The organism is Microbacterium wangchenii (assembly GCF_004564355.1).
In the GTDB taxonomy this organism is placed as follows: Bacteria; Actinomycetota; Actinomycetes; order Actinomycetales; family Microbacteriaceae; genus Microbacterium; species Microbacterium wangchenii.
In genome coordinates this window covers 505972-563642 of the sequence record NZ_CP038266.1, presented here as the reverse complement: position 1 = coordinate 563642, position 57671 = coordinate 505972, and the positions used below count along the sequence as shown (strand labels likewise).

At 71.8% G+C, this 57671-nt stretch carries 46 protein-coding genes (2 of these 46 only partly in view); 12 read left to right on the top strand and 34 right to left on the bottom strand.

Annotation, left to right across the window (positions count from 1 at the left end):
• From E4K62_RS02675 to pxpA, 22 genes are all read right to left on the bottom strand, one after another.
• On the bottom strand, nt 1–470 hold the beginning of the coding sequence (locus E4K62_RS02675; RefSeq protein WP_135063317.1) for a prealbumin-like fold domain-containing protein. 6973 nt of this gene lie to the left of the window's left edge; 470 of the gene's 7443 nt are visible here — the first part of the coding sequence; its start codon is at nt 468–470; the stop codon falls past the left edge of the window.
• Nucleotides 471–766: 296 nt separating this feature from the next.
• Nucleotides 767–1048, bottom strand: a complete 282-nt coding sequence (locus E4K62_RS02670) for a hypothetical protein (protein WP_135063315.1) — start codon at nt 1046–1048, stop codon at nt 767–769.
• Nucleotides 1049–1157: 109 nt separating this feature from the next.
• Nucleotides 1158–1703, bottom strand: coding sequence for a hypothetical protein (locus E4K62_RS02665; protein ID WP_135063313.1), 546 nt, complete (start codon nt 1701–1703; stop codon nt 1158–1160).
• A 245-nt stretch (nt 1704–1948) separates the two neighbouring features.
• Nucleotides 1949–3142, bottom strand: coding sequence for an elongation factor Tu (gene tuf, locus E4K62_RS02660; protein ID WP_135063311.1), 1194 nt, complete (start codon nt 3140–3142; stop codon nt 1949–1951).
• Between the two features lie 155 nt (nt 3143–3297).
• Nucleotides 3298–5412: an elongation factor G gene (gene fusA / locus E4K62_RS02655; protein WP_135063309.1), complete on the bottom strand. Its 2115-nt coding sequence runs from the start codon at nt 5410–5412 to the stop codon at nt 3298–3300.
• Between the two features lie 73 nt (nt 5413–5485).
• Nucleotides 5486–5956, bottom strand: coding sequence for a 30S ribosomal protein S7 (gene rpsG, locus E4K62_RS02650; protein WP_135063307.1), 471 nt, complete (start codon nt 5954–5956; stop codon nt 5486–5488).
• A gap of 5 nt (nt 5957–5961) precedes the next feature.
• Nucleotides 5962–6330 (bottom strand): 30S ribosomal protein S12, encoded by a 369-nt coding sequence (rpsL, locus tag E4K62_RS02645; RefSeq protein WP_135063305.1) that lies wholly within the window; start codon nt 6328–6330, stop codon nt 5962–5964.
• Nucleotides 6331–6572: 242 nt separating this feature from the next.
• Nucleotides 6573–7112, bottom strand: a complete 540-nt coding sequence (locus E4K62_RS02640) for a hypothetical protein (protein ID WP_135063303.1) — start codon at nt 7110–7112, stop codon at nt 6573–6575.
• An 11-nt stretch (nt 7113–7123) separates the two neighbouring features.
• Nucleotides 7124–8524: a DUF5684 domain-containing protein gene (locus tag E4K62_RS02635; RefSeq protein ID WP_167747710.1), complete on the bottom strand. Its 1401-nt coding sequence runs from the start codon at nt 8522–8524 to the stop codon at nt 7124–7126.
• Between the two features lie 2 nt (nt 8525–8526).
• Nucleotides 8527–10998, bottom strand: coding sequence for a transglutaminase TgpA family protein (locus E4K62_RS02630; RefSeq protein ID WP_240742793.1), 2472 nt, complete (start codon nt 10996–10998; stop codon nt 8527–8529).
• Nucleotides 10995–12365, bottom strand: a complete 1371-nt coding sequence (locus tag E4K62_RS02625; protein WP_135063299.1) for a DUF58 domain-containing protein — start codon at nt 12363–12365, stop codon at nt 10995–10997. Before E4K62_RS02625 ends, E4K62_RS02630 begins: the two co-directional genes overlap by 4 nt.
• Nucleotides 12362–13327, bottom strand: coding sequence for an AAA family ATPase (locus E4K62_RS02620; protein WP_135063297.1), 966 nt, complete (start codon nt 13325–13327; stop codon nt 12362–12364). Before E4K62_RS02620 ends, E4K62_RS02625 begins: the two co-directional genes overlap by 4 nt.
• Before the next feature lie 37 nt (nt 13328–13364).
• Complete coding sequence (locus E4K62_RS02615) at nt 13365–19340, bottom strand: Ig-like domain-containing protein (RefSeq protein ID WP_135063295.1); 5976 nt, start codon at nt 19338–19340, stop codon at nt 13365–13367.
• On the bottom strand, nt 19340–20473 hold the full coding sequence (locus tag E4K62_RS02610) for a serine/threonine-protein kinase (protein ID WP_135063293.1): 1134 nt from the start codon (nt 20471–20473) through the stop codon (nt 19340–19342). Before E4K62_RS02610 ends, E4K62_RS02615 begins: the two co-directional genes overlap by 1 nt.
• 123 nt (nt 20474–20596) lie before the next feature.
• Nucleotides 20597–21259, bottom strand: a complete 663-nt coding sequence (locus E4K62_RS02605; RefSeq protein WP_135063291.1) for a spermidine/putrescine ABC transporter substrate-binding protein — start codon at nt 21257–21259, stop codon at nt 20597–20599.
• Between the two features lie 37 nt (nt 21260–21296).
• The gene (locus E4K62_RS02600) at nt 21297–21743 is read right to left on the bottom strand and encodes a hypothetical protein (protein WP_135063289.1); all 447 of its coding nucleotides are present in this window, start codon (nt 21741–21743) and stop codon (nt 21297–21299) included.
• 35 nt (nt 21744–21778) lie between these two features.
• Entirely contained in the window at nt 21779–22768 is a 990-nt protein-coding gene (locus E4K62_RS02595; protein WP_135063287.1) for an ABC transporter, read from the bottom strand.
• A 123-nt stretch (nt 22769–22891) separates the two neighbouring features.
• On the bottom strand, nt 22892–23515 hold the full coding sequence (locus E4K62_RS02590; RefSeq protein WP_135063285.1) for a hypothetical protein: 624 nt from the start codon (nt 23513–23515) through the stop codon (nt 22892–22894).
• A gap of 118 nt (nt 23516–23633) precedes the next feature.
• A complete protein-coding gene (gene rpoC, locus E4K62_RS02585) occupies nt 23634–27509 on the bottom strand; it encodes a DNA-directed RNA polymerase subunit beta' (RefSeq protein ID WP_135063283.1) in 3876 nt (1291 codons plus the stop codon).
• A gap of 41 nt (nt 27510–27550) precedes the next feature.
• Nucleotides 27551–31048, bottom strand: coding sequence for a DNA-directed RNA polymerase subunit beta (rpoB, locus tag E4K62_RS02580; RefSeq protein WP_135063281.1), 3498 nt, complete (start codon nt 31046–31048; stop codon nt 27551–27553).
• Between the two features lie 276 nt (nt 31049–31324).
• A complete protein-coding gene (locus E4K62_RS02575; protein ID WP_135063279.1) occupies nt 31325–32902 on the bottom strand; it encodes a 5-oxoprolinase subunit B/C family protein in 1578 nt (525 codons plus the stop codon).
• A 21-nt stretch (nt 32903–32923) separates the two neighbouring features.
• Complete coding sequence (pxpA, locus tag E4K62_RS02570; RefSeq protein WP_135063277.1) at nt 32924–33679, bottom strand: 5-oxoprolinase subunit PxpA; 756 nt, start codon at nt 33677–33679, stop codon at nt 32924–32926.
• Between the two features lie 103 nt (nt 33680–33782).
• Between pxpA and E4K62_RS02565 the strand changes: the two genes are divergently transcribed.
• Nucleotides 33783–35435, top strand: a complete 1653-nt coding sequence (locus E4K62_RS02565; protein WP_135063275.1) for an ABC transporter ATP-binding protein — start codon at nt 33783–33785, stop codon at nt 35433–35435.
• Between the two features lie 164 nt (nt 35436–35599).
• Here the strand turns inward: E4K62_RS02565 and E4K62_RS02560 are convergent, their stop codons facing one another.
• From E4K62_RS02560 to E4K62_RS02550, 3 genes are all read right to left on the bottom strand, one after another.
• The gene (locus E4K62_RS02560) at nt 35600–36559 is read right to left on the bottom strand and encodes an ABC transporter permease (protein ID WP_135063273.1); all 960 of its coding nucleotides are present in this window, start codon (nt 36557–36559) and stop codon (nt 35600–35602) included.
• On the bottom strand, nt 36556–37560 hold the full coding sequence (locus E4K62_RS02555; protein WP_135063271.1) for an ABC transporter permease: 1005 nt from the start codon (nt 37558–37560) through the stop codon (nt 36556–36558). Before E4K62_RS02555 ends, E4K62_RS02560 begins: the two co-directional genes overlap by 4 nt.
• 79 nt (nt 37561–37639) lie before the next feature.
• Nucleotides 37640–39310 (bottom strand): ABC transporter substrate-binding protein, encoded by a 1671-nt coding sequence (locus E4K62_RS02550; RefSeq protein ID WP_135063269.1) that lies wholly within the window; start codon nt 39308–39310, stop codon nt 37640–37642.
• 184 nt (nt 39311–39494) lie between these two features.
• Between E4K62_RS02550 and E4K62_RS02545 the strand changes: the two genes are divergently transcribed.
• The 5 genes from E4K62_RS02545 to E4K62_RS02525 all read left to right on the top strand — a co-directional run bounded on the left by E4K62_RS02545 (nt 39495) and on the right by E4K62_RS02525 (nt 42592).
• Entirely contained in the window at nt 39495–40361 is an 867-nt protein-coding gene (locus E4K62_RS02545; protein ID WP_135063267.1) for a spermidine synthase, read from the top strand.
• A gap of 97 nt (nt 40362–40458) precedes the next feature.
• On the top strand, nt 40459–40986 hold the full coding sequence (locus tag E4K62_RS02540; RefSeq protein WP_135063265.1) for a tetratricopeptide repeat protein: 528 nt from the start codon (nt 40459–40461) through the stop codon (nt 40984–40986).
• A gap of 31 nt (nt 40987–41017) precedes the next feature.
• Nucleotides 41018–41506: a SprT-like domain-containing protein gene (locus E4K62_RS02535; protein ID WP_135063263.1), complete on the top strand. Its 489-nt coding sequence runs from the start codon at nt 41018–41020 to the stop codon at nt 41504–41506.
• Nucleotides 41507–41570: 64 nt separating this feature from the next.
• A complete protein-coding gene (locus E4K62_RS02530) occupies nt 41571–42089 on the top strand; it encodes a hypothetical protein (RefSeq protein ID WP_135063261.1) in 519 nt (172 codons plus the stop codon).
• Nucleotides 42086–42592: a GNAT family N-acetyltransferase gene (locus tag E4K62_RS02525; RefSeq protein ID WP_135063259.1), complete on the top strand. Its 507-nt coding sequence runs from the start codon at nt 42086–42088 to the stop codon at nt 42590–42592. The genes E4K62_RS02530 and E4K62_RS02525 overlap by 4 nt, the downstream gene beginning before the upstream one ends.
• Nucleotides 42593–42599: 7 nt before the next feature.
• On the opposite strand, the gene E4K62_RS02520 is transcribed toward E4K62_RS02525, so the two are convergent.
• From E4K62_RS02520 to E4K62_RS02500, 5 genes are all read right to left on the bottom strand, one after another.
• Nucleotides 42600–44054, bottom strand: coding sequence for an ABC transporter permease (locus E4K62_RS02520; RefSeq protein ID WP_240742792.1), 1455 nt, complete (start codon nt 44052–44054; stop codon nt 42600–42602).
• Entirely contained in the window at nt 44051–44818 is a 768-nt protein-coding gene (locus E4K62_RS02515; protein WP_135063257.1) for an ABC transporter ATP-binding protein, read from the bottom strand. Before E4K62_RS02515 ends, E4K62_RS02520 begins: the two co-directional genes overlap by 4 nt.
• A gap of 81 nt (nt 44819–44899) precedes the next feature.
• The gene (locus E4K62_RS02510; RefSeq protein WP_135063255.1) at nt 44900–45544 is read right to left on the bottom strand and encodes a response regulator; all 645 of its coding nucleotides are present in this window, start codon (nt 45542–45544) and stop codon (nt 44900–44902) included.
• Entirely contained in the window at nt 45541–46695 is a 1155-nt protein-coding gene (locus E4K62_RS02505; protein WP_135063253.1) for a sensor histidine kinase, read from the bottom strand. Before E4K62_RS02505 ends, E4K62_RS02510 begins: the two co-directional genes overlap by 4 nt.
• 114 nt (nt 46696–46809) lie before the next feature.
• Complete coding sequence (locus tag E4K62_RS02500) at nt 46810–47694, bottom strand: hypothetical protein (protein ID WP_135063251.1); 885 nt, start codon at nt 47692–47694, stop codon at nt 46810–46812.
• Nucleotides 47695–47803: 109 nt separating this feature from the next.
• On the opposite strand from E4K62_RS02500, the gene E4K62_RS02495 reads away from it, so the two are divergent.
• Together E4K62_RS02495 and E4K62_RS02490 are read left to right on the top strand one after the other, a co-directional pair.
• Nucleotides 47804–48961, top strand: coding sequence for a sensor histidine kinase (locus E4K62_RS02495; protein WP_135063249.1), 1158 nt, complete (start codon nt 47804–47806; stop codon nt 48959–48961).
• Nucleotides 48958–49563, top strand: a complete 606-nt coding sequence (locus E4K62_RS02490) for a response regulator transcription factor (protein WP_135063247.1) — start codon at nt 48958–48960, stop codon at nt 49561–49563. The genes E4K62_RS02495 and E4K62_RS02490 overlap by 4 nt, the downstream gene beginning before the upstream one ends.
• Nucleotides 49564–49570: 7 nt before the next feature.
• On the opposite strand, the gene E4K62_RS02485 is transcribed toward E4K62_RS02490, so the two are convergent.
• Entirely contained in the window at nt 49571–50521 is a 951-nt protein-coding gene (locus E4K62_RS02485; protein WP_135063245.1) for a diacylglycerol/lipid kinase family protein, read from the bottom strand.
• A gap of 122 nt (nt 50522–50643) precedes the next feature.
• Here E4K62_RS02485 and E4K62_RS02480 point away from each other — a divergent pair, with 122 nt between their 5' ends.
• On the top strand, nt 50644–52074 hold the full coding sequence (locus tag E4K62_RS02480; protein ID WP_135063243.1) for a DUF6421 family protein: 1431 nt from the start codon (nt 50644–50646) through the stop codon (nt 52072–52074).
• Here the strand turns inward: E4K62_RS02480 and coaBC are convergent, their stop codons facing one another.
• Entirely contained in the window at nt 52075–53295 is a 1221-nt protein-coding gene (gene coaBC / locus E4K62_RS02475) for a bifunctional phosphopantothenoylcysteine decarboxylase/phosphopantothenate--cysteine ligase CoaBC (protein ID WP_135063241.1), read from the bottom strand. It lies immediately after the preceding gene.
• A 45-nt stretch (nt 53296–53340) separates the two neighbouring features.
• Between coaBC and E4K62_RS02470 the strand changes: the two genes are divergently transcribed.
• From E4K62_RS02470 to E4K62_RS02460, 3 genes are read left to right on the top strand one after another with little or no spacing between them, the layout of a single operon-like run.
• Nucleotides 53341–54057: an NRDE family protein gene (locus E4K62_RS02470; RefSeq protein ID WP_135063239.1), complete on the top strand. Its 717-nt coding sequence runs from the start codon at nt 53341–53343 to the stop codon at nt 54055–54057.
• A 41-nt stretch (nt 54058–54098) separates the two neighbouring features.
• A complete protein-coding gene (locus E4K62_RS02465; RefSeq protein ID WP_240742791.1) occupies nt 54099–54791 on the top strand; it encodes an SDR family NAD(P)-dependent oxidoreductase in 693 nt (230 codons plus the stop codon).
• Between the two features lie 42 nt (nt 54792–54833).
• Nucleotides 54834–55901: a threonine aldolase family protein gene (locus tag E4K62_RS02460; RefSeq protein ID WP_135063237.1), complete on the top strand. Its 1068-nt coding sequence runs from the start codon at nt 54834–54836 to the stop codon at nt 55899–55901.
• A gap of 6 nt (nt 55902–55907) precedes the next feature.
• Here E4K62_RS02460 and E4K62_RS02455 read toward each other — a convergent pair whose 3' ends face one another.
• Together E4K62_RS02455 and E4K62_RS02450 are read right to left on the bottom strand one after the other, a co-directional pair.
• Nucleotides 55908–57284: an MFS transporter gene (locus tag E4K62_RS02455; RefSeq protein WP_240742790.1), complete on the bottom strand. Its 1377-nt coding sequence runs from the start codon at nt 57282–57284 to the stop codon at nt 55908–55910.
• 240 nt (nt 57285–57524) lie between these two features.
• Nucleotides 57525–57671 carry the 3' end of an SDR family NAD(P)-dependent oxidoreductase gene (locus E4K62_RS02450; RefSeq protein ID WP_135063235.1) on the bottom strand. Its footprint extends 624 nt past the window's final position, so the window shows 147 of its 771 coding nt (coding positions 625–771); the start codon falls outside the window, past its right edge; it ends in the stop codon at nt 57525–57527.

Sequence of the window (57671 nt, the reverse complement as noted above, 5' to 3'; positions counted from 1 at the left end):
ACTCCGGTGACGCCGACGCGATCGGAGCCGACCTTCACGGTGATGACGGCTGTCGTGGCGCCGGGTTGGGGCACGGCGAGGACGCCGACATCCGCGGGCTCTTCGGTGGGCTCAGGGGCGGCGGGGGTCGGCGCGGTGGTGGGTTCGGTGCTCGGGTCGTCCGTCGGCGGAGCCGGCTCGCTGGTCGGGGCGGCAGGTACCTCGGCGGGCGGGGCGACCGGCGTCTCGGGGGCGGGGGGCGCCGGGGGCTGCGTGGGCTCGGCCGGCTCCTGCTGCGGCGGGTCCTGTGCCGGCGGCGCCGGGTCCTGCTCCGGCGGGACGGATGCGGCGGACTCCGACGGCGCGGAGGGCTCCGCGACGGCGGCGAGGGCGGGCGAGCCCGCACCCGTGAACACCAGCACCCCGGTGAGGAGGGCGGCCACTGCGCCGCCGTACCACCGGTGCCGCAGGGCGAGTCTTCTTCTGCTCATGACCACCTCGTGAACGCATCGCAACGGCTGACCGGCACCCGCTGGTGAGCCCGAACGTAGACCCGGCGCTCTCCGGGCGGGAAGGGACCTACGTCCCGCCGCCCGGCAGGCCGCAGCGGTCCGGGCCCTAAGCCCCGCCCGCCGAAAGTGCATCATCCCGGCGAAAGGGGCCCGAATTGGGTGCACTCTGGCGCGCTCGCTCCCCCACCGCACGGGCGTCCAGCCCGTCGCCGCGCACAACTCGCTCTCCCGGGTGCGCTGGGCGCGCAGGACTTCGCGGACGGAGAGTCCACGGGTCATCGTCGGGTCGAGGTACTTGCCCTCGCCGTCGAACTCGCCGAAGCGACGGAGCACAGGCCACGCGACACGCTCTCCCCCGGCAGCTGCGCCCGCCCGTCCGCGAAGTCGGTGACGAATCGAGCCTGCCGGATGCCGCGGGCCCCCGGCATGGCATCCAGACGCGCATGGATGCCGGCGCGGAAGGCTTCGGCGGCGGTGAGATCGTACTGCCCGTGTCGGTGCCAGGCGACGGTGCGCAGCGTCGCGTCGAAGTATGCGACGGCGGCCTCGACCGACACGACCCGGATGACGTCGACGATCGTGCGGGGGAGGAGAGGCCGAACCCGCGGTGGGGAAACGACGAAGGCCCCCGTCCGTGGACGGGGGCCTTCGTGGAAAGGTGAAGCGTTACGCCTGCTCGGCCTGGCGACGACGGATCATCGCGACGCTCGTGACGGCGATACCGGCGGCCAGCAGCGCGCCGCCACCGATCCACACACCGGTCATCGACGCGGCGTCGAAACCGGTGGGGGGAAGGGCCGACCCATCACCCTCACCGGCGACCGTGATGGTGATGGTCTGCTGCGCAGTCGAAGCGCTGTCCGAGGTGAGCGAGTAGCTGCCCGTGGCGTTGGCCGGCAGCGTGACAGTGGCGGTGGCCGCGCCGGCGGCCGTGGCCGTCTTCTGCACCGAGGTGGAGGTGGGGGCGGCCTTGACCAGAGCGAGGTTGCCGGCGCCGATTCCCTCACCCGTCAGGGTGAAGGTGACGGTCTCCGACGGCGCGAATCCGGTGAAGGTGACCGGAGCGGGCTCGCCGGGCGTAACCGCGACGACCTCTGCCGGCGGGACGGCCGGGCTGTAGTCGTTGGTCGCTGCGGATGCGGCGACGGGCATGGCGACGAGGGCGGCGGCCGCGATAACGACGGCTGCGAACTTGGCGCGAACGTTCTTCATTCGTGTTCTCCGATGGTGGGGTCGGGGGGACGAGGACAGGGGGCATCGACCTGGGGATCGAGCAGCGGGGGAAACTGGCACCTTCTCCCGCGATGTCTCGCCAGGCTATCGGCATTCAAAGGAAATACACAACTGAAGTCGTCCTCCCTCGGCGAAGTCTTCATCCGCCCGTAACACACGAGTCCGGAAAACGACGAAGGGGCCGGGCCCGAAGGCCCGACCCCTGAGTCGGAAAGTCCGAGGACTTACTTGAGGATCTTCGTCACCGTGCCGGCGCCGACGGTGCGGCCACCCTCACGGATCGCGAAGCCGAGGCCCTCTTCCATGGCGATCGGCTGGATGAGCTCGACCGACATTTCGGTGGTGTCACCGGGCATGACCATCTCGGTGCCCTCAGGCAGCGTGATGACGCCGGTCACGTCCGTGGTACGGAAGTAGAACTGCGGGCGGTAGTTCGTGAAGAACGGGTTGTGACGCCCACCCTCGTCCTTGGACAGGATGTACGCGGTGCCCTCGAAGTTCGTGTGAGGGGTGACCGAGCCGGGCTTGACGACGACCTGGCCGCGCTCGACGTCGTCACGCTTGGTGCCGCGAAGGAGCAGACCGCAGTTCTCGCCGGCCCACGCCTCGTCGAGCTGCTTGTGGAACATCTCGATACCGGTGACCGTGGTCTTCTGCGTCGGGCGGATGCCGACGATCTCGACCTCGGAGTTGATCGCGAGCGTGCCGCGCTCGGCGCGACCGGTGACGACCGTGCCACGGCCGGTGATGGTGAAGACGTCCTCGATGGGCATGAGGAACGGCTTGTCCTTGTCACGCACCGGGTCGGGGATGGACTCGTCGACGGCCTCCATGAGCTCGACGATCGAGTTGACCCACTTCTCGTCGCCCTCGAGAGCCTTCAGGCCCGAGACGCGCACGACGGGAGCGTTGTCGCCGTCGAAGTCCTGGCTGGAGAGCAGCTCGCGGACCTCGAGCTCGACGAGCTCCAGGATCTCCTCGTCGTCGACCATGTCGGCCTTGTTCAGGGCGACCAGCAGGTACGGCACGCCGACCTGCTTGGCGAGCAGGACGTGCTCACGGGTCTGGGCCATCGGGCCGTCGGTCGCCGCGACCACGAGGATCGCGCCGTCCATCTGAGCGGCACCGGTGATCATGTTCTTGATGTAGTCAGCGTGGCCCGGGGCGTCGACGTGGGCGTAGTGACGCTTGGGGGTCTCGTACTCGACGTGCGAGATGTTGATGGTGATACCGCGCTGGCGCTCTTCCGGCGCCGAGTCGATCGACGCGAAGTCGCGCTGGACGTTGGTGGCCGACGGGTACTTGTCGGCGAGCACCTTGGAGATCGCGGCGGTGAGCGTGGTCTTGCCGTGGTCGACGTGACCGATCGTTCCGATGTTCACGTGCGGCTTGGTGCGCTCGAACTTGGCCTTAGCCACTGGGTCCTCCTCAGGACGTTCGTGTAGAGGTTCCGGGCACTGGGTTGCGACCGGTCAGCTACGGGGTTGGTTCTCAGATTACTAGAGAGTCGGTATTGAGTTTGCTGGATGCGGGGACCCCCGCGGGGCGGTGGGCCCCCGCATCCGGGGCGGTGTTACTCGCCCTTGGTCTTCTGGACGATCTCGTCGGCCACGGCGCGAGGAACCTCGGCGTAGCTGTCGAACTCCATCGAGTACACGGCGCGGCCCGAGGTCTTCGAGCGCAGGTCGCCGATGTAGCCGAACATCTCCGACAGCGGCACGTTGGCCCGGACGACCTTGACGCCGGCGGCGTCCTCCATCGACTGGATCTGGCCACGACGGGAGTTCAGGTCGCCGATGACGTCGCCCATGTACTCCTCGGGAGTACGCACCTCGACGGCCATGATCGGCTCGAGGATGACGGGGTTCGCCTTGCGGACGGCCTCCTTGAAGCCCATCGAACCGGCGATCTTGAACGCCATCTCCGAGGAGTCGACGTCGTGCGACGCACCGTCGGTGAGGATCGCCTTCACGCCCACCATGGGGTAGCCGGCGAGCACGCCGACGTTCATGGCGTCCTGGAAGCCCTGGTCGACCGGCGCGATGTACTCGCGCGGGATGCGGCCACCGGTGACCTTGTTCTCGAACTCGTAGGTCTTGTCGGCCGTGACCTCGAGGGGCTCGAGCGCGAACTGGATCTTCGCGAACTGACCCGATCCACCGGTCTGCTTCTTGTGCGTGTAGTCGTGACGCTCGACGGTCTTGCGGATCGTCTCGCGGTACGCCACCTGGGGCTTTCCGACGTTGGCCTCGACCTTGAACTCGCGCTTCATGCGGTCCACGAGGATGTCCAGGTGCAGCTCGCCCATGCCCTTGATGACGGTCTGACCGGTCTCGGAGTTCTGCTCGACGCGGAACGTCGGGTCCTCCTCCGCGAGCTTCTGGATCGCCAGACCCAGCTTCTCCTGGTCGGCCTTGGTCTTGGGCTCGATCGCGACCTCGATGACCGGCTCGGGGAAGGTCATCGACTCGAGGACGACCTGGTTCGCGCTGTCGGACAGCGTGTCACCGGTGGTGGTGTCCTTGAGGCCGATGACGGCGTAGATGTGACCGGCCGTGACCGAGTCGATCGGCATCTCCTTGTTGGCGTGCATCTGGAAGATCTTCCCGATGCGCTCCTTCTTGCCCTTGGTCGCGTTGACGACCTGGGCGCCGGAGTCCAGGTGACCGGAGTACACGCGGATGTAGGTGAGGCGACCGAAGAAGGGGTGCGTCACGATCTTGAACGCGAGGGCCGCGAACGGCTCGTCCCGGTCGGCGTGACGCTCGATGATCGTCTCTTCGTTCTTCGGGTCGCGCGCCTCGATGGCGGGGACGTCGAGCGGCGACGGGAGGTAGTCCACGACCGCGTCGAGCATCGGCTGCACACCGCGGTTCTTGAACGCCGAGCCGCACAGCACGGGGTACAGCTCGGAGTTGATCGTCATCTTGCGGATGGCGCCCTTGATCTCGGCGACCGTGAGCTCCTCACCACCGAAGTACTTCTCCAGCAGGGCCTCGTCGGACTCCGCGACGGTCTCCATGAGCTTCTCGCGGTACTCGGCGGCCTTGTCGGCGAGGTCGGCGGGGATCTCCTGGATCTCGTACTTGGCGCCCATGGTGACGTCACCCTTGGAGTCACCGGGCCACACCAGCGCGCGCATCTCGACCAGGTCGACGACGCCGACGAAGTCGTTCTCGGCGCCGATCGGCAGCTGCAGCACGAGGGGCTTGGCCTTCAGGCGGTTCACGATCGTGTCGACGGTGAAGTAGAAGTCGGCGCCGAGCTTGTCCATCTTGTTGACGAAGCAGATGCGCGGGACGTCGTACTTGTCGGCCTGACGCCACACGGTCTCGGACTGGGGCTCCACGCCCTCCTTGCCGTCGAACACCGCGACGGCGCCGTCGAGGACGCGCAGCGAGCGCTCCACCTCGACGGTGAAGTCGACGTGACCGGGGGTGTCGATGATGTTGATCTGGTTCTTGTCCCAGAAGCACGTCACGGCGGCGGAGGTGATCGTGATGCCACGCTCCTGCTCCTGCTCCATCCAGTCGGTGGTGGCAGCGCCGTCGTGCGTTTCGCCGATCTTGTGGTTGACGCCCGTGTAGAAGAGGATGCGCTCGGTCGTCGTCGTCTTGCCGGCATCGATGTGGGCCATGATGCCGATGTTGCGGACCTTCGTGAGGTCGGTGAGCACTTCTTGTGCCACGGGGTTTTCCTTTACGTCTTGTGTGGTGCGTCCGGCCGGGGGTTCTGCCCCCGGCCGAACGCAGAAAAGCTGATTACCAGCGGTAGTGCGCGAAGGCGCGGTTCGACTCGGCCATCTTGTGGGTGTCTTCACGGCGCTTGACCGCCGCACCCAGGCCGTTCGAGGCATCCAGGATCTCGTTCTGGAGGCGCTCGGTCATGGTCTTCTCACGACGACCCTTGGCGTAGCTGACGAGCCAGCGCAGGGCGAGCGTGTTGGCGCGGTGGGGCTTGACCTCCACCGGCACCTGGTAGGTCGAACCGCCGACGCGGCGCGACTTGACCTCGAGCGTGGGCCGGACGTTGTCCAGCGCCTTCTTGAGGGTGGCGACGGCGTCCTGACCGTTCTTCGACTCGACGCCGCGGAGGGCGTCGTAGACGATCGACTCGGCGAGGGACTTCTTGCCGTCGACGAGGATCTTGTTGACGAGCTGGGTGACGACGGGGGCGCCGTACACCGGGTCGTTGACGACGGGACGCTTGGGGGCGGGACCCTTACGAGGCATCTACCTCAACCCTTCTTCGCGCCGTAGCGGCTGCGGGCCTGCTTACGGTTCTTCACGGCCTGGGTGTCCAGGGCGCCACGGACGATCTTGTAACGCACGCCGGGGAGGTCCTTCACACGACCGCCGCGGACGAGCACGAGCGAGTGCTCCTGCAGGTTGTGACCCTCGCCGGGGATGTACGCGGTGACCTCGGTGCCGTTGCGGAGCTTGACACGGGCGACCTTGCGCATCGCCGAGTTCGGCTTCTTCGGCGTGGTCGTGTACACGCGGGTGCACACGCCCGCCTGCTGCGGGTTCGACTTCAGTGCGGGAGCCTTGGTCTTCGAGACCTTCGGCGCACGCCCCTTGCGAACCAACTGCTGAATGGTTGGCACGTTCTCTCCTTGATAGTGCTGCACGGTGACAGCCATGTGGTTTCACCACAGACCCGCCGGCGCGACAGGAGGACTGACGCGTACTGGTGGTGGGTATGCCGTGGGGGTGACCTGTTCGCAGGCCGTTCCCTGAGATGCGGGCGACTCGCTGCCCTCGCCGCACCGAGGCGCGACGCAGGGCGCGCGTGTGCGCACACCCGATCCATGATACGCCCGCGGGAGAGAGGTGGCAAACGCGCGGTTCAGCCCAGAGCGAGCACGAGGGCGACCGCGGCTGCCGCGAGCACCACGAGGCCCGCCCCGCCCGCGGCCCATCCCGCCCAGCGCCACCGCCGGCGGCGCTCACGCGCGACCGCGGCGCCCTCGGCGACGGGATGCTGCGGCGCACGGGGTGCGGGAGCCCGACGTTCCACGATCTCGGGCGCGGCGGCGCGGGGACGGTAGATCTCGCGCTCCTGCCCGTCCGGGACGCGCGCGACCCGCCGTCCGTCCGGCGGCGACGGTTGGTGCGGGGTGACGGGGTCGCGACGCGGGCGCAGGGCCGTGGCGTCCTCGGGCGGCCGCGTCGCCCGGCGGCGCGTCTCGCGACGGGCCACGACGGTGGATCCGGCCTCGGGCTCCTCCGGCGCAGGGTTCTCGGTGCGCCGCCGCGGCCCTCTCCCGGCCAGCGCGGTGGCGTCGTCGACGGCATCGTCGACGGCGTCGTCGGCGCTCGGCCACGACCGCAGGCGGCCCGCCCACAGCGTGACGTCGTCCTCGTCGCGGTCGTCGGCCTGGCCCATGGATGCTCCGCTCAGGCGTCGGTGCGGCGCAGCCGCACTTCGGCGTCGCCGAGGAAGAAGCGCTCCCCCGCTTCCAGCTCCTGGCCCGGCTGCGCCTCCACCTCGGTGCCCATCAGCGTGGCGAACAGCACGCCGTTGGTCGAGCCGAGGTCGGTGACGTACCAGGTCTCCCCGCGCAGTTCCAGGCGCGCGTGCGTCTTGGAGACGGTCCGGGTCTCGTCGGGGATCGAGACCAGCTGCGCGTCGGGGTACGCCGGGTCGGGTGCGGGCTTGCGGCCGAGGATGACGACGTCGGAGGAGATGTCCAGCGGTGCACCCGACGGCGGAACGAGCTTCCACGGCGTGCGGCGGCGCTTGGCGATGACCGTCTGGTCGAAGGCCTCTTCGTCGGCGGCGGGGTCGCCCGCGCCGAACTGCTCGTCGCCGATGCCCGGCTCGGCATACAGCGCCGACACCGACGACCGGGCCGAGCGCGGAGCCCCGGCATCCGGTGCACCCGACACCGCCGAGACGGCCTCGGACAGCTCACCGAACGTGTCGTGCTGCACCGGCGGCTGCGCCTGCGTCACGGGGGCCGGCGCCCACGGCTCGGGCTCGGGCGCCGGGTGCGGGGTCTCCGGCACGCTCTGCACGGGAGCGGGGGCCGGTGCGGGCGGCGGAGCGGAACGCATGCCGGGCACGGAGGAGATGGGGGTGATCGGCTCGGGCGGGGCAGCGGAGGCCGGCGGAACCGGCGGCGGCGTGAACGACCCGGCGGGCTGGGGCGCGGCGGCGGGCACGCGGTCCTCCGGGTCCACCGCGCTGTCCTCCAGTTCGGGCGACAGCGGGCCGCGCGCGGGCGGGGCTGCGGCCGACACGCGCGGCAGCGGAGGCGGCGGCGGGCTGGAGGGCGCCCACGCGGGAGCGGCCGGGCCGGCGGGGGCGGATGCCGCGGCCGGCGCCGCCGCAGCGGGGGGCAGGGGCGGCGGTGCGGACGGGGTCCACCCGCCCACCAGCGGCGGCGCGGCGGGGGCGGCCGGCTCGCTCGCGCGGCGCACGTGCGCGGGCGGCTCGCCGATCCAGCGCGCCGAGCCGAACCCCAGGACGCTGGCCCAGATGAGCATGAGCAGCGCCGCCAGGACGGTCATCCCGGCGCCGTAGCCGAACGAGCGGTTGATGCGGTGCGCGGCCATGACGAACAGCACGTACACCGCCAGAGCGCCCAGGCCCGGGACGAGGATCAGGAGGATCAGCCATGGCGAGAACCCGCCCAGCTGCAGCAGCACGGCCTGGTTGAGCACGGGCACCCAGCCCTTCCACCCCTCCTCGCCGGCCTTGCGGAACAGGGCGGACAGCGCCAGCGCCATCCACAGGTAGAGGACCACGAACAGGATGAACGAAGTCACTCCCATCGCGATCGTGATGACATCCATGTTCATGACGTTGTGCGCCCGCGGCTCAGCCGCCGGCGCTTCCCCCTCTCAACGATGCGAGCTACCCGCTCGGACGCCCGCGGCGCGACGACGCGGACGAATGATCTCAAAGATAGGGCCGCGAGGATGCTGCGCCGGAATCCGGCTCCGCGCGTCAACGCGCGTCGCTCGGCATCCACGATGCGCCAGAACTCCTCGGCGTCGTCCCGTGTCGCCGTCTGGCCCGAGAACACCGCCCGATCGGCCTCCGCCGCGAGCTGGGCGCCGGAGGACGTCGCGAAGGCCGCGGCGAGCTCGGCCCGGGTGCCGGCCTGCGGCGCCGGGCGGCCGGCATCCATGCCCGCGTCGACGTACTCGTCCCATCCGCCGGCGATCCGCTCGACCGGGTCCGGCGCCCGCCGGCGGCCCCGGCGCCGCAGCGCCTTGGCCGCGACGATGAGGAGGAAGGGGCCGAGCACCACCAGCAGCACGAGCAGGACGATGCCCGCCACGCGCAGGATCGGCCACAGCCACGACAGGTCCCAGCCGGCGCCCTCGTCGCCGTCGTCGTCGCGTGCGGTGTCTTCCTGCACGGGCTCGGGCGGCACGACCTCCTCGACGCTGTCGGGGCGCACCTCGGTGACGTTCTCCGGGTCGCGCTGCTCCGTGACCTCCAGGCTCGGGGGCCGGTTCCACTGCGGCGTGACGTCGACGGCGGTCCAGGCTCCGTCGACGTCGCGGACCTCGGTCCACACCGCGAGGTCCTGCGCGCGGCACACGCCGTCCTCGCACGTGAAGACGCCGGTGTCGGCGGCGCTGAGCCGCGCGCCCACCACGACGCGGGCGGGGAAGCCGAGCTCGCGGGCGATGAGCGCGGTGGCCACGGCGAACTGCTCCTCATCCCCCACGGCCGCGACGAAGTTGTCGGATGCCACGGCGCGCGGGTCGCTCTCGCGCTCGAGCAGACGCGCAAACATCGTGTCGATGCGGGCGAGGGAGTGCCCCGCGGCGCTGGGCTGGAACGTGTAGGGAGCCAGCTCGGGCATCCACGGCGGCGGCGCATCCTCGTCGATGGTCAACGCGTGACTGAGGAAGCCGCGCTCGCGCAGGAGCTCTACGAGGGCCGCGAGCGCCGCGCCGTCCGAACCGGTCGCGTGCTCCTGGACCCACCGCACCAGGTTGTCCGGCGCCGGCAGCTCGGACGTGTCGTAGCCGGGCGCCTCGAGGGCGGCCAGCTCCGCGGCGGGCGGCTCGACCGCGCGCACGCGGTACGCGTCGCCGTCGCGGGCCCCACCGCCGGCGGTCACGACGCCGGCCTGCGCGGGGGCGCTGTAGTAGAAGCGGTCGGAGAGGGCGGAGGCGCGCTGTCCGGTGAACTCCACCGACGACACGCGCCCGACCGTGGGCAGCCAGATGCCCTCGAGCGATTCGATCGCGACCTCCACGTCGACCGCGGTCCCCTCACCGGCATCCAGCGCCGCCGGCACGCGCACGAACGGCGCGGATGCGTCGGCGTCGCCGCCGGCACGGAAAGTCTCGCCGTCGTACGTGTCGAGCGTCGCCACCCGCACGCGCTCGGGGAGCGGCCCCTCCCCCGACACGCGGAACAGCACGTCGTCGGCGCGGTCGGGGGCGAACAGGGCGCGGTACTGCGTGAGCGGGCTGACGGCGGCGGCGAGCTCGCGCTCGGGCCCGGCGGCCGATCGCAGCACGTCGCGGTCGGCGCCGCGGGCGGCCCACGGCACGATGGCGACGGCGGCCACCAGGGCGAGCGAGACCATCGCCGCCCCCAGTGCCGTGCGGCGCCGGTCGGTGCGCGAGGGGCGGCGGGAGACCCGCACGCCGCTCGCGGTGGCGGCGCGGTGCAGGGCGCGAACCCGCTCGTCGTGCGTGCGCCACGCGAGCCACAGCACCGCCGAGAGGAGCCCGACCACGCCCAGGAGCGTCTCCATCGGGGCGTGGAGGGTGAGACTGCCCGCCCGCAACGGGTCGCTCACCTCGGCACGTCCGAAGAAGAGCCCGAATCCCAGCATCCCGAACCCGACGGGGACGGCGGCGATCGCCCAGCGGTCGTCGCGCCACGACAGCAGCAGCGCCCCGCACGTGCCGGCCAGGAAGATCAGCAGCGCCGGGATGAGCAGGTTGCGGTACGCCCCCACGGGGAGGTCGACGGTGACGAGGTCCTTCCACGCCAGGACGACGCCGGCGGCGGCCTCCCCGAGGCCGCGCAGGAGCTCCCCCGGTCCGCCCAGGCGTGAGGGCACCGCCAGCGGCACGCACAGCAGGAGGAACGCTCCGCCCAGCAGCGCCGCCGTCCGCCACGGGCTCCACCGGCGCCAGAACACGAGCGCGGCGATGACGGCGCCCACGGTCGCGGCGACCGCGGCGAGCAGGACGAACTGCCACGAGGCGTACACCGGCCAGGCCGCCACCGCCGTGGCGACCGCGGTGACGCCGACGTAGACCGATCCCCCGGCCACGCGCCGCGCGGTCACGACGCGGCTCCGCGCAGGAGCAGGCCGGAGAGGTCCTCGATCGTGCCGATCGTCAGCACCGAGATGCCCGACAGCGACTGCATGCGGGGGTGGGCGTGCTCGTCGCACATCACCGCGACGACGGTGGTGTCCAGGGGGAAGGTGAGGGCGGCCTGCCGCAGCCGCACGAGCGGGACGAGGGAGCCGACCACGACGAAGGCGATCGACAGGCGCTCGTTGGCCTCGGAGGTGAGGCGGCAGATGTCCTCGATGTTCATGGTGTTCTCGAGCCGGTTCACGGCGCTGAACCCGTCGAGCATCGGGCGCGGGGCGACGGTGGGGATGTGCTGGATGGCGCGCAGCCGCCCGCGCACGACGCGGGGGATCTCGGAGCCGATCACGATGTCGAGGTCGCGGGCGTCCCGGACGGCGCGCAGGCCCAGGGAGGCGGCGGCGCTGACGGCGAGTTCGAACTCGTCGGCGTCGGAGTACTCCTGCTGGGCGGTGGCCAGCACCACGGCCATGCGCGAGCGGCGCGACTCTTCGAACTGGCGCACCATGAGCCGGCCGGTCTTGGCGGTGGATTTCCAGTGCACCTGGCGCTGCGCGTCGCCGGGGGCGTATTCGCGGATGGCGTGGAACGACATGTCCGCGTTCACGAGCCGCCGCGTGGGGTTGCCCTCCAGGTCGCGGATGAGGCCGGCGCTCGTGGAGGGCAGGCCCACCGTGCGGGGGTGGACGTACAGCTCGTGCTGGTCGGGGAAGGCGTGCTCGCGGCGCAGCAGCCCGAGCGGATCGCTGCGCACCGTCGTCACCGGGCCCACGTGGATGATGCCGCGGGGCAGCGAGGGGATATCCAGCGGCTGCGCGACGGTGTGTCCCGGCCGCAGCAGGGGGACGCCGAATTCCACCAGCCCACGTCCGACGGGGATGTCCAGGCGTCCGGGGAGCGCGATGCGCCGGCCGTGGTTGCGCACGACGATCTCGCCCTCCACCCCCTGGCCGGCCACGATCCGCTCGTGCGCGAGGCTGAGGTCGACGTCGTACGCGCGCGCGCCGAACAGGAACGGCACGCTCATCGCCAGGAGCACGAGGGCCGCCGCGCCCGCGACCATCCACTCGACCCAGCCGAACACCATCCCGAGGACCAGGCCCGCGGTGGCCGCCACGACCACGAGTGCCCCCGCCGGGCGCACCGTGCCCGCGCACCAGCGCACGGCGGCGGCGAGGGCGCGCACGACCGCGCGCCACGCCGCCGTCGCCCACACGACGGCGCGGACGAGCCCGCGCCCGCGCCGCGCGGTCGTCGTCGAGGTCACCGACGTGCGCGACGCCGTCGCGGTGGACGAGAACGACGTGCGCGTCAGGCCTGCCTCGGTCGGTGTCATACCGCCTCGCGCTGAGTGGGCGGGGCGACGTCGAGCAGCACCTGCCCGATGACGGCTTCGGGGGTGACGCCGTCGAACTCGGCCTCGGGGTGCAGGATCAGGCGGTGCGAGAGCACCGCGACGGCGAGCGCCTTGACGTCGTCGGGGGTGACGTAGGTGCGCGCCTGCGACGCCGCGCGAGCGCGTGAGGCACGCGTGAGCGCGAGGGCACCGCGGATGCTGACACCCAGGCGCACCTCATCCGCCGAGCGCGTGGCATCCACCAGGCGCGCGATGTAGTCCAGCACGAGGGCGTCCACGTACGTGTCGGCGGCGAGGTCGGCCATCCCCACGAGCGCCTGCGGCGTGATGACCGGGGTCAGCTCCGCCGTCGCCGTGGAGCCGCCGTCGAGGATGCGCACGGTCGCGGCGTGGTCGGGGTAGCCCAGCGAGGTGCGCATCATGAAGCGGTCGAGCTGGGCCTCGGGCAGCCGGTAGGTCCCGGCCTGCTCGACGGGGTTCTGCGTCGCCAGCACCAGGAACGGCACGCCGACGGGGCGCGTGACGCCGTCGATCGTGACGCGGCCCTCCTCCATGACCTCCAGGAGCGCGGACTGGGTCTTGGGGCTCGCGCGGTTGATCTCGTCGGCCAGGACGATGTTGGCGAAGATCGGGCCGGAGTGGAACTCGAACTCACCGGTCTTCTGGTCATACACCGTGATGCCGGTGATGTCGCCGGGGAGCAGGTCGGGCGTGAACTGGATGCGCGTGTTGGTGCCCTGCACCGACTGCGCGATCGCCCGCGCGAGCGAGGTCTTTCCGGTGCCGGGCACGTCCTCCAGCAGCACGTGGCCGTCGCTGAGCATCGCGGTGAGCACGAGCTCGACGACGTGGCGCTTTCCGAGGACGGCGCGCTCGACGTTGTCGGCGAGCTGGCCGAACGTCGTGGCGAACCAGGTGGCCTGCTCCTGGGTGAGGGTCATCGGTGGGGTCCTTCGGTCGGGATGCTGTGGGGCGAGGTCAGGGGGTCGGTGGCCCGCTCGGGGACGGCGTAGGTTGCGGCTCCGGGGGCAGGTTGGGATCGCAGCTGCCGAAGGAGGCGGATCCGCGGGCCTCGCCCAGCCCCCCCTGCTCCGGCGACGCGGTCACGGGGATGTTCTCGACGCGCACGGCGCCCTCAGGAACGATGCCGGCGGCAGGCGGGATCCGGAGGATCCCACGCGCATCGAAGTAGCGGATGAGGAGGGATTGCGTGTCGGCGGTCACGGTGCCCGGCCCCGCGGTCTTGCCCACCGCGAGCGGTGACCCGCCGACGCAGCTGGTCACGCCCCATTCGATCGCCACCTGGTGCGGCGCACTTCCCGGTGCGGGTGTCACGGCGACGGAGCCGGACGGCTGCCATCCCTCTTCGTGCCGCACGTAACGCACGGCGATCCCGGGGTCGGCGTTGAAGACGCTGCTGGGCCATCCGGAGAACTCCGCCTGGTAGCCACGCGGAAGACGGTCGTTCGATCGAGGCTCGCCGATCCGCCACTCCGCGCGCTGGCCGGACACGTCCGCGCGCGGGCTGACGCTGTAGGTCCATCCGCGCGGATCCCGGGCGATCTGGATCCGGATGGAGCTGCGCGTATCGGTATCCCCGAAGCGCTGACCGTTGCGCTCCGAGATCGCGCACGCCACGTACTCGGACACGTCGCCCGCTTCGAGACCGGTGAACTCCTCGGTGTATGCGGGTGAGCCCGCGGTGCGCGGGTCGCACCGCCCCGCCTGGCCGGCGGGAACGATGTCGAAGAGCAGTCGGGAGCCGGGGCCGTTGAGATCCGCTCGCGCGGTCGCGGTGACCGCCGCGCTGTCGTCGCCCGTCGATCGGGCCACCAGCACGAGCGACAGGTTGGCCGGGGCGCCGATGCCGTTGGCCGTGATCGTGCGGGACTGGCCTGCCGCGTCCCCACCGAGACCCGGGGGTGTGTCGAATCGCGAGAACGGCGTCACGGTCACGGCCGTCGCCGTATTCGAGCCGAGCTCGAAGCGGTCCACCGAAACGGAGTCCTGCCCCGGGCGCACCGGGACGTCCCGCGACACACCGTTCGCGCTCTGGATCCGCAGGAACCCGGTCTCCGCCGACTCGATGCCGCTGATCGTCAGGGCGATGAGCCCGCCGGCATCGCCGTTGGGCACCGGTTCCCAGTCGACGGCGCGCGGGGTCGCGGGGACGTCGTACGCCCACGCGATCGTGCGCACGCTCGTGCGGGATTCGCCGGTGGCGTTGACGGCCCACGCCTCGTACGTGCGCTGTTCGCCGTTGGGCGCGGAGATGGCGGGGCACACGCCGTCCGCCGAGCAGCGGGCCACTTCGGCGCCGCCGCTGCGCACGACGAAGCCGCTGAGCCCGGGGTAGGCCAGACGCGATTCGCCGGCGTCCACGCGCAGCGTCACGGTGCCGTCGGCGTACGCGCTCTGACGGACGCCGGCGGGTGCCTTGGGATAGCCCTGCAGGTCGAGCAGGATGCGGCCGTCGCGCTCGGATGCGGTGGCCCTGCCCTGCGCGTCGCGCACGGAGAAGGTCGCGGTGCACGTCGCCCCCGGCGCATCCGGGGTCCACGACGCCGCCACCTCGCCGGCCGAGGCGACGCGGAAGCTCACGCCGACGCACGCACCGGTGGGACGGACGTCGACCACTTCCAGCGGTGTGCGCGGTAACGGGTTCACCTCGCCGCCGACGCCGATCACGGGGATCGTGCACGAGGTCCCCGACGCCTGCGAGCACTGCTGGGTCACCGACCCGCCCTGCGGGAGGGTGGAGGGCGCTGCCCCGACGCGCAGCAGGAGGCGGGCGGGGGCGACGGAGGGGTGACTGCTCACCCCCACGACGGCGGCGCTCTCACTGCCGGGCACGGCGCGATCGGCGCCGACGACGGTGACCATCGATCCCGACAGCGTCACCTCGAACGCGGGGCCGCCGTACTCCAGCGTGTACTGGATGGCGTTCCAATCCTCCCGCGCCAGCTGCCACGTGGTCATGTCTCGCAGGTCGAACGTGGCGGTCTCGCCCGGTCCCACCGTGAGCGAAGCCGGCCGCAGCTCGGGCTGCGGGTCGCGCGCGGCGACCGTGATCGGCACCGACAGGTAGGTCCATTCGTCAGTGCCGGCCACACGCACCGGCACCTGACACGCGTCGGTCCACGGCGCCCCCGCACCCGCGTCGTACCGCACGCGCGTGCCCCCCTCCAGGGCGCATGCCGCCTCCGCCCGGGCGCCCGAGGCGGCCACCTCGGCGCCGACCTCCAGCTCGGCGCCGCGGGGCAGGGCCACCAGCTCGGCCATGTCGAAGGTCACCGACTCCAGTTCCGACACCTCCTGCGGCGCCGTCCCGGAGCGCAGCGCGAGTGAGAGGTCGTCGTCGCCCGGCACGCGCAGGAACGCGTAGGTGGTGATCTCCTCCTCGCCGACGACCCCGTGCACGGCGAAGGGGATGAGGCGCGTGGTGGCCGGCAGCTCGCCGCTGAGCTCGCGTCCGCTCAGCCCGATGCCCTCCGGCTCCCCCCACAGGCTCACCTCGAGGTCGTCGACGTCGCCGCGCGACCAGGTCGCCTTGCCGGTGAGCACGTCGACGCCTGAGGTGAACTCCTCGCGGTTCTCCGCAGTGAGCACGGTGTCCGAGACGATGGGGTAGTCCGGCACGCTCTCGCGCACGATCTTGACCACGATGAGACCGCGACCGGTGTTGCCGGAGTCCGATTCCACGTCGTAGAGGAACGACATCGTGCCGGGCAGTTCGCCCGCGGCCAGGACGACGCCGGTGTCGGTGACGGAGAGGATCTGCCCCTTCAGCCGCGCGTACTCGGGGTTGTCGCTGCCGTCGTCGGCGAAGGTCTCCGGCAGATCCGGGCGCACATCCGTGAGGGTCAGAGAGCCCTGCGTGGGGTCGATGTCGTTGGCGAGGGGACTGATGCGGATCGTGTTGTCCGCGCCCGCCTGCACCTGGACGTAATCGGTGAAGGTGATGGGGCTCGGGTTGGCCTGCGCGTCGAGGACGCCGATGCGGGCGGTGCCCTCCCCCGTCGCCCCCGCGGCATCCACCGCGCGGTAGCGGAACGACACCTGTCCGCGATCACCCGGCAGCGAGGAGTACACGATCGCGGAGCCGTCGGCGGAGATCGTGGCCGATCCGCGCTCGGGCTGGGTGAGGATCCGGTCCAGCGTCACGACGTCGCCGTCGGGGTCCATACCGAACCCGTCGAACTCGACGGTCGTCGTGCCGCCGCTGAGCACGCGCCCCTCCAGCGTCGCCGGCAGCGGCGGACGGTTGGCGTCATCGGGCAGCACGCGGATGCGCACGGTCGCGGTGTCCACGAGCGCGGGAGACCCGGTCGTGTAGACGGAGTACTCCACGCCGTAGTCGCCCGGCTCGGTGGGCGCGAGGTAGCGGAGCAGGTCGCCGGAGGCGAAGGCCAGCGCCTCCTGTGTGCTCGAGGTCACCGACGAGGGGTCCAGGCTCGGGCGCCCGCCGGCGGGGGAGATGTCGTTGTCGAGCACCGGGATGTCGACCTGGGCGCCCGCGCGCACCGTGACGGTGTCGTCCACGGCGATGGGGGCGAGCTCGGGCGCCGGCGGCAGCAGGTACACCGTCGCCTCCCCCGCCACACGCGCTCCGGCGTCTTCGGTGCCGTCGCTGACGGTGTACGACACGGTGCCCAGGCGCCCGGCCGCGCCGGAGGCGGTCGTGCCCGACACGCGCAGGTTGTTCTGCCCCACCGCATCCACCGACAGCGTCGCGCCCTCGTCGGCGGAGGCCACGACGTCGCTGAGGAGAAGCACGCGCCGGGTGGGATTGGAAACCGCGGCGAACACGTCGAGGGTCACGTCCTCCTGCGGGCGGACGAAGGCGACCACGGGCGAGGTGGCCAGCTGCGCCGGAGCGTCGGGCGGAAGGATCGTGATGCGGGCCGTACCGGTGGCGTCCGAGGCCCCGTCGGTGACGGTGAAGCCGACGCGGAAGGTGCCCGGCTCGCTCGCGGTGAAGTCGAACGTCGTCGTCCCTCCCACGACGGTCGCGGTGGCCGCGCCGTCGTCGAGGACCCGCACCGAGGTCAGCGACAGCGTGCCCGCCGTCCCCGTGACGTGAGGGGCGACGTCGACCGTCATGCCGCCGTCCACGGTGTCCACCCGCGCGAAGGACTGCACGCTCAGCGCGGGCGAGGGGGTCACCCGCACCACGAGCGCCTTGCTGGAGATCTGTCCCGCGGTATCGGCGACGTTGACCGTGAGCTCGATCAGCTGCTCGCCGCCGCTGCCGTCGTCGGCATGCTGGTAGACCACGTCGCCGCCGGGCGAGGAGGCGACCGTGCCGATGCCGGAGGGGTTCTCCACCGACAGCAGCAGCAGCGGATCGCCGTCGGGGTCGACCCACCCGGGCAGGACGGGCACCGTCACCGTGCCGCCGCGCGCGACCTCGGGAGCGGGCCACGGCACGAGGCACTTCTCCACGCCGCACCACTGCGGAGCACCCTCCCCGCCGGAGACGGTGAGGGTCACGGTGGTGGGCGGTGACACCATTCCGTCGGCGGTGGTGCCGTCGGTCACGCCGTACGTGAAGGTCGCACTGCCGGATGCGGCGGGGGCGACGTGGACGGCGAAGCGCTGGCCGTCGTCGGTCACGCGCACCGTGCCGAACCCGGGGTCCAGGCCCGTCACGGAGGCCGGATCGATGCTCAGCACGTCCTCGTTGGGGTCGTGGTCGTTCAGGAGCACGGGGAGGGTGGCCAGGCGCCCCGCCCGCACCCCGAACGCGTCGGGTTCGGCGATCGGTGGCTTCGGGTCGATGACGACGGCCAGCTGCTCCTCGCTGGGGACCGCGGCCGGGTCGGTGCGGTCATCCAGCGACCAGTCCTGGCTGGAGGGCACCAGGCGCCCGTCGGGCAGGGTCCACACCCAGCCCGTCCGCACCTCGTTGAGGATGACGGCGGCGCCGGTGGCGACGAAGACGGGCCGCCGCTCGTCGCCGAGTGATTCGCCGTTGTAGTCCAGCGCCGTCTCGCCGGCACGTGAGCTCCACAGGGTGCCGCCGCCGTCGGCGGGTCCCAGCCACGCGGCGAGGGTCTCCCCCTCGTGCACGATCGGCGCGGCCGGGGTGCCGAGCACCGTCGCGCCGCGATCGACCTCGACGCTCACGGCACCGTCGGAGGCCACACGGGCGAGCCCGTTCTCGCCGGCGATCCACACGTCGGTGCCGTCGGGGTCGGGCGCTCCCACCACGATGTCACCGGAGAGGTCGACGCTCACCGGCTCCTCGCGGCCGCGCAGGTGCACCTCGCCCGACTCGCGGTCAACGAGCGCCCAGGTGTCGCCCGCGGCGGTGAGAGCGGGGGCGGCGACCTCGGCCGAGATGGGGTCGCGGCCGCGCACCTCCCCCTCGGCGATGTCGTAGCGCAGCACCGACCCGTCGGCCGCCGAGTAGGTGAACAGCAGACCGTCCTCGTTCACCGCGGCCGCCTCCGCCGTGTACTGCGGCCCGTCCTCCTCGTCCTCCTCCGCGGAGGCGAACGGGTCGAGCTGGGCCGCGTCGGCGGTGGAGAGCCGCCCCGCGTGCACCGCCCCGGTGTCGGTGCGGTACGCCACGAAGTCGCCGGCGGTGAGCACCTCGGTGGTGCCGGCGGGGGTGGACTCCGACGAGCGGAGGGCCTCCTCGTCCAGGTCGGCGGGAAGGGCCTCGTCGATCCGCGTGAGCTTGCTGTAGCTGTCGGAGAAGAGGAACGCCCCGTCGGGGGACTGCGCGACGGCGGTCGGGTTGCTGACGCTGCGGACGGTGTCCAGCTCGCCGATCGCGGTGTTCACGCGCGCGTACCGCCGGCCGTCGGCGGTCTGCAGCGCCCACACCGATGCGTCGACCTCGGGCGTCTCCTGGGCGTCCAGCCCCGGCCACACGATGCTCACGCCGATGACGAGGGCGAGGGCTGCGGACCCGGCGGCGATGCCGGCGATGCTGCGTCGACGCATCAGAGGATCCCCGTCGCGAACAGGGCCGTCACGGTCACGGCGGCCCCCGCGATGAGGGCGGCTGCCCCCAGCACCCACGGCACCGCCGTGCGCGTGCGCCGCTCCGGGGACGAGATCTCGGTGTCCTCATCCCGCGCGAGACCGGCGACCCCCGAGGACGAGCGCGACTTCCGCCGTCCGCTGTGCTCGACCGAGCTGCGCACCGGACCGCGCACCGAGGAGTCGGAGAAGTCCACCGAGCGTGCTCCCGGGGCCCATTCGTCCGCCGCCACCTCCAGCGGCGTGACCGGCAGCCCCAGCTCGGCCTGCACGACCCGCAGCGCCTGCCCGAGCTCCAGCGCGCTGGCGAAGCGATCCCGCGCGTCGCGGCTCATGGTGCGGGCTAGGAGCGTCTGCAGCGAGGGCGGCACGTCGGCACGTGCGATCTGGGTGTAGCTCGCGCGCGCGATCCGCCGGCGCAGCTGCTCGCGCGTGTTCTGACCGCGCTCGAGCCGTTCGAAGGGGCTGTGACCGGCCAGCAGCGAGTAGATCGTGGCGCCCAGGCTCCACACTTCGCTGGGCACGGTGCCGGCGGTCTGCTCGGCGACGACCTCCGGCGCGCTCCACGGCACGCTCATCGCGAGCACCTCGTCGGCGGTCTGGCGGGTCAGGGCCGACGCGATTCCGAAGTCGGCCAGCACGGGGGCGCCGAAGGTGGTGATGAGGATGTTGCTGGGTTTGACGTCACGGTGCACGAGGCCCGCGCGGTGTGCGGTCTCCAGTGCGCTGGCCATCTTCACCCCGATGGCGAGCACCTCGGGCACGGGGATCCGCTCCACACGGTAGCGCTGCGCGAGAGACCCCGGGCAGTACTCCATCACGATGTACGGCCGTCCATCCGCGGAGATGCCGGCCTGGTAGACCGTCACGATCGAGGGATGCGCCGACAGCTGGGCGAGGACGTCGGCCTCGGCGTTGAACATGCGCAGCAGATCGGGATCGCGCACGTCGCTCGGGAGCACTTTGACCGCGACGCTGCGGCGCGGCATGTCCTGCTCGTACAGGAAGACGTCGGCGAAACCCCCCGATCCGAGCGGGCGGATGTACGCCAGGCCGGGAAGGATCGGAGGCGCGGCGGGCAGGCGTGTCGGCAACCCGCCCTCCCCCGGTCGGAACTCCCCTGGCGTCAGTCAACGACGCGCCTGTTGTCAGGCTCGGTCATGCTAACAAATCCGCGACGCCGTCATCGCCACCGGCCCTCGGCGGGGCCCGTCGGCTCAGGGCGTCGGCGGCCCCGGGTCGTGGGGATCGAACGGGGAGTCCAGCGATCGGGTCAGCTCCTCGAGCATCGCGGCGATCTGCGGCTCGACGAACTCCGACACGGCCCCCTGGATGCGCAGGCGGTGATGCAGGAGGATCGCGCAGACCTCGCGGCCGATCATGTTCGCGTAGTCGTCGGCCAGACCCACCTCCTGCCGCAGGGCCGCCTTCGCCTCATCGCTCAGCGGCGGGAGGGCGGGGATGGCGGCCTCCTCCTCGGCGGCCAGGCCGGACACCGTGAACAGGAACGGCGCGCCCGGCACCGGATCGGGATCCAGCGGCAGCCCCTCGAACTCGGGCTCGAGCCCCTCGGCCGGGCGGTAACTGCGTGCCCGGTTGCGCGCGGCCTGCTGCTCGAGCTCGGCCTGCAACATCGGGAGGTTGCGCGCGGTGTAGTCGGCGACCGCGGCGTCGACGATCGCCTTGACCCTCGTGGACAGCCCGTGCTGCACGCCGTGCGGGACGTCGGCGCCGAGCCCCGCCGCCGAGAGCACCGGCGATCCGAAGCAGCGGCGGCACGGTGCGACCCGCCCACGGTGGGTCGCCGGCTCCCAGCGCGGCAGCCAGCGGAGCCAGGCGTCCACCGCCTGGCTGACCTGCGTCTCGAGCGAGCGCTCCACGGTCTTTACGCTAGTGCGCGGCGCGCCGCTTGCGGCGTCATTCGTCGCGTTCCCACGGCCATCGCGGGCGACCGGCGCGCGTGCGCACGAGAGCGATTCCGCCCCATCCGGCCACGAGTCCCGCGAGGGCGAGAACCACGCCCGGCCACCCGATCGCCACTCCGCCGGCTGCGGCGAACCCCGCGGCGGGGTCTCTGCCGCTGATCAGCGCACCGACGGCGACACCCACGACCTCGCCCAGATACGCGCACAGGGCGGTGCCCAGGGCGGTCCAGAACGTCGGATGCGGCGCCCGCAGTCCGAACCACAGGGCCGCCGCGAATCCACCCGTGGCCAGCAGCATCCCGATCACGCCGGGGATCTGCCCGAGCCCGGGCGTCTGGATGACGTCGGCGTCGAGGATCAGGCTCGTCAGCCCGAGGCCCGCGATCGCGAGCGCGACGAAGCCGACCACGGCGAACACCAGTGCGATGCCAGGGGCCACCGGGCCCCCGCCCGCACCGGCGTCGCGCGTCATCCTCAGGCGCGGTGCAGCTGCGGGCCGGCCTCGAGCGTGCGCTCGTACTCGCGCTGCGCCTCTTCGTTCAGCTCCGTGACGCGGCGCCCGCGCGCAGCGACCCACGCGCCGAACCAGATCGTCAGCTCGCGGCCGAGCACGAAGGCGACGATCGCCAGCGGCGCGAGCACCTCGGCTTCGAGGAGCTGTGCGCCCTCACGTTCGGTCAGCATCCAGAACGGCGCCTCGAAGAACGCGCCGAGGATGTGACCGGCGTAGGCGGCGAACCCGACGAGCAGGCCCCACACCACCCAGTGACCCCACCGGCCGCGGTTGATGACCGCGCCCAGGAGCCAGAACGCCAGGAAGAACACCACGACCGGCACCCACAGCGACCACGTGGTCAGCCCTGCCAATGCGGTCTCCGGCACGTCGGTGAGCTCGATGACCCCGTCGAGCAGCCCCAGGCCGAGTGCGGCCGCGAGGTACAGCACGGCGAAGACGAGAGCGGCGAGCAGGCCGATGGCGCCGGCGGCACCGCGGTTCCCGCGGGGCCGGGGGGCTTCGGGCGCCTGCACGAAGATCGGCTGCGCACCGGGGTAGGCCGAAGCCGACTGGGAGGCCGGCTGGGACGCCGGCTCGCTCGGGGTCACGACGGGCGCGGCGGCGACCTGCGTGGGGGTGTCGTCGGCGCGCACGTCGGCGCGGCGGGCGTCCTCCACGGGGATGTCGTCGGCGCGCGTGGACTCGTCGGCGGACGCGGCGTACATCGCCCAGCGGTCGTCGTCGGGTTCGTCCTCGACGCGCTCCTGGACGACCACGGTCTCTTCCACCACGACGGTCTCGGGCGCGTCGGCGGGACGGTCGGGCTCGGTCTGCTCGGCGGGAAGGTCTGCGCGCGCGGCTTCGGCCTCGGCGAGCCCCTCCCGTGCGCGGCCGACCACGTCGGCGTCGCGCTCGGCGTCCGTCGGTTCGTCGACAGGGTCGCCGTACGACGATCTGGGGTCACTCATCGCCAGCACTCCTCACGCGGGGTGGATCCCCGCTGTGCGAGGGTAACGCGCGTGCCCCGCGTGCTTCGGGAGGCGTGCCGTCGTGTGTCGATGTCGTATGAGGATGTCGGTCGCGATCCGCCCTCAGGTCCCCTCCGGCTGGGCGGGGAAGACGCGGGACGCGACCTGGGTGCTGTAGTCCTCGGGCAGCCAGTCGTCCAGGACGCTGGAGAGCCACACATCACCGCGCAGATCGTGCACCTCCCTGACGGTGCCGCGGGCGCGCTCGCAGCGGGCGGCGCCGTCCTCGAGGGTGCAGTCGAACCCCTCCGCGGCCAGTGCGGCGTGGGCGACCGGCGCGGTGTCCACCGGCACCGTCGCCACGGTCGTGGACACCGAGCGACCGTCGCCGGTGCGCCACGTGCACGTGAAGCGCACGGCCGGGGTCAGCGCCGTGGCCAGCGCGGAGGCGGTGGCCGGCGGATCGGTGTTCTGCGACAGCAGGACGTCGGGCGTCCAGGTGAGCTCGGCCCACAGCGGATCCGGATACAGGTCGCGGCAGTCCGTGGCCGGCGCCGCGTCGGTGGCGGCATCCCCCGCCCCGTCGGCGGAGGGCGTGGCCGTGGCACCGCGCAGCATGGCCCCGATCATGTCGACCGCTCCCGGGACGCCGGGCGCGGCCAGCCACAGCAGGGCCGCGATCACCGCTGCACACAGCACTCCGGCCGGCCACGCGACCCACAGGCTGCGCCCGCTCACCCGCGCCATGGCATCCCCTCCCCGGCCACGGTAAGCGCTGCGGCGCGGCGAACCGGAGTGCCACGCCAGGGGACGACGAAGGCCCCGGCCGCTGCGGCGTGCGCAGGGACCGGGGCCTTCGAGGCGATCAGTTGTAGGTGCCGGGCGTGAAGTCGTCCGTCGAGAAGCTATCGAAGTCGACGTAGCTCAGGTCGGCGTCGCTGTACGCGCCGTCCGAGGCGAAGATGCGGTTGGGGTACCGCTCGCTCTTGGCCTCCTCCGTCGCCTCGACCGTGACGTTGCGGTACTTCGCAAGTCCGGTTCCGGCGGGGATGAGCTTTCCGATGATGACGTTCTCCTTGAGGCCGACGAGCGGGTCGCTCTTGCCCTCCATGGCCGCCTGCGTCAGGACGCGGGTGGTCTCCTGGAACGATGCCGCCGACAGCCACGACTCCGTCGCGAGCGACGCCTTCGTGATACCCATCAGCTCGGGGCGGCCCGACGCGGGGCGCTTGCCCTCGGCCACGGTCTCCCGGTTGATGTTCTGGTACTTCTTGAAGTCGACCAGCTCGCCCGGGAGCAGCGTCGTGTCGCCGTGGTCGACCACGGTGACCTTCCGCAGCATCTGGCGCACGATGACCTCGATGTGCTTGTCGTGGATCGGCACACCCTGGGAGCGGTACACGCCCTGGACGCCGTTGACGAGGTACTTCTGCACCTCGCGGGCACCCTGCACGCGCATGACCTCCTTGGGGTCGAGCGTTCCGACCAGGAGGGGCTGACCCACCGAGACGTGCTGGCCGTCCTCGACCAGAAGCGTCGCGCGCTTGAGGACGGGGTACACGACCGGCTCGTCGCCGTTGTCGGGCGTGAGGATGACCTTCTTGGCCTTGTCGGTCTCGTCGATCACGATGCGGCCGTCGGCCTCCGCGATCGGCGAGGCACCCTTGGGGGTACGCGCCTCGAAGAGCTCCTGCACACGGGGAAGACCCTGCGTGATGTCCTCCGCCGACGCCGACCCACCGGTGTGGAAGGTGCGCATCGTCAGCTGCGTGCCGGGCTCACCGATCGACTGGGCGGCGATGATGCCCACGGCCTCACCGATGTCGACCATCTTGCCGGTGGCCAGCGAGCGGCCGTAGCACTTCGCGCACACACCGACCGCCGAGTCGCACGTCAGGACCGAGCGGACCTTGATGTTCTCGACGCCCGCCTCGACGAGCTTGTTGATGAGCACGTCGCCCACGTCGTCGCCGGCCTCGGCCAGGACCGTGCCCTGCGCGTCGACCACGTCGGACGAGAGGGTACGGGCGAACACCGAGTTCTCGACGTTCGCGTCCTTGACGAGCGTGCCATCGGCACCGGCCGCGGCGATCGGGAGCTCGAGGCCCTTCGACGTGCCGCAGTCCTCCTCGCGGATGATGACATCCTGCGAGACGTCCACCAGACGACGCGTGAGGTACCCCGAGTCGGCCGTACGGAGGGCCGTGTCGGCCAGACCCTTACGGGCACCGTGCGTCGCGATGAAGTACTCCGCCACCGACAGACCCTCGCGGTACGAGGAGATGATCGGACGGGGGATGATCTCACCCTTGGGGTTGTTCACCAGGCCTCGCATACCGGCGATGTTCCGGATCTGCAGCCAGTTACCACGCGCTCCCGAGGACACCATGCGGTTGATGGTGTTGTCCTCCGGGAAGTTGTCGCGCATCGCCTTCTGGACCTCGTCGGTTGCTTCGGTCCAGATCTTGATGAGCTCCTGACGACGCTCGGCGTCGGTGGTGAGGCCCTTCTCGTACTGCGCCTGGACCTTCGCGGCCTGCTTCTCGTAGCCGGCGACGATCTCCTTCTTGTTCGGAGGCGTCAGGATGTCGCTGAGCGCCACCGTCACACCCGAACGCGTGGCCCAGTAGAAGCCGGCGTCCTTGATGCGGTCGAGGGTCGCGGCGACCTCCACCTTGGGATACTCCTCGGCCAGCTTGTTGACGATCTGCGACAGCTTGCCCTTGTCGGCCTGCTCCCGCACGAACGGGTAGCCCTTGGGGAGCGTGTCGTTGAAGATCGCCTGGCCGAGCGAGGTGTCCACGAGGCCGTGGCGCTCGTAGCCCTCGGGGGCCTGGCCCTCGAGGAAGCTCAGCCCGGGGATGCGGATGCGGACCTTCGCCTGCAGGTCGAGGGTGCCCTCGTCCTTGGCCAGGATCGCCTCGCCGACCGAGCCGAACACGCGGCCCTCGCCGGTCGCGCCCTCCTTGAGCGTGGTCAGGTGGTGCAGGCCGATGATCATGTCCTGCGAGGGCAGGGTCACCGGGCGGCCGTCCGACGGCTTCAGGATGTTGTTCGACGCGAGCATCAGGATGCGGGCCTCGGCCTGGGCCTCGACCGACAGCGGCAGGTGCACGGCCATCTGGTCACCGTCGAAGTCGGCGTTGAACGCCGCGCACACGAGCGGGTGCAGCTGGATGGCCTTGCCCTCCACGAGCTGCGGCTCGAACGCCTGGATGCCCAGGCGGTGCAGCGTGGGCGCACGGTTCAGCAGCACGGGACGCTCGCGGATAATCTCCTCGAGCACGTCCCACACCTCGGGGCGCGTACGCTCCACGGCGCGCTTGGCGGCCTTGATGTTCTGCGAGTGACCGAGGTCGATGAGGCGCTTGATCACGAACGGCTTGAACAGCTCCAGCGCCATCTGCTTGGGCAGACCGCACTGGTGCAGCTTCAGCTGGGGACCGACGACGATGACCGAACGGCCCGAGTAGTCCACGCGCTTGCCGAGCAGGTTCTGGCGGAACCGGCCCTGCTTGCCCTTGAGCATGTCGGACAGCGACTTCAGCGCACGGTTTCCCGTGCCGGTGACCGGGCGACCGCGGCGGCCGTTGTCGAACAGCGCGTCGACGGCCTCCTGCAGCATCCGCTTCTCGTTGTTGACGATGATCTCGGGGGCACCGAGGTCGATCAGGCGACGGAGGCGGTTGTTGCGGTTGATCACGCGGCGGTACAGGTCGTTGAGGTCGCTGGTCGCGAAGCGGCCACCGTCCAGCTGCACCATCGGGCGCAGCTCCGGCGGGATCACCGGAACGACGTCGAGCACCATCGAGGCCGGGCTCATGCCGGTCTGCAGGAACGAACTGACGACCTTCAGGCGCTTGATCGCACGGATCTTGCGCTGGCCCTTGCCCTCGGAGATCTGCAGGCGCAGGTTCTCGGCCTCGGCCTGCAGGTCGAACGCCTCCAGGCGCCGCTTGATCGACTCCGCGCCCATGTGGGCCTCGAAGTACTGACCGAACCGGTCCTGCAGCTCGTGGAAGACGTCGTCCTCGGGCTTGAGCGTGCCGACCTCGAGCGTGCGGAAGTCCTCCCACACGCGCTCGAGCTTGGCGATCTGCTCGTCGGCGCCCTTGCGGATCTGGGACATCTCCTTCTCGGCGGCGTCCTTGACCTTCTTCTTCTGGTCGGCCTTGGCACCTTCCGCCTCGAGAGCGGCGAGCTCCTCCTCCAGCTTGGCCAGGCGGGCCGCGATCTTGGAGTCGCGACGGTCGCCGAGCGTCTTCAGCTCGAGACGGATGTTGTTCTCCTGCGTGGGGAGGTCGCGGTGACGCGCATCCTCATCGACGGAGATGACCATGTAGGCGGCGAAGTAGATGACCTTCTCGAGGTCCTTCGGAGCCATGTCCAGCAGGTACCCCAGGCGCGAGGGGACGCCCTTGAAGTACCAGATGTGGGTCACGGGTGCGGCGAGCTCGATGTGGCCCATGCGCTCGCGGCGGACAGAGGACTTGGTGACCTCCACGCCGCAGCGCTCGCACACGATGCCCTTGAAGCGCACGCGCTTGTACTTGCCGCACGCGCACTCCCAGTCGCGGGAGGGTCCGAAGATCTGCTCGCCGAAGAGACCGTCCTTCTCCGGCTTGAGCGTGCGGTAGTTGATGGTCTCGGGCTTCTTGACCTCGCCGTAGGACCAACGACGGATGTCGTCAGCCGTAGCCAGGCCGATGCGAAGCTGATCGAAAGTGGTTGATTCGAGCACTACTTCTCCTGTGTCGGAATTCTGCTGTTTGCCTGGCCGGGTCAGATCTCGTCGATGGACGAGGACTCGAAGCGGCTGGAGATGTTGATGCCGAGCTCTTCCGCCGCGCGGAAGGCGTCGTCATCCGTGTCGCGGAGGTTGACCGCGGTGCCGTCGGCCGAGAGGACCTCGACGTTCAGGCAGAGCGACTGCATCTCCTTCATGAGGACCTTGAACGACTCGGGGATCCCGGGCTCCTGGATGTTCTCGCCCTTGACGATCGCCTCGTACACCTTGACGCGGCCGAGGATGTCGTCGGACTTGATCGTGAGGAGCTCCTGGAGCGCGTAGGCGGCACCGTATGCCTCGAGTGCCCACACCTCCATCTCACCGAAGCGCTGACCGCCGAACTGCGCCTTACCACCGAGCGGCTGCTGGGTGATCATCGAGTACGGACCGGTCGAGCGGGCGTGGATCTTGTCGTCGACGAGGTGGTGCAGCTTCAGGATGTACATGTAGCCGACCGAGACCGGTGCCGGGAAGGGGTCTCCCGAGCGTCCGTCGAACAGCAGCGTCTTGCCCGAGGAGCCGATGAGGCGCTCTCCGTCGCGCGTGGGGAGGGTCGAGTCCAGCAGACCCGCGATCTCGTCCTCGCTCGCACCGTCGAACACCGGGGTGGCGACCTTCGTGCCCGGCGCGGCCTCGAAGGCCTGCTCGGGCAGGCGCACAGCCCACTCCGGGGTGCCCTCGACCTTCCAGCCCTGCTGCGCGATCCAGCCGAGGTGAAGCTCCAGCACCTGGCCGAAGTTCATGCGGCCGGGGATGCCCAGCGGGTTGAGCACGACGTCGACGGGGGTGCCGTCGGCGAGGAAGGGCATGTCCTCCACGGGCAGGATCTTCGCGATGACGCCCTTGTTGCCGTGGCGTCCGGCGAGCTTGTCACCCTCGGTGATCTTGCGCTTCTGGGCGATGTAGACCACGACGCGGCGGTTGACGCCCGAGCCGAGCTCGTCGTCGCCGTCCTCGGCGTTGAACTCCTTGACCGCGATGATCGTGCCCTGCTCACCGTGGGGCACCTTCAGCGACGTGTCGCGGACCTCGCGGCTCTTCTCGTTGAAGATCGCGCGCAGCAGGCGCTCCTCGGCGGAAAGCTCGGTCTCGCCCTTGGGCGTGACCTTGCCGACGAGGATGTCGCCGGGGCGGACCTCGGCGCCGATGCGGACGATGCCGCGCTCGTCGAGGTCCTTCAGCAGGTCGGGGCTGACGTTGGGGAGGTCACGGGTGATCTCCTCCTTGCCGAGCTTGGTGTCGCGGGCGTCGACCTCGTACTCCTCGATGTGGATCGAGGAGAGGGTGTCGTTCTTGACGAGCTCCTGGCTGAGGATGATCGCGTCTTCGAAGTTGTGACCCTCCCACGTCATGAACGCCACGAGGAGGTTCTTGCCCAGGGCCAGCTCGCCGTTCTGCGTCGCGGGGCCGTCGGCGATGACCTCGCCGGCCTCCACGCGCTCACCGGCCGAGACGACCACGCGCTGGTTGTAGGACGTGCCCTGGTTGGAGCGGTCGAACTTGCGCAGGAAGTAGTCCTGCGTGCCGCCCTCGTCCAGCTGCACCGTCACGACGTCGGCCGAGACCTCCATCACGACACCGGGCTTCTCGGCGGTGATGACATCGCCCGCGTCCACCGCGGCGTAGCCCTCCATACCGGTACCCACCAGCGGCGAGTCGCTGCGCACCAGCGGAACGGCCTGACGCTGCATGTTCGCACCCATGAGGGCGCGGTTGGCGTCGTCGTGCTCGAGGAACGGGATGAGCGAGGTCGCCACCGACACCATCTGGCGCGGCGAGACGTCCATGTAGCCGATCTCGTCGGCGGGGATGAGGTCGACCTCGCCGCCGATCTTGCGGGCGAGGACGCGGTCCTCCTGGAAGTGACCGTCGGCCTTGAGCGGCGCGTTGGCCTGGGCGACGATGAAGTCGGCCTCTTCGCTCGCCGTCAGGTAGTCGATCTGGTCGGTGACCCGGCCGTCGACGACCTTGCGGTACGGGGTCTCGATGAAACCGAACGCGTTGATGCGCGCGAAGGACGCGAGCGAGCCGATCAGGCCGATGTTCGGGCCTTCCGGGGTCTCGATCGGGCACATGCGGCCGTAGTGCGAGGGGTGCACGTCACGGACCTCGACGCCGGCACGCTCACGCGACAGACCACCCGGGCCCAGCGCCGACAGGCGGCGCTTGTGGGTCAGGCCCGCGAGCGGGTTGTTCTGGTCCATGAACTGCGACAGCTGGCTGGTTCCGAAGAACTCCTTGATCGCGGCGACGACGGGGCGCACGTTGATCAGGGTCTGCGGCGTGATCGCCTCGATGTCCTGCGTCGTCATGCGCTCGCGCACGACGCGCTCCATCCGGGACAGGCCCGTGCGGACCTGGTTCTGGATGAGCTCGCCCACCGCGCGGATGCGGCGGTTGCCGAAGTTGTCGATGTCGTCGGTGTCCAGGCGGATGTCGGCCGGCTTGCCGCCGCGCAGACCCGGGAAGGTCTCGTCGCCGCGGTGCAGGCGGACGAGGTACTTGATGGTCGCGACGATGTCGTCGACCGTCAGCACCGAGTCGCTCAGCGGCAGGTCGAGGCCCAGCTTCTGGTTGATCTTGTAACGACCCACCTTGGCCAGGTCGTAGCGCTTGGAGTTGAAGTAGAAGTTGTCCAGCAGCGCGCGGGCGGCCTCGGCGGCGACCTGCTCGCCCGGACGGAGCTTGCGGTAGATGTCGCGGAGCGCGTCCTCCTTGGTGAGGATCGTGTCCTTGCTCAGGGTGTCTTCGATCGAATCGAACCCGGAGAACTCCGCGAGGATGTCTTCGCTCGTGAGGCCCAGGGCCTTGAGGAAGACGGTGACCGACTGCTTGCGCTTGCGATCGATGCGCACACCGACCTGGTCGCGCTTGTCGATCTCGAACTCCAGCCACGCACCGCGGCTGGGGATGATGCGGGCCGACACGATGTCCTTGTCGGAGGTCTTGTCGGGGGTCTTGTCGAAGTACACGCCCGGCGAGCGGACGAGCTGCGAGACCACGACACGCTCGGTGCCGTTGATGATGAAGGTGCCCTTGCCCGTCTGCAGCGGGAAGTCGCCCATGAAGACCGTCTGGGTCTTGATCTCACCGGTCTGGTGGTTCATGAACTCGGCCTCGACGTACAGCGGGGCGGCGTAGGTCTTGCCGCGCTCCTTGCACTCCTCGATCGAGTACTTCTCCGGCTCCAGGTACGGGTTCGTGAACGACAGCTGCATCGTCTCGCTGAGGTCCTCGATCGGAGAGATCTCCTCGAAGATCTCCTCGAGACCGCTGATCTCCGGCACATCCGTGCGACCGGCGGCCTTGGCCTCGGCGACGCGTGCCTTCCACGCCTCGTTGCCGACGAGCCAATCGAAGGACTCGGTCTGCAACGCGAGAAGGTCGGGGACCGTCAGCGTGTCGGAGATTTTCGCGAACGAAAGCCGGGATGCTCCGCGGCCGTTCTTAGGGGTGGTGGTGGGGTTGGATGCGTTGCGCGCAGCAGCCAAGGGAATAACCTCCGCAGAGCCCGGTGAGGGCTCGTGATTTCCTTGTCGTCAGGGTGGAGTGCTCCCGGCCCCGAAACCTGACGCGTCGCACACCGCGAGAGCGGGGACGCGCAGGAACAGCCGACCACCATATGAGGGCAGGGGAAAGGGGAGCGCAAACAGCAACTATACGACGGATGACGCGCCGTGTCCAGCGGCATTCTTGACGCGTTCCGTCACGTGCGGTATAACCGCGAGCGACCTGGCCGGTATTCCGCCTCGCACGGCGCGGGCGCGTCAGGGCAGCGGGCGGGCGTGGCGGAAGCGCACGCGCGTGCCGGGGCGCGCTTGGGCGAGAGCGTTCAGCGCCGCCTCGGTCGCCACGGCGATGACGGGGTAGCCGCCGGTGACCGGGCCGTCGGCCAGGAGGATCGTGGGGCGCCCGGACGGCGGCACCTGCAGGGCGCCGGGGATCATCCCCTCGCTGGGCAGCTCTCCCCCGCGGACGCGTTCGAGCTCCGTTCCGTCCAGGCGCATGCCCACCCGGTCGGCGGCGGCGGAGACCGTCCACTCCTCCTCGAAGAGGGCGCGGGAGGCGGATGCGGCGAACCAGTCTGTCCGCGGGCCCGGCGCGAGCTCGACCTCGATCCGCTCGTCGGCGGCGGCACCCCAGGGCGCGAGGTCGGCGGCGGGGACCGGTGCGGCCGGCGCGGGCCCGATGGCGAGCATGTCGCCCGCGCGGAGCGGCGCGGGGCCGATCCCGGCCAGGACGTCGGTGGCGCGGGAGCCGGCCACCGGGGCCACGTCGATGCCGCCGCGCACCGCGAGGTAGGCCCGCGCGCCGGAGGCGAACGGACCGACGTGCAGCTCGGCGCCGGCCGGCCACGGCACGGCGGTGTGCGGGTCGACGGAGTGCCCGCCGATCGTGATCGGTCCGGTCGCGCCGGCCACCGCCATCCATCCGTCCCGCCCGGCCACGGCGCGGAAGCCGCCCATCGTGATCTCGACCCCGGCCGCGCCCTCGGCGTTGCCGACGAGGCGGTTCGCGCGGCGCAGCGCCGCCCGGTCCAGCGCGCCGGAGCCGGCGATCCCCAGCGCCGCGTGCCCTGGCCGGCCCAGGTCCTGCACGGTGGCGAGCAGGCCGGGCTCGACGACGCGCAGCCCACCCTCCGCCGAGACACCACTTTCCGACTGAGACACCCGGCGTCGCCCGGTGTCTCGGACGGAAAGTGGTGTCTCACCCCGGACGGGGCTGGCGGGGACGAAGCGCACGCGCGCACCGGGGGGCAGCAGGACGGGCACGTCGGCGGATGCGTCGAACAGGGGCGCGTCCGTCGTGCCGATGAGGCGCCACCCGCCGGGCGTCTCGCGCGGGTACGCGCCCGAGAATGCCCCCGCCAGGCCCACCGCGCCGGCCGGAACGCGCGTGCGGGGGGACGCCAGCCGGGGCACGTCGAAGGCCCACTGCGGGCTCACGAGGTACCCGAACCCGGGGGCGAACCCGGAGAATGCGACCGACCACTGCGCGCCGCGGTGTCGCGCGACGAGTTCGGCCGCGCTCATGCCGAGCAAATCGGCGGTCTCCGCCAGGTCGGGTCCGTCGTAGCGGATCGGCACCTCCACGACCGGGCCGGCGGGCCTGGCCGCCGCCGCCGCATCCGCGCCCGCCGAGCGGATCCACGCGCGCACGACGGAACCCGGAACCACGCCCGGGTCGAACGTCACGAGCACCGTCCGGGCCGCCGGCACGACGTCGACGACCCCGCGGGGGCGGGATGCGTGCAGCGCCGCCGACAGCGCCAGCACGTCGGCGAGCGACTCGACCTCGGCCAGCACCGCCCGCTCCCCCATCGGCCGCAGCAGGGCGCTCACCATGCCGTGCTCACCATGCCGTGCTCACCATGGCGCGCGCACCGCGACGCCCTCCGCCTCCAGCGCCGTCCGCACCGCGCGGGCCATCGCCACCGCGGCGGGGGTGTCGCCGTGCAGGCACAGGGACGCGGCATCGGTGGCGACCAGTGCGCCGTCCACCGCCGCCACCACCCGCTCCCGCACGAGGCGCACGGCCCGTTCCGCCACGGCGGCCGGATCGTGCAGCACGGCCCCGGCCACGGCGCGGGACACGAGCCCGCCGTCGGCGGTGTAGGCGCGGTCCAGGAACGCCTCCCGCACGAACGGCAGTCCGGCCGCCGCCGCGGCTCGCGCGATCTCGCCGCCCAGGCCCAGTAGCGGCACCGCGCGCCCTACGCGCGCCGCCAGGTCTGCCACCGCGGCCGCGACCGCGCGGGCCTGCCCGGGGTCGACGGTGACGGCGTGGTACAGCGCGCCGTGCGGCTTGACGTAGCGCAGCTCCGCGCCCGCCTCCGCCAGCGCCGCCAGCTGCGCCGCGACCTCGGCGCGCAGCTGCGCCGGCTCGGGGGACCGCGGCGTGCGGCCGAAGTCATCCGGGTCCGGATAGGAGGGATGGGCCCCCACCGCGACACCGAACCGGGCGGCGCGGGCGACCGCGGCGCGCATGGATGCGGCATCCCCGGCATGTCCGCCGCATGCGACGCTCGCGCTGGAGACGACGGCGAACATCGCCTCGTCGTCGGCCGTCGGCACGCCCGCGACCGTCTCGCCCAGGTCGGCGTTGAGGTCGATCGTGCGCATGGCGACCACGCTACCGGCGCGGCCGGCGCCGGCAGCGGTCACGGGTGCGTGACGATGTGCATGCGGGGGTGCGGCGACACCGTGCGGCGGGCAGGATGGACGGATGACTCCCGCCGCGCCGCTGTTGTCCGTCCGCGACCTCGCCGTCGACTTCGCCACGATCGACGGACCCGTGCGCGCCGTCGACGGCGTCGACTTCGACATCGCCGCCGGCGAGACCGTGGCGATCGTCGGCGAATCCGGCTCGGGCAAATCCACCACCGCGATGGCGATCATCGGGCTGCTCGCTTCCGGCGGATCGGTGGCCCGCGGCAGCATCCTGCTCGACGGCGAAGACCTCACGGGTTTCGGCGAGGCGCGCATGCGGGAGGTGCGCGGGCGCGACATCGGCCTCGTGCCGCAGGACCCCATGTCCAACCTCAACCCCGTCGCCAAGGTCGGCACGCAGGTGGCCGAGACCCTCCTCGCCCACGGCATGGCGACGCGCTCGGACGTGCAGGACAGGGTCGTCGAGACGCTCGAGGCGGCCGGCCTCCCGGATGCCGCCGCCCGCGCCAAGCAGTATCCGCACGAGTTCTCCGGCGGGATGCGCCAGCGGGCGCTCATCGCGATCGGGATGGCGTGCAAGCCGCGTCTGCTCATCGCCGACGAACCCACGAGCGCCCTGGACGTCACGGTGCAGCGGACGATCCTGGACCAGATCGACCGAATGACCACGGAGCTGGGCACATCCGTGCTGCTCATCACGCACGACCTGGGGCTCGCCGCGGAGCGGGCCGCCCGCGTCATCGTGATGCACCGCGGGCGCGTGGTCGAGCAGGGGCCGGCGCGGCAGATCCTGGAGGCTCCGCAGCATCCGTACACGAAGTCCCTCGTCGCGGCGGCGCCGTCGGTGGCCGCCGTCCGGCTGCGCCCCGAGGCCTTCCGCGCCCGCACCCTCGAGGTCGCGGGCGAGCCGGCCGCGGCACGCGACGACGTCGTCGTCATCGAGAACCTCACGAAGGTGTACCCGACCCGCGGGCGCGGGGAGGACTTCCGCGCCGTCGACGACGTGTCCCTGTCGATCCCGCGCGGGGAGACCGTCGCGATCGTGGGCGAGTCGGGATCGGGGAAGACCACGACGGCCCGGATGCTGCTGAAGGTCATCGAACCCACCAGCGGCAGCATCCGCTACGAGGGGCAGGACGTCACGACCCTCAAGGGCGCGGCGCTGAAGGACTTCCGGCAGAAGGTGCAGCCGATCTTCCAGGACCCCTACTCGAGCCTGAACCCCATGTTCACGATCGAGCGGATCATCGAGGAGCCGCTGACCTTCTACAAGCGCGGTTCCTCGAAGGAGCGATCGGCGCGCGTGCGCAAGCTCATGGACGACGTCGCGCTGCCGCAGTCGATGCTGCGCCGGTACCCGTCTGAGCTGTCCGGCGGGCAGCGCCAGCGCGTCGCGATCGCGCGGGCCCTCGCCCTCTCCCCCGAGGTGGTCGTGTGCGACGAGCCGGTGTCGGCGCTGGACGTGCTCGTGCAGGACCAGATCCTCACGCTCCTGGGCGACCTGCAGCGCGAATACGGCCTGAGCTACCTCTTCATCTCGCATGACCTCGCCGTCGTCCGCCTCATCAGCGACTACGTGTGCGTCATGAAGGACGGCCGGCTCGTGGAGGCCGCATCCAGCGAGGAGATCTTCACCAACCCCCGTGACCCCTACACGCGGCGCCTGCTCGCCTCCATCCCCGGGAACGAGCTCGGCCTCACCGGCTGACCCTGCACCGTCCGTCGCTCCCCCCGGCGCCCGGCCCTACCCGGATTCGCGAGACTGCAGCCCACCGGCGAGACAGCGACATAATGTCGAGGTCTCGCCGGTGGCGTGCGGTCTCGCGGATGGGGCCGGGGCGGGTCGGGCCGGTCGGGCCGGGGCGCCGGGGGTCAGCGGGCGCGGGTGCGGGGGTCCATCGCTTCGCGGAGGGATTCGCCCAGGAGCGTGAAGCCCAGGGCCGTCACGGCGATGCAGATGCCGGGGAGGAACGCCAGCCACGGGGCGATCGCGAGCTCGGACTGGGCGTAGGTGAGCATGCGGCCCCACTCGGCCGTCTGCGGCAGCCCGCCGCCCAGGCCCAGGAACGACAGCGCGGCGGCGTCGATGACGGCCGTCGCGAGGGTGAGCGTCCCCTGCACGATGACGGGCCCGAGGCTGTTGGGCAGCACGTGGCTCATCGTGATCGACCGGCGCGAGAGGCCGAGCGTCTGCGCCGACAGCACGTAGTCGGCGCCGCGCTGCTGCAGCATCGACGCGCGCAGCAGGCGCGCGAACACCGGCACCTGGGATGCTCCGATCGCGATCATGATCGCGAGCTGGCTCTGCCCCAGGATCGCCGCGATCGACACCGCCAGCAGCAGGTTCGGCACCGACAGGAGGATGTCGACGAAGCGCATGACGAGGTTGTCGACCCACCCGCCGAAGGTCCCCGCGATCAGGCCCAGCAGCATCCCGCCGAGCAGGCCGAACGCCGTGGAGATGATGCCGATCTGCAGCGACGCCTGCGCGCCCCAGATGAGCTTGGACAGCACGTCGCCGCCGAAGCGGTCCAGGCCCAGCGGGAACTGCGGGAGCTCGCCGGGGCCCGGGATGTCGGTGGGCGTGATGTAGCGCTGGCCGGGGAGGGACTCGGCCGGATACGGCGCGAGCAGGGGTGCCAGCAGCGCGACGAGGAGGAACAGCGCGACGATGACGGCGCCGATCCACGCGGTCGGGTTGCGCCGCAGGCGCCGGAACACGTCGCGCCAGAAGCCGCCGCGGGTCTTCGCCCCGAGGAGGGCGGTGTCGACGATCGCGTTGTCGTCGACCGGCCCGCCGCTGGGGGCCGGGGGCAGGATGCTGGAGCTCACTGCACTCTCACTCTCGGATCGATCACGCTGTACGACACATCCACGAGCAGGTTGATGAGGGCGTACAGGATCGCGATGAAGATGATGAATCCCTGGAGCACCGGGAAGTCGCGCGTGAAGATGGCGCGCGCGAGGAACTGCCCGATGCCGGGGAAGGCGAACACCGTCTCGGTGAGCACCGCCCCGGAGATGAGGAGCCCGGCCTGCAGGCCCACGGTGGTGACCACCGGCAGCATGGCGTTGCGCAGGATGAAGCGGTTGCGCAGCGTCGACTGGCCGATGCCCTTGGCCCGGCCGGTGCGCACGTAGTCGGCGTTCTGCACGTCCAGCACCGAGGCGCGCGTGATGCGGACGATGATCGCGAGCGGGATCGTCCCCAGCGCGAGCGCCGGCAGCACGAGGTGCAGGAGCGCATCCCACGCCGCGTCGAACTCGCCCGTGATCAGGCCGTCCAGGACGTACAGGTTCGTGTAGTGCGTCGCGTCGATGCGCGGGTTCTGCCGCCCGTCGGAGGGGAGCCAGCCCAGCTGCACCGCGAAGACGTACTTGAGGATGAAGGCGAGGAAGAACACCGGGATCGTGATGCCGACGAGGCTCAGCACGACGGCGATGTGATCCCACGCCTTGCCGTGCTTGCGGGCGGCCCAGTATCCCAGCGGGATGCCGATGCCCACGGCGATGATGAGCGCCGCGATGGAGAGCTCCAGGGTCGCCGGGAAACGGCGGAAGAACTCCTCCAGCACGGGCCGGCCGGTCTGGATGGACGAACCGAAGTCGCCGGTGAGGAGGCGCCCGAGCCACGTGAAGTACTGCACGTACAGCGGCTCGTTGAAGCCGTACAGCTCGTTGATGCGCTCGACGGCCTCCGGTGTCGCGCGCTCACCCAGGAGCGCGACGGCCGGGCCGCCGGGAAGCGCGCGGACCCACAGGAACAGCAGGACGGACAACCCGAAGAGGGTGGGGATGAGCAGGAGCAGACGCCTGCCGATGGTGCGTAGCACGGGGACTCCGGAGTCGGGGAGGGCACGGATGCAGCGACCCGGGCGCCGCGAAGAGGCCCGGGTCGCTGCGTCCGCTACGTCACTCGGACAGTTCGATCATGTTGTAGACCTCGTCCTGCACGGGGCTGGCGGGGTACGACACGACACGCTCGGCGAACGCGAGGGTGGGCACCGGGCTTGCCAGCGGCACGCCGGGCAGGAACTGCGCGATCTGCTCGTTGACGTCCTGGTAGGCCGGCTCCTGCTCGTCCACGCTCGCCAGTCCGCGCGCCTCCGTGAGGGCGGCGAACAGCTCCGGGTTGTCGAAGCCCCACTCGCTCGAGGGCGCACCGAAGAAGGTGCCCACGAAGTTGTCGGGGTCGTTGTAGTCGCCCGTCCACCCGAGGAGGTGGATGCCGTGGTCCGAGCCGCCCTGGATGAGGTCGAGGTACTCGGCCCACTCGTTGGAGACGGGGTTGAGCACGATGCCCACCGCCTCCAGCTGCGACTGCAGGTTCGTGAAGATCTGCTCCGGGTTGGGCATGTACGGGCGGGAGATGTTGACCGGGTAGTTGAAGGTCAGCGTCAGCGGGCTCGCCTCGCTGAACCCGGCCTCGGCCAGCAGCGTCTCGGCCGCTTCGGGGTCGTACTCGTACGTCGTGACGTCGTCGTTGAAGCCGATCACGCTGTCGGGCATGAACTGCTCGGCGATCTCGGTGCCCTCCGGCAGCACCTGGCTGACCAGCTGCTCCTTGTCGATGGCGTGGGCGATCGCCTGGCGGACGCGGATGTCCGACAGCGCGGGGTCGGCGGAGTTCATGCCGAGGTACAGGACGTTGAACGGATCGCGGTTGACCAGCGTGAAGCCGGCGTCCTCCAGCGCGCCGAGGTCTGCGGGGGCGACGAGGTCGTAGCCGTCGATCGATCCCGACTCCAGTGCCTGGCGGCGGGCGGTGGTGTCGCCGATCACGCGGAAGATGACCTCTTCGACCTGGCCCTGCTCGCCCCAGTAGTCCTCGTATGCCGTGACGGTGGTCTCCGAGCCCGGCTCCCACGAGTCGAACATGAAGGGGCCGGTGCCGGTGGGATGCGCCGTGGCGTACTCGCTGAGCGTGGGCGCCTCGGAGGTGCCCCCGACGTCGTCGGCGTTGTACTCCTCCAGCGCAGCCGGGCTCTGCATCGCGAACGCCGGCAGCGAGAGGGCCGCGATGAAGCCGGCGAACGGCTGCGACAGGTTGACCGTGACCTCGGTGTCGCCGACGACCTCGCAGCTGTCGTAGATGGAGGTGCCGGTGTCGGCGTAGCCGCGCATGATCTTGCCCCAGTAGTACGAGAGGCTCTCGCTCTGCGCGATCCCGGTGAAGTTGTTCTGGCGGTCGAAGTTGAAGCACACCGCATCCGCGGTGAACTCCGTGCCGTCGTGGAAGGTCACGCCCTCCTTGAGCTGGAAGGTGTAGGACAGTCCGTCCTCGGACTGCTCCCAGCTCTCGGCCAGCAGCGGCGCGGGGTCGGCCGTGCCCGGCTCGACGCCGACGAGGCCTTCGAAGATCTGGCGGGAGATGCGGAACGACTCGCCGTCGCTCGCGAACGCGGGGTCCAGGCTCGAGGGGTCTCCGGATGCGCCGAAGACGAACGTGGAATCGACATCGCCGGAGGCGGTCTCTTCCCCGCCGCCGCCGTCACGCTGACTGGAGCAGGCGGAGAGGGCGAGCGCCCCGATCGCGACCGCAGCCGCGCCGGTGAGCAGGCGTCGTCTCATCGTGTGTGCCATGTGGTGTGCACCTTCCATGTGGGGAATGGCGGACCGATCGCGAGGTACGTCTGCGTGCCCCGCAGGCTCGGTTGTGCCGATCTACCGACCGTACCCGTCCAGGGCCCTTCGACCCATGGCCGGTGTGTATCGATCTTGTTTCGACCACGACGCCCCGCCGCGTGGCCCCGGCTAGCGTGGGGGGATGGCCCGTGCCCGCGTCGAACCAGCCGAGATCGCTTCGGCGCGCCTGTCGGACGGGACGATCGCCCGCGTGGTGCCCTCCCCGTACACGACCGGCTACGAGCTCGTCGTCGACGGGACGCCGCAGTCGCACGTCGACCTCGACGACCCCACGCACCTGCACTTCGAGTACGTCGCCCGCATGGGCGCGGTCATCGACCGGCTGCGGCTGCCCGGGCAGCCGCTGACCGCCGTGCACCTGGGCGCCGGCGCGCTGACCCTCGCGCGCTACGTCGAGGCGACGCGCCCAGGGTCGCGGCAGCAGGTGATCGAGCTCGAGCAGCCTCTCGTCGAGCTCGTGCGCTCGACGCTGCCGCTGCCGCGGGGAGCGTCGATCCGCGTGCGCATCGGAGACGCGCGCGCCGGCCTCGCGCGCCTGCCGCAGGGCATGGTGGGCGCGGTCGACCTGCTCGTGAGCGACGTGTTCGCGGGGGCGCAGACGCCGGCGCACCTCACCACGACGGAGTTCTACCGCGAGGCGGCGCGCCTCCTCTCCCCCGACGGCGTGCTGCTGGTCAACGTCGCCGACGGGGCGGGACTCGCGTACGCCCGCCGCCAGGTGGCGACGGTGCGGGCCGTGCTCCCGGATGTGGCGGTGCTCGCCGAGGTGCAGGTGCTCAAGGGCCGGCGTTTCGGCAACCTCGTGATCGCGGCATCCCCCGCCCCCCTGCCGGTGGAGTGGCTGCCGCGCCTGATGGCGGCGGGCCCCCACCCGGCGAAGGTGGCCCACGGGGCCGAGCTCGACGAGTTCGCCCGTGCCGCCCGGCCCGCCACCGACGCCGACGCGACCCCCTCCCCCAAGCCCACGTCGTCGCTGTTCGAGCGCTGACCCCGGCGTGCCTTCCGCCGCCCGGCGGCGCGCTGGCACAGACTGGATCCAGCGCGCCGGGAGGCGCGCACGACGTAAGTCGCGAAGGGAGACGACGATGAGCTACATCCGCGGATACGACCCGGACACGCTCCGTGAGATCGTCGACCTGCGCGAGTGCCAGGAGCGTCTGGATGAGATCGGCCCGCAGCGGAGCCTCCCGGCTCTGCTCGAGCGCGTATGGCTGCTGAAGGTGCTGGGGCGTCTGGACGAGGCCCTGGTCATCTCCGAGCAGTCGGTGCGCGTGGCCCGCATGGCCGGTACGCGCAAGGATCTCCTGCGCGCCCGCATCCTGCACGCGACCGTCCTCCAGGCCCGCGGAGCGCTGCCGGCGGCGATGCAGGAGCTCACCACGTGCGCCGAAGAGGCCGAGGGCGCCGAGTGGTCGGGCATCGCCGCATTCGCACTCCAGCACCGCGGCAAGGTGTCGTACGACGCCGGCGACTACGACGAGGCGCGCACCGACTTCAAGCGCGCCCTGTTCCTGCGTCAGGACGCCGGCGCGGCCGACGAGCAGCTCGAATCCACGCTGCTGGCCATCGACGCGGCCGACCGCCGTCGCTCGCGCACCTCGGTCGCCAGCTGACTGTCGGCGGCCTGCTCTACGCTCGTCGGTCATGTCGGATCTGCAGCGGGTGCGCACGTGGGCGGAGGCACTGATCTCCCTCCACCTGGATGCGACGTGGTCGTTCGGCTTCGACAACGCCAAGCGGCGCGCGGGCCTGTGCGACTACACGCGGCGGCGCATCAGCGTGTCGCGCTACCTCGCCGCCCGCTACGACGACGACACGAACCACCAGACCCTGCTGCACGAGGTGGCGCACGCCGTCGCCGGCCCGGCCGCCGGCCACGGACCGCAGTGGAAGCGCGTGGCCCGCGACCTCGGCTACACCGGCGGCACGACCCACTCGGGCGAGACGGCGACCGAACTGGCGCCGTGGGTGGGGGTGTGCCCGGCGGGGCACGTGGCCTACCGGCATCGCCGCGCGACGCGTCCGACCTCGTGCGCCAAGTGCGCCCCGCAGTTCGATCCGCGCAACGCCTTCACGTGGTCGCGCCGGGAGATCACCCCCGCGACCAAGCTGGCCGCTCAGACCCCCCGGTGACCCGCGCCGCACGCCAAGGCGGCGGCGCGCTCGCGAAACGGCCGCGCCCGAGCAAGGATGAGGCATGCGCATCCTGCTGAAGCTCGTGATCGACTGCGACGCCGATGCGGCCTGGCGCGCGCTGCACTCGCCGCGGGCGGTCGCCGAGCTGTACGGACCCCTCCTGGCCATGCAGCCCCTCGCGACGCCCCCCACCGCGTGGGAGGCCGGCAGCGACCTGCCCGTGCAGCTCTCCCTCGCCGGCGCGGTGCCGATGGGCCGCCAGCTGATCTCCGTGAGCGAGCGCACGACCTCCGATGCGCACGGCCCCGTGCGGGTGTTCCGCGACAGCGGCATCCCGTTGACGGGCCCGCTGTCGAGCCTGGACGTGTGGGATCACCAGATGGCGGTCTCCCCCGCACCGGGCGACCCGGCCCGCACCCTGTGGCGCGACCGCCTCGTGATCGGCGGTCCGACCGCCCCGCTGCTGTGGCCCGTGCTGTGGTCGGCGTGGCAGTGGCGCGCCGCCCGCATCCGCGCGCTGGCCCCCACGTGGGCGCACGACCCCGAGACGCTCGCCGACCCACCCGGGGAGGGCGGATGACGGCGGCGATCGTCCGCCCGGCACGCCCCGGCGACGAGGGCGGCGTCGCGCGCGTGCACGTGCAGTCCTGGCGCGAGGCGTACACCGGCCGCATTCCCGCGTCGCTCCTGGACCGCATGGACGTCGCCCGCTACACCGAGCGGTGGGGCGAGATCCTCGGGGGCCGCCACGCGCCGGGCGAGCCGACGGGGCGGTCGTGGGTGGCAGTGCTGGATGACGAGATCATCGGGTTCTCCACGTCGGGGCCGTGCCGCGACCCCGACCGCCGGCTGGAGGATCTCGAGCTGTACGCGATCTATCTGCGCGCCGCGCACTACGGCTCGGGCACCGGATCGGCCCTGCTGGAGGCGGCTCTCGGCGACCGCCCCGCGACGCTGTGGGTGCTCGAGGACAATCCGCGCGCGCAGGCCTTCTACGCCAAGCACGGCTTCGCCTTCGACGGTGCGCTGCGCCAGGACGCCCGGTGGGGCGAGGTCCTGCACGAGGTGCGGATGGCGCGCTGAGGCCGGGCTACTCCGCGAGCGCCTGCACGGGGGTGACGCGCGTGGCGAGCCGCGTGGGCACGACCGCGGCCACGATCGTGAGCAGCGCGGTGGCGCCGACGACCACGAGCATCGGCACGAGCGGGATCGACGGCCACACGAACGTGGGCGATGACCACGCCGGCGGCATCGCGATCGAGCCGAGGAGCGACTGCGCACCGGCCCAGCCGTACAGGATCCCCAGCACGAGACCCGTCGCCAGCGCCGCGACGGTGATGTGCGCGGCCTCCCGCAGCACCATCCCGCGCACCTGACCGCTGGAGACGCCCAGCGCGCGCAGCAGACCCAGTTCGCGCCGGCGCTGGACGACGCCGATCGTGAGGAGGTTCACCAGGCCCACCGCGGCGATGACGGCACTGACGCCCACGAGGACCATCATGACCGCCGAGAACGTGTCGATGAGGGCTTCGAACTCCGGCTCCAGTGTCCCGCCGCCGGAGATGCGGATCATGGTCTTGACCGACTCCAGCGCGACGGCGAACATCACCACGAGCGTCACGCCCATGACGACGCCGATGGCCATGCGCGAAGAGCGCTCGGGGTAGCGGAGGGCGTTCTCGGCGGCGAGCCGGGCGGTCGCCGACCGCCCGAACGCGCGGCCCACCAGCCGCAGCACGGGGGGCATCACGAGCGTCGCACCCAGCGCGAGTCCCGTGAAGGACAGGATGCCGCCGAAGAACGCCAGGACCACGCCCAGCGGGGAGACGAGCCCGGCGAGGATGCCGAGCACGAGGAGCGCGGCACCGGTCAGCAGCAGCGCGAGCGCCGTGCGGTTGCGGCCCGTCCGCTGCGCGACGGCCTCGTGCGAGGCCTCGACCGCGCCGCCCAGCGCCTGCAGGGGCGTGACCGTCAGCACGCGGCGCGACCCGGCCCACGCCGCCGCCCACGTCGTGAGCGTGACGGCCACCGCCGGCGCCACCAGCGCCGGCTGGATGATGCCGTCGTCCACCTCGCCGGGGAGCCCCAGCAGGTCGACGGCGAGCGCGGCGCCCGCGAGCGACAGCACGGTGCCCACGAGCAGGCCCGCGAACGCACCGAGAGCGCCGACCCCGAGCCCCTGCCGCGCGATCTCCGCCCGCTGCGAGCGCGCCGAGGCGCCGATGAGGCGCAGCAGGGCGATGCGGCGCGTCCGCCCGGCCACGACGGTGGCGAACGTGTTGGCCGTCACGATCGCCGCGACGTACACCGCGACGCCGAGGAGGAGAACGGCGAGGATGAGGACCACGACCTCGAGCGTCCCGCTCCCGGCGAGATACGGGTCGGCGCGCAGCACCGCGCCGAGGAACGTCGTGGTGGCCAGGAGGACGACCCCGAACGCGCTGGAGAGGGCGGCGACGAGGATGCTGGCACCCATGCCGCGTTCGCGCAGCCACGCGATGCGCCCCCGGGCGGGCATCCGCAGCTCCTCCGTGACCGCGCTCATGCCTGCACGCCCGCGTCGGCGGCGAGCATGTGCGCGGAGATCTGCTCGGCGGTCTGCGGCGGCTTGTCGGCGACGATCCGGCCGTCGCCGAGGAACAGGACGCGGTCGGCGTAGGAGGCGGCGACGGGGTCGTGCGTGACCATGGCGATCGACTGACCGTGCGTGCGGCTCGCGGCCGCGAGCAGTTGGAGCACCTCGCGCCCGGAGCGCGAGTCGAGGTTGCCGGTGGGCTCGTCGGCGAAGACGAGGTCGGGTGCGGTCGCCAGGGCCCGCGCGATCGCGACGCGCTGCTGCTGCCCGCCGGAGAGCTCGTGGGGGCGGTGGTGCAGGCGAGGCGTCAATCCGAGGGTCTCGATGAGGCCGTCGATGCGGGCCCGCTCCAGCGCGGTGGGGCGCCGGCCGTCGAGGTCGAACGGCAGCAGGATGTTGCCGATCGCGTCGAGGGTGGGCACGAGGTTGAACGCCTGGAAGACGAATCCGACCCGCCGGCGGCGCAGGATCGTCAGCTCCAGATCGCCGAGCCCGGTGATCTCGGTGTCGCCGATCCACGCGCGGCCGGAGGTCGGGGCATCCAGGCCCGCCATGACGTGCATGAGGGTCGACTTGCCCGAACCCGAGGGGCCCATGATCGCGGTGAACTGCCCGCGCCGGATTCCCACCGAGACGCCGTCGAGGGCGCGGACGGCGCTCTCCCCGTCGCCGAAGGTCTTGGTGAGGTGCTGCACCCGGGCTGCCAGGCCCAGGTCGGTCGATGTGATCTCCATGCCCTCGAGGCTATGAACGGCGCGGTCCCCGCCGCGTCGGCCGTCGGGCTCATCCGCCTACATCCAGAGGATGACGTCCGCTCAGTTGAGGCCGTGGTCGTACGCAAACACGACCAGCTGCACGCGGTCGCGGAGCGCCAGCTTCGTGAGGATGCGGCTGATGTGCGTCTTGACGGTGGCCTCGGAGAGGAATTCGCGCGCGGCGATCTCGGCGTTGCTGAGCCCTCGCGCGGCGAGCGCGAACACCTCGCGCTCCCGGTCGGTGAGGGTCTGGAACGACGCCGGCACGGGCCTCGTCTCGGGACCGGCGGCGGCGAACAGCTCGCGCGTGGCCGCGGCGGCGATGACGGCGGAGCCGGCGTGCACCGTGCGGATGGCGGCGAGGAGGAATTCGGGGTCGGCGTCCTTGAGGAGGAAGCCGCTCGCCCCCTGCCGGATGGCGCGGGCGGCCGCCTCGTCCAGGTCGAACGTCGTCAGCATGACCACGCGGGGCGGGTCGGGACGCGCCAGCAGCTCGGCGGTGGCGGCCAGGCCGTCCATCACCGGCATGCGGATGTCCATCAGCACGACATCCGGCTGCGTCCGGGCGATGACGGCGAGCGCCTCCTTGCCGTCGCCGGCCTCGCCCACGACCGAGAGGTCGGGCTGGGAGTCCACCACCATGCGGATGCCGGCGCGGAACAGTGCCTGGTCGTCCACCAGGACGACGCGGATGGGATCGGTCATGCCGCCTCTTCGATCGGGAGCCGTGCGGTCACGGCGAAATGGCCGCCGTCGGGCCGGGCTTCCAGCATCCCACCGGCCAGCTGTGCGCGTTCGCGCATGCCGATGAGCCCGTGCCCGCCGGCCGGGGGCGGAGCGGGGACGGGCGGCAGCGGATTGCGCACGGTCAGGTCCACGTGATCGGGGTGCCACGCCAGGTGCACCGATACCCGCCCCTTCGCCCCGTGGCGCAGGGCGTTGGTGAGGGCCTCCTGCAGGATGCGGTACACCGCCAGCTGCACCGCGGCGGACGGTTCGCTCAGCGGTGCCGGGTCGACGTCGACCGTGAGGTCGACGCCGGATGCCCGCACCTGCGCGTACAGCCCCTCCACGTCGGCGAGCGTGGGCTGGGGACCCTCGCCCTGGCTGTGCCGCAACTGCGTGAGCAGGAGGCGCACGTCCGAGAGCGCAGCCCTGGCCGTGGTGGAGATCGTGCCCAGCGCGGTGGCGGCTGCGGCCGGGTCGGATGCCGCGGCGTAGCGGGCACCGTCGGCCTGGGCGATGACGACCGCGAGCGAATGGGCCACGACGTCGTGCATGTCGCGCGCGATGCGCACGCGCTCCTGCTCGGCGACCGCGCCGGCCTCCGCGACCACGCGCGCCCGCCGCGCCTCGCGCGCCGCGAGGGCCGTGCGCACGAGTGCTCCCGTGACCCACGCGAGCAGCAGCGCGAACGTCGCGGCGATGAGCACGGCGATGCCCACCGTGAGCAGGTCGGGGTTGGCCCAGCCGGGGAGGACGGCGTACACGTACACCGCGATCGTGAGTGCGCCCGCGAACGCCGACGCGAAGCCCAGCCAGTACACCAGGCGGCTGCCGTAGGCGGCGGTGGCGTAGAGCACGGCGAAGATCGCGACGTTGGTGGGAGACGGGCTGAGCAGGGCCACCATCTGCACGATCGCGCTCAGCCACGCCAGGGCCAGGGCGAGCCCCGGCGAGAGGCGACGGAACAGCAGCGCCAGCGTGAGCAGCGCCGTAGCACCGACGCCGGCCAGCAGCTGCGCGTTGCTGACCATGCTCAGCAGCGATACGTCCACCAGCAGCGCGAACAGCCCGAACACCGCCGCCACGACGACGTCGACGGTGATCTGGTAGCGGCGCAGGGGACGGAACATCGTCTCCGAGGCTACGCGGAGCCGTCAGCCCTCGGCATCCGCCTGCGGATGTATCCGCCGCCCGCGCCGAGCGCCCGCAGACGGTCGTGTGTCTGCGGGCGCCCGGGTGCGGGGTCAGATGCGGGCGAGCACCGCGACGATCGCGGATACCCCGACCACGAGGTCGATGACGATGCACGCCTCCGCGTACCAGCGCCACGTGACGATGTCGGCGCGGTGCAGCGCGACATCCCACCCGGCGTGCAGGATCCAGCCCACGCCGATGAGGAGGCCGGCTGCGACGGGCGGGACGTTGAGGGCGGCGACGGCCAGTGCCGCGTATGCCAGGGCGCCGGCGATGTGGAGGGCGAGGATCCGGCGATCCCCGAACTGACGGCGGATTCCGCCGATCACGAGGTACTCCGCGCCCAGCAGGACGAGGACCCACGCAGGCGAGACCCCCGGGTGCAGGAACTCGCCGAACGTGAGCAGGAGCGCCAGCACCGTCGGCCACCGGCGCGCGACGCGCTCCACCCCGCGACGCACGGTCGAGGGGCTGACGGAGCGAAGGGGGCGGGCAGCGATGCCGAAATGCGCGGGCATGCTGCTGACGACGACCACGAGCGCCACGGCGGCCAGCACGTGACCGGCCAGGACGGCGGATGCCGCGTCCCACAGCCCGAGCCCGAACGGCACGAGGGGAGCGGCGAAACCGAGGGCGATCGCCCCCGCCACCGCGAGGACGGCCGGTGTCGAGCGGCCGCGGTGGACGAGCCACAGCACCGTGCCCACGAGCACGTCCACGGTCATGACGAGGGCGATGCCGGCGGGGTGGGCCATCAGGGGGAAGAGCCCGAAGGCGCCGATCACCGCGCCCGTGACCTGATCCACGAGCATCATGGACAGGGTCGAGACGAGGATCAGCTCGCCGACGGCGAGGAGCCAGCGGCCGGCGGAGGCGGTCGCGGACGGGCCCGTGAGGGACGAGCGGGGCGGCGTGAGGGTGGATGTGGTGTTCATGCGCCCAGCCTCGGGCGACCCGGTGCCCGGGGACCCGTGAGCCGTGCACGACGGGGCGTGAAACGTGCACGGCTTCACCGGGAACCACGCGGGTCTACAATCGGCGACCATGATCCTCACGGCGCCCGCCGATCGGGTCTCCGAACGCGTGCGCCGGGCGCGGCTGCTGTCGCTGGTGTGGCTGTCGACCACCGTCCTCAGCAGTCTCCTCATGCCGGGCGTGGGACTGCTCCGCGAGACGCGGCCGGCGTGGATAGCACTGGGAGCGGTGGGCATCGCCGGCTTCGCCCTCACGCAGGCGGGCGTCCTGTACGACAGCGTCACGCCGCAGGCGCGCACGCGCGTGCGGCCGGCCTGGCAGGTCGCGTTCGGCGTCGCGGCCGCACTGTCGACGGTGCTGGTCGGCCCCGTCGCCGCGGGGGCGTGGCAGACGTGGGCCTGGATCGGCGCGGCGATCGTCGGCACCCTCCCCCTCCTCCTGCGGCCGGTGCTCGCGGCCGCCGGGACGCTGGCCGCGTGCGCCGTGGCCCTCGTCGTCGCCGCCGTCACGGGCGGATCCCCTCTGCAGAGCCTTCTCATCGTCGTCCTGGCCGGGGGTGGTCTCGCCTTCGTGAACCTCGGTCCGGTGTGGCTGTGGAATCTCCTCTCCGACGCGCACGCGGGACGCGAAGCCGTCGCCGCGCTCGCCGTCGACCAGGAGCGGTTACGGTTCGCCCGCGACGTCCACGACCTGCTCGGCCACACCCTCTCCGTCATCGCGCTGAAAGCCGAGGTGATCGAGCGGGGGCCGGACGCCCCGCACGCGCGCGCCGAAGCGGCGGCGATCCGCCGGCTCGCCGCCTCCGCGCTGACGGAGGTGCGCGCCGCCGTCGCGGACTCGCGTCGCGTCGACCTCGCCGCGGAGGTCGGGGCCCTGGGCCAGGTGCTGCAGTCCTCCGGAATCGCCTGCACCATCCACGTGGACCCCGCCGCAGCCGGGCATCGGGACGCCGTGCTGGCGCCGATCGCGCGAGAAGCCGTCACCAATGTCCTGCGTCACAGCACCGCCACCCACTGCGTCATCTCCCTCACCAGCGACGGCACCCTCGTGCGGCTCCTCGTGACCAACGACGGCGTGGCCTTCCGCGGGCACGACCTCTCCGGCGACGCCTCCAGCGGAGGCCTGGACGGCATGCGCGAGCGGTTGCGCGAAGCGGGCGGCCGCCTCGAGGTGGAGCGCCGGAACGACGAGTTCGAGCTGCGGGCCAGCGTGGGGGTGCGCGCGTGATCCGCGTGCTGCTGGCCGACGACGAGGAGCTCATCCGCGTGGCCCTCGCCCAGCTCCTCGCCCTCGAGGACGACCTCGACGTCGTCGCACACGCCGCCGATGGACGGGATGCGGTGGAGTCGGCGACCCGTCACCGCCCCGACGTCGCGGTGGTGGACCTGGACATGCCGCGTCTGGACGGCATGGGCGTCGCGGCGGAGCTCGCCCGTGCGCTGCCCGCGTGCCGCACCGTCATCCTCACCGGCCGCGGCCGCCCCGTCCACCTGCCGGCGGCCCTGGCCGCCGGCGCACGCGGTTTCGTCGTGAAGGGCGCGTCCGCGGCCACACTGGCCGATGTCATCCGGCGCGTGCACGGCGGCCAGCGCTACGTCGACCCGGCTCTGGCCGCCGACGCCCTGAGCCTGCCACCCTCGCCCCTCACCGAGCGCGAGCGGGACGTGCTCCGCCTCGCCGCCCGGGGCATGGACGTCGCGGCGATCTCGCTGCGGCTGCACGTCGCCCGCGGCACCGTCCGCAACGTCCTCACGGCGTGCCGGCAGAAACTCGGATCGGTGACCGTGGCCGATGCGGCACGCCGCGCCGAGGAGAGTGGTTGGATCTGAACCGGGTCTACGGGGCGTACACGCGCAGCGCGTCGGGCACGGCGCGGACGCGCAGGGTGAATCCCGCGGGGTCGGCCTCCTCGAGCTCGCCGTCGTGCACGTACACCGCGGGAGCGTCGCCCGGGCGCACGTCGATGTCCCACTCCGCTTCGACGAACCGCTCGAGATCCGACGAGGGCGGCATGAGACGGAGCGCGCGGAGCACCGCGATCGTGCGGCGGCCGAACGCGAGTGAGGCCATCGCGCGCACGCGGGAGCCGCGCGCGTGGTGGATACGCACATCCAGCACGGGATCGGCCAGTCGCGCGCGCTGCATCATGGCGTGCCGGTCGGGGTCGTTGCGCCCCACGCTCACGAACACCGACCACACCGATGCGCGCCGTCCGTCGTGCACGATGCCCAGCGGACGCGCACCGCGCAGCGCACGCCACGTGGCCACCACCCCGCCCAGCCACTTTCCGAGGTTCCCCCGGCGCGTGCGCTCGGAGAGGAACTGGGGATAGGCGCCGAGCGACACCGCGTTCAAGACGGTGACCGGCTCGCCGTCGTCGGCGGACACCTCCGCCACCGCGACCGTGCGGATGCGCCCGTCGACGAACGCCGCCAGAGCGGTGTCGACGTCGTCGAGACCCGCTGCGCGGGCGAAGTGGTTGAACGTGCCGCCCGGGAGCACCAGCAACGGCACGTCGTGCCGTCGGGCCAGGTGCGCCATGCGCGACACCGATCCGTCGCCGCCGAGCACGCCCAGCACGGCGGCCGGATCGTCGCCGGCCATTGCCTCGGCCACCGCGTCGTCGAGGGTGTCGTCGGGGCCGAGCTCGACGACACGCGCCGCGGGCAGGCGCCGGCGGATGCCCGGGAGCGGGTCGAGCCGGGCCACGGACTGTCCGGCGCTGCTGTTGGCCAGGAGCACGAGACCCCGGCCGTCGGGACGCGCCGGGGAATGATCATCGGGCATGACGAGACGATAGCGGCCGGCGGCGGTGGGCCGGAAACGCTTGACAGGCCGGAGGTAGGCTGGCGGCACCTGATCGACGCCGCGCACCCGCGCCGGCCCGACCTCGAAGATCGGAGGTTCCCATGCCCGTTTCCGCCGCCACCTCCCGTGCGCACAAGGCCATCATCGGCGAACCCGAGGTCGTCGAGGACGGCCGGGCCGCCGGCGTCGAGGACTCCGCCGCCTGGGTCGCGCTCAAGCGCGCCGCGACGGCGCTGCAGGGCCTGCAGGCCCAGGACGGGTCGGTCCCGGACGCCGCCGATCACGACGCCGCCGCATCCCTGGTCGCCGAGATCACCCGCGCGATCGGTGAGCTCGCCCCCGCCTTCCCCCACGACGCGGAGTACCTCGAAGCCTGCGTCGCCGACTTCGCCCGGTGGCAGGAGCAGGGGTTCGGCGTTCCCGACTTCCTCGACTCGCTCGTGGCGTTCCAGCCGCAGCGTCATCGGGTCGACGGCATCCGCCATCTCGTGGTGTTCCCGATGTACACCCAGAACGGCTCGCGCGACCGGCACGTGGAGGCGCTGCTGGTCGAGGTCATCTGGCCCGAGTTCATCGCCCGACTGGAGACGGAGTACGCCAACCGGCTGTTCGTGTCGCTGCGCCTGGTGGATTTCACGCCCGGCTACGACACCAACTCGGCGGTGCTGTTCCCCGAGACCGTCGCGATGCGGGAGATCCCGGCCTTCACGTGGGGCGGCATCTTCCAGGATCGCGAGGCCGCACGCTACCGCCGCGTCGTTCGGGCGGCGGCGGAGATCACGAAGCTCGAGCTGCCCGCGGACGCCGAGCGGATGCTCACGGACCAGGGCGTCGCCGAGCAGGCGTTCGTGATGTGGGACATCCTGCACGACCGCACGCACATGCGCGGCGACCTGCCGTTCGATCCGTTCATGATCAAGCAGCGCATGCCGTACTTCCTCTATTCGCTGGAGGAGCTGCGGTGCGACCTCACCGCCTTCCGGGAGAGCGTCGCGATCCAGCGCCGGCTGCAGGAGCGCGCCGACCCGCTGGATGCGGCGGAGCAGGCGATGCTCGGAAACGCCGTGCTCGTGCAGTACGCGGTGATCTTCGACCGGATCTTCCGCTTCGCCATCACCGGCACGCGCGTGCGCAACTACGACGCGGTGGGCGGGCAGCTGCTGTTCGCGTGGCTGCACCAGCGCGGCGTGCTGCACTGGACCGACACCGCGCTCGCGTTCGACTGGGCGGAGGTCCCCGCCGCCGTCGTCGCGCTGGGAGATGCGATCGACGAGCTGTACTGGCGTTCGATCGACCGCCCGAAGACGGCGCACTGGCTGGCGGCGTACGAGCTCGTGCGGGGCGTGCTGACGCCGCATCCGGCCTCGCAGTGGGCTCGGGGGCTCCCCGACGAGGTGCTCGCCGGTCCGCCGAAGGGGTACACCGACGCGGTCCTGGACGACGAGTTCCCGCTGTCGATGTTCTACGAGGCGCTGGAGAAGAAGATGCGCCCGGTCATCGCCGCCACGGCGGGGATCCGCGGCAGCGACTGATCAGCGGGGGTGGCGAGCGGAGAGGACGGCGTCCCACACCGAGTCGGCGACCTCCCGCTTCGCCCCTTCCGCGCGGGCCAGCACATCGCCGGCGCCCGAGACGATGACCACGGCGTTCTCGGACGCGCCGAAGCCGGCGGTCCAGCCGACGCGATTGGCCACGAGCAGGTCGACGCCCTTGCGCGCGGCCTTGCGCAGCGCGCGGTCCACCAGCGCGTCGGCGTCGTCCTCCGTCTCGGCGGCGAAGGCCACCACGGTCTGGCCGGGGCGGCGCCGGTCGGCCAGGCCCGCGACGATGTCGGGCGTGCGCACGAAGCGCAGCGTCACCTCCTCGCCGCCGGCGTCCTCCTTGCTGAGCTTGCGTTCGCTCACCTCGGCGGCGCGGTAGTCCGACACGGCGGCGGCCATCACGACGACGTCGGCCACGCCGGCGGCCTCGGCCATCGCCGCGGCCAGCTCGTCCACCGTCCCGGCGCGCCGGATCCGCACCCGCGGATGCCGCGACACCTCCGCCAGCACGCCGTCTTCCACGTGCGCCGCGACGAGCGTGACGTCGGCACCGCGATCGGCGGCCGCGAGGGCCAGCGCGACGCCCTGGCGGCCGCTCGAACGGTTGCCGACGAAGCGCACGGGGTCGATCGGCTCGCGCGTGCCGCCGGCGGAGACGGCCACCTCCAGGCCCGACAGGTCCGAACGGGCCGGGACCACCGCGAGCGCGGCGGCCACGATGGTCTCCGGCTCGCTCATGCGGCCGGGCCCCGCATCGCCGCCGGTGAGCGGTCCGTCGTCGGGGCCGACGACGTGCACGCCGCGCGAACGCAGCGTCGCCAGGTTCGCCCGCGTGGCCGGATGCGCCCACATCTCGCTGTGCATCGCCGGGGCGACCACGACCGGCGCGGACGTCGCCAGCAGTGTCGTCCCGAGCAGGTCGCCGGCCAGGCCCGCCGCCATCGACGCGAGGGTGTGGGCGGTGGCCGGGGCGACGATGACGAGGTCGGCCCTGCGGCCGAGGGCGACATGACGCACCTCGGCGACATCCTCGTGCACACTGGTGGTGACGGGGTGGCGGCTGATCGCCTCCCACGTCGTGAGACCGACGAAGCGCAGCGCGTCTTCGGTCGGGATCACGTGGACCTCGTGTCCGGCGGTCACCAGCAGCCGGACCAGGTGCACGGTCTTATAGGCGGCGATGCCTCCGGTGACGCCGACGACGATGAACACGCGCCCATCCTTCCACGGGGCCGGGCGCAGGCGGGAGAGCTGTCGATGTGCACCGTCATCCTGCACGTTCCGGCGGAGTCGGGCGCCCCGGCGCACGTGCTGGCGATCCGCGACGAGGATCCCGCGCGCGCGTGGGATCCGCCGGGCCCGTGGTGGCCGGAGAGCCATCCGGGGGTCGTCGGCGTGCGCGACGCCCGCGCGGGCGGGGCGTGGCTCGCCGCCGACTCCGCGCGCTCGCGCCTCGCCGTGATCCTCAACCGGCGCGAGGTGGCCGGCGCCACGCAGTCGCGCGGCGAGGTCGTGCTCGACGCCGTCGACGGGCGCCGCCCCGCGCAGCCGCGCACGAACGGGTTCAACCTCGTCGTGGTCGACCGCGAGGGTGCCCGGGTCACCAGCTGGGACGGCACCTCGGTGCGCGAGAGCGTGCTCGAACCGGGCGTGCACATGATCGCGCACGACGACGTCGACGACCCGGCCACCCCGCGCATCGTGCGGTGGCTGCCGGAGTTCGCCGCCGCGCCGCCGCCCGCCGCATCCGCGCCGTGGTGGCGGGAGTGGATGCTGCTGCTCGAGCACAGTGCCGAACTGCCGCCGACCGATGACCGCGCCATCGTGCGCGACAACCGCCCGTACGGCGTGGAGACCCTGTCGCTGCTGGTGTGCGCGGCGACCGTCGGCCCCGAGGGCGTCGACCTGGCCTATGGGGAGCTGGCCGAGCCGGGGCAGTGGAACCGCGTGCGCCTGGTGGAGCCGGTCCGCTGACGGTCCGGCACGGCGGTGTCCGGCGGCCCTACACTGGCCGCGTGGACACCGACGTGGACGAACTCGTCGCCGGCCGGCTCGTGCTGCTGGCCGGGGGCACCAGTGCCGCCGGCGCCGCCGCCGCCCGCGCCCTGCACGCCGCCGATGCGCGCGTGGTGGTCGCCGGCCGCGATCCGGTGAAGCTCGACGCGCTCCGGGCAGACGTGCCGGGAATCGCGACGGTCGCGTGCGACCTCGCCGACGAAGACGCGGTCGCGGCCCTCGTGGAGGGCGTGCACGCGGAGCACGGACCCGTCGACGGCGTGCTGCAGCTGGTGGGCGGATGGCGCGGCGGCGGGGGCCTGGCCGGCCAGACCGACGCCGACTTCCGCGTGCTCGAGGTGTCGCTGACGGCACTACGCCATGTCTCCCGCGCGTTCGACGACGACCTGCGCGCCTCCACGGCGGGGCGCCTGGCGATCGTGTCCTCCCCCGCCGTGACGCGGCCGCTGGCCGGGGGCGCGAACTACGCCGCGGTCAAGGCCGCCAGCGAGGCCTGGACGCGCGCGGTGGGTCAGGGGTTCGCCAAGTCGGCACGCGATGCCGGCGCCGCCCAGACCGCCGCCGCCGTCATCTTCCGCGTCGGCACCCTCGCAGGACTGGAGGACGCCCTCGCCGACGCATTCGTCGCGCTGTGGGACGATGACGCCTCGGTGTGGCACGACGCCGTCATCGAGCTCACCCCCGCGGTCTGACGCTCCGCCCGCGTGCCCCAGGCGCACGTAGGCTGGGATGCCGTGACCTCTCTGCATGACACCGCCGTGCGCGGCTTCGCCTCCGACAACTACTCCGGCGTGCACCCCGAGGTGCTCGCCGCCATCGCCGCCGCCAACGAGGGGCACCAGATCTCGTACGGCGAAGACGTGTACACCGAGCGGTTGCAGGAGGTCTTCGCCGCCCACCTGGGCGACGGCGTCGAGGCGTACCCGGTGTTCAACGGCACCGGCGCGAACGTCGTCGGGCTGCAGTCGATGCTGCCGCGCTGGGGCGCCGTGATCGCCGCCTCCACCGCGCACATCAACGTCGACGAGGGCGGAGCGCCCGAGCGGGTGGCGGGCATCAAGATCCTCAACGTCCCCGCGGAGGACGGCAAGCTGACCCCGGAGCTCATCGACCGGGAGGCATGGGGCTGGGGCGACGAGCACCGCGCGCAGCCGCTCGTGGTCTCGATCACGCAGTCCACCGAGCTCGGCACCCTCTACAGCGTCGAGGAGCTCCGGGCGATCGCCGACCACGTGCACGAGCGCGGGATGCGCCTGCACATGGACGGCGCGCGCATCGCCAACGCCGCGGCATCCCTGGGTCTGCCGCTGCGCGCCTTCACGCGCGACGTCGGCGTGGACGTGCTGAGCTTCGGAGGCACCAAGAACGGCGCCATGATCGGCGAGGCCATCGTGGTGCTGAACCCCGAGGCCTCCGCCGGCCTGACGTACCTGCGCAAGCTCGACATGCAGCTCTCCAGCAAGATGCGCTTCGTCTCGGCCCAGCTGATCGCGCTGCTGGACGGCGACCTGTGGCTGCGCAACGCCTCCCACGCCAACGCCATGGCGCAGCGCCTGCGCACCGGCATCGAGGCGGGGCTCGCGGACGGCACCATCCGAGGCGTGGCGTTCACGCAGCCGACGCAGGCCAACGGCGTGTTCGCGACGCTCCCGGCGGGCGTGGCCGACCGGTTGCGCCAGAGCTTCCGGTTCTACGACTGGGATGCGGCGCGCCGCGAAGTGCGCTGGATGTGCAGCTTCGACACCACCGAGGACGACATCGACGCCTTCGTCGCCGCGATCGCGCGCGAGACCTCCGCCTGACTCGCCTCAGGTGCCGGCGGGGGCCTTCTCCTCGTCGAGCAGGGCATCCGCCTTGGCCCGGAAGAACCGCGTGCACGCCATCATGACGGCGGCGAGGAACGCGAACACCCCGAGCGACACGACGCCCCACGCCCCGGAGTCGGTGGGGACGGCCTCGTTGATCGCCGTGCGCATGATGGGCGCGACGAATCCACCGAGGTTGCCGAGCGAGTTGATCAGGCCGATGCCGGTGGCCGCCGCGGCGCCGGCGAGGAACGCGGTGGGGAACGACCACGTCAGCGGCCCCACCGAGAGGAAGGACGCCACGGCGATCGTGATCGCGACGATCCCCAGCAGCGCCTGGCCGTTAGCACCGGCCCACGCCGACAGCAGGATGGCGGCGCCGGTGATCGTGAAGAAGATGGTGCCCCACACGCGCCTGCGCCGGATCGTCGTGGCGAACTTGCCGACGTAATAGCAGGCGAACAGGCCCACCGCCCAGGGGATGGCCGAGACCAGGCCCACCTCCCACCCGACGTCCCGGCCGATGAGACCGGACACCTGCTGCGGCAGGTAGAACGTCGTGCCGTACACCGCGATCTGCAGGCAGAAGTAGATGACGGTGAAGTACCAGACCTTCCAGTTGATCATCGCCGCGCCGATGCCTCGGGGCCCGTCGTCGTGCTTGACGGCGTCCTCGTGGTCCATCACGGCCTTCATCGCGGCCTTCTCGTCGTCGTCGAGGAACTTCGCCTTCTGCGGGGAGTCCACCAGCAGGAACAGCGCCGCCACGCCCGCGGCGACGGCCAGCATCCCCTCGGTGAAGAACATCACCTGCCACCCCGCCCACGGCGTGAACTGCTCGCCGAAGCTGATCAGGCCGCCCGACAGCGGCGCCCCCAGCATCTGCGAGAAGGGCTGGGCGAGGTAGAACAGCGCGAACATCTGCACGCGGCGCTTGTTGGGGAACCACTGCGCGAGGAACATGATCACGCCCGGGAACAGCCCCGCCTCGGTCACGCCGAGGAGGAACCGCAGGATCACGAACATCGTGTCGTCCACCACGAACGCGAACAGCGACGCGACGATGCCCCACGTGATGGCGATGCGGGCCAGCCAGAACCGCGCGCCGAGCTTGTTCAGCAGGAGGTTGGACGGGATCTCGAACAGCGCGTAGCCGATGAAGAAGATCCCGGCGCCCAGCGCGAACGCGCCGGCGGTGATCCCGCGGTCGACCTCGAGGGCGGCCTCGGCGAATCCGACGTTCGTGCGGTCCAGGAACGCGACGAAGTACAGGATGATGAGCATCGGCATGAGCCGGTAGGTGGCCTTCTTGATGCCGCTGGCCAGGTGCGGGCTGGCCAGCAGCGTCTGCGCCGAGGGGGCGCCGGACGGCGTTGTCACGGGGGAACTCCTCTGAACGGGGGGATGGGAGCGGGGCGTGGGGATGGGAGCGGGGGCTCAGGAGCCGAGGGCGGGCAGGATCAGGGCGATCCCGATGGCGACGCAGACGACGCCGATCACGAGGTAGGCGATGCGCCCCTTGGGCCACGTGCGGGCCATGGTCAAGGCCTCCGGTCCGGCCGGGGGCGAGCGGGGGATGTGGTCATGTCACTCCTTCGTGAAAGGCCGCCGACGGCGGCGTCAGTGCATGTAGAGGCCGCCGTCGACGTTGAGGGTGTGGCCCGTGACGAATCCGGCGTCCTCGCTGATGAGGTAGGCGACGGCGGCGGCGATGTCGCGCGGCGTGCCGATGCGGGGCAGGACGCCGTCGGCCGCCATGTGCGACTT

Coding starts and splice junctions, on each gene's coding strand:
- E4K62_RS02665 (WP_135063313.1), bottom strand. CDS start 1,703: ATGAAGAACGTTCGCGCCAAGTTCGCAGCCGTCGTTATCGCGGCCGCC.
- rpsG (WP_135063307.1), bottom strand. CDS start 5,956: ATGCCTCGTAAGGGTCCCGCCCCCAAGCGTCCCGTCGTCAACGACCCG.
- E4K62_RS02640 (WP_135063303.1), bottom strand. CDS start 7,112: ATGGGCCAGGCCGACGACCGCGACGAGGACGACGTCACGCTGTGGGCG.
- E4K62_RS02635 (WP_167747710.1), bottom strand. CDS start 8,524: ATGGATGTCATCACGATCGCGATGGGAGTGACTTCGTTCATCCTGTTC.
- E4K62_RS02625 (WP_135063299.1), bottom strand. CDS start 12,365: ATGACACCGACCGAGGCAGGCCTGACGCGCACGTCGTTCTCGTCCACC.
- E4K62_RS02620 (WP_135063297.1), bottom strand. CDS start 13,327: ATGACCCTCACCCAGGAGCAGGCCACCTGGTTCGCCACGACGTTCGGC.
- E4K62_RS02615 (WP_135063295.1), bottom strand. CDS start 19,340: ATGCGTCGACGCAGCATCGCCGGCATCGCCGCCGGGTCCGCAGCCCTC.
- E4K62_RS02595 (WP_135063287.1), bottom strand. CDS start 22,768: ATGAGTGACCCCAGATCGTCGTACGGCGACCCTGTCGACGAACCGACG.
- E4K62_RS02590 (WP_135063285.1), bottom strand. CDS start 23,515: ATGGCGCGGGTGAGCGGGCGCAGCCTGTGGGTCGCGTGGCCGGCCGGA.
- E4K62_RS02575 (WP_135063279.1), bottom strand. CDS start 32,902: ATGGTGAGCGCCCTGCTGCGGCCGATGGGGGAGCGGGCGGTGCTGGCC.
- pxpA (WP_135063277.1), bottom strand. CDS start 33,679: ATGCGCACGATCGACCTCAACGCCGACCTGGGCGAGACGGTCGCGGGC.
- E4K62_RS02565 (WP_135063275.1), top strand. CDS start 33,783: ATGACTCCCGCCGCGCCGCTGTTGTCCGTCCGCGACCTCGCCGTCGAC.
- E4K62_RS02550 (WP_135063269.1), bottom strand. CDS start 39,310: ATGGCACACACGATGAGACGACGCCTGCTCACCGGCGCGGCTGCGGTC.
- E4K62_RS02545 (WP_135063267.1), top strand. CDS start 39,495: ATGGCCCGTGCCCGCGTCGAACCAGCCGAGATCGCTTCGGCGCGCCTG.
- E4K62_RS02540 (WP_135063265.1), top strand. CDS start 40,459: ATGAGCTACATCCGCGGATACGACCCGGACACGCTCCGTGAGATCGTC.
- E4K62_RS02535 (WP_135063263.1), top strand. CDS start 41,018: ATGTCGGATCTGCAGCGGGTGCGCACGTGGGCGGAGGCACTGATCTCC.
- E4K62_RS02530 (WP_135063261.1), top strand. CDS start 41,571: ATGCGCATCCTGCTGAAGCTCGTGATCGACTGCGACGCCGATGCGGCC.
- E4K62_RS02525 (WP_135063259.1), top strand. CDS start 42,086: ATGACGGCGGCGATCGTCCGCCCGGCACGCCCCGGCGACGAGGGCGGC.
- E4K62_RS02520 (WP_240742792.1), bottom strand. CDS start 44,054: ATGAGCGCGGTCACGGAGGAGCTGCGGATGCCCGCCCGGGGGCGCATC.
- E4K62_RS02515 (WP_135063257.1), bottom strand. CDS start 44,818: ATGGAGATCACATCGACCGACCTGGGCCTGGCAGCCCGGGTGCAGCAC.
- E4K62_RS02510 (WP_135063255.1), bottom strand. CDS start 45,544: ATGACCGATCCCATCCGCGTCGTCCTGGTGGACGACCAGGCACTGTTC.
- E4K62_RS02505 (WP_135063253.1), bottom strand. CDS start 46,695: ATGTTCCGTCCCCTGCGCCGCTACCAGATCACCGTCGACGTCGTCGTG.
- E4K62_RS02500 (WP_135063251.1), bottom strand. CDS start 47,694: ATGAACACCACATCCACCCTCACGCCGCCCCGCTCGTCCCTCACGGGC.
- E4K62_RS02495 (WP_135063249.1), top strand. CDS start 47,804: ATGATCCTCACGGCGCCCGCCGATCGGGTCTCCGAACGCGTGCGCCGG.
- E4K62_RS02485 (WP_135063245.1), bottom strand. CDS start 50,521: ATGCCCGATGATCATTCCCCGGCGCGTCCCGACGGCCGGGGTCTCGTG.
- E4K62_RS02480 (WP_135063243.1), top strand. CDS start 50,644: ATGCCCGTTTCCGCCGCCACCTCCCGTGCGCACAAGGCCATCATCGGC.
- E4K62_RS02470 (WP_135063239.1), top strand. CDS start 53,341: ATGTGCACCGTCATCCTGCACGTTCCGGCGGAGTCGGGCGCCCCGGCG.